This is a genomic window from Klebsiella sp. AqSCr (assembly GCF_008452795.1).
Taxonomy (GTDB): domain Bacteria; phylum Pseudomonadota; class Gammaproteobacteria; order Enterobacterales; family Enterobacteriaceae; genus Klebsiella; species Klebsiella pneumoniae.
Genome location: NZ_MJDM01000007.1, coordinates 33587 through 91257, shown reverse-complemented (window position 1 = coordinate 91257; position 57671 = coordinate 33587). Strand labels below are relative to the sequence as shown.

Here is a 57671-nt window from a genome sequence, read left to right as displayed (position 1 = left end):
GCGCCTGGCGCATCAGCTGGCGCAGCATCAGTCCGCTCTCATCGACCATCGTCAGGCCCAGCTCATCGACGTCGCGAAAATGACGATAAAAGGACGTCGGCGCGATCCCTGCTTCCCGTGCCACTTCACGCAAGCTCAGGCTGGCGAAACTCCGCTCAGCGCTAAGTTGACTGAATGCCGCTTCCACCAGCGAACGGCGGGTTTTTTCTTTTTGTTGTGCTCTTACGCCCATCACGATGTATGAATCCTTCCAATAGCCCTGCTGGCACTATACCAGAGATTAAAACTAATCGGTTTGCCCTGGATTGTGAATGATTGTTTACGAGCCGTTTCTGCTTTTATGCTGCAAAAAAGCACAACGATAATTGGGTTAAAGCGCAGCGAATGTTATCATCGTGTTTATTTTATGTATAAAACAGGTGAGTAATGCCATGTCACACTCTTGGGATTATGATGCAATAGTGATTGGTTCCGGTCCTGGCGGGGAAGGCGCCGCCATGGGACTGGTGAAACAGGGAGCACGCGTTGCCGTCATCGAGCGCTACCATAATGTCGGCGGCGGTTGCACCCACTGGGGCACCATCCCGTCGAAAGCCCTCCGCCATGCCGTCAGCCGTATTATCGAGTTTAACCAAAACCCCCTCTACAGCGACCACTCCCGCCTTCTTCGCTCTTCTTTCGCCGACATCCTTAACCATGCCGACAGCGTCATCAACCAGCAGACTCATATGCGCCAGGGATTCTATGAGCGCAACCACTGTGAAATTCTGCAGGGCAATGCCCACTTCGTGGATGAGCATACTCTGGCGCTGGAGTGCCATGACGGCACGGTCGAGACTGTGACTGCGGAGAAATTCGTTATCGCCTGCGGATCGCGTCCCTACCATCCGGCGGATGTCGATTTCCACCACCCGCGCATCTATGACAGCGATTCGATTCTCAGCCTGCAGCATGAGCCGCGCCATGTGATCATTTACGGCGCCGGGGTGATCGGTTGTGAATATGCGTCGATCTTCCGCGGCATGGAGGTGAAGGTCGATCTGATCAACACCCGCGATCGTCTGCTGGCCTTCCTCGATCAGGAGATGTCAGACTCGCTCTCTTATCACTTCTGGAACAGCGGCGTGGTTATTCGCCACAACGAGGAGTATGAGAAAATTGAAGGGGTGGATGACGGGGTGATCATGCACCTGAAGTCCGGCAAAAAGCTGAAGGCCGATTGCCTGCTGTACGCTAACGGCCGCACCGGCAACACCGACACCCTGGCGCTGGAAAATATCGGTCTGCAGACCGACAGCCGCGGTCAGCTGAAGGTCAACAGCATGTATCAGACCGCCCTCCCGCACATCTATGCGGTTGGCGATGTCATCGGCTATCCAAGCCTGGCTTCTGCCGCTTACGATCAAGGACGCATTGCCGCCCAGGCGCTGGTGAAAGGCGAAGCCTCAGCGCATCTGATTGAAGATATTCCGACCGGGATCTATACCATTCCGGAAATCAGCTCCGTCGGGAAAACCGAGCAGCAGCTGACGGCGATGAAAGTGCCATATGAGGTGGGCCGCGCCCAGTTTAAACACCTGGCGCGGGCGCAAATCGTCGGTATGAGCGTTGGTACGCTGAAGATCCTGTTCCATCGGGAAACCAAGGAGATCCTTGGCATTCACTGCTTTGGCGAGCGCGCGGCCGAAATTATTCATATCGGCCAGGCGATCATGGAGCAGAAAGGCGGTGGCAACACCATTGAGTACTTCGTCAACACCACCTTTAACTACCCGACCATGGCGGAAGCGTACCGGGTTGCCGCGCTGAACGGCTTAAACCGCCTGTTTTAACGCCTTGTCGAAATGGCCATCCATCGTGCCGCGGATGGCCTCCGCCAGATGTTCATAGCGGCTGCGCAGCGGGGAGCCCGGACGATAAACCAGACCGATGGTGCGTCTTGGCTCTGGCTTAATGCACGGCAGGTAGACTACGCCATCGCGTTTTCTCTCTTGCGGCACCGCCAGCGCCGGCAGCAGGGTAATGCCGCTGCCTGCCGCCACCATATTGCGCAGCGTTTCCAGGCTGGTCGCGCGGAAGTGGGTATCCTCATCCGCCCCCGCTTCAAAGCAGAAGCCCATCGCCTGATCGCGCAGACAGTGGCCATCCTCCAGCATCAGCAGCTTTTCACCGGCCAGATCCGACATCGGCACCCGATCGCGGTTCGCCCACGGATGATCTTCATAGATAGCCAGCATCATCGGCTCATCGAACAGCGGCACCTCGATAAAGGCCTCGCTCTCTTTGACCAGCGCCAGGATGGCGCAGTCGAGCTTACCGCTGTCGAGCTGAGCCAGCAGCTGATGGGTCTGCGCTTCGTGCAGATACATTTCCAGCTTCGGGAAGGTCTGATGCAGCATCGGAATGATGTGCGGCAGCAGGTACGGGCCAATTGTCGGGATCAGGCCGATATGCAGCGGCCCGGACATGGTTTCCCCTTGTTGGCTTGCCATTTCCTTGAGCACTTTTACTTCGCGTAACACGGTACGCGCCTGATCCACCAGCAACAGCCCCGCCTGGGTAAACAGAACCTTACGGCTGGTGCGCTCCAGCAGCATGACGCCAAGCTCATCCTCCAGCTTGCGGATCTGTCCGCTGAGCGTCGGTTGGCTCACATGGCATGAGTCAGCCGCCCGCCGGAAGTGGCGGTGTTCGGCGAGCGCTACCAGGTATTCAAGATCGCGAATATTCATTATTCATCCTCCATCGCCACGATAGTCCATGGCGATAGATAGCATAGCAACGAACGATTATCCCTATCAAGTTTTCTGTTCAATAATACGCCCATAAAGACGGTCTACCTGTGAAAATCACTGACCCGTCACACTGTTTCTCTACCCGAACAACTAAAGCCAACGTGAACTTTTGCGGACCTTGCGTCCGCTTTTTTTTTGCATAAAAAACCCGGCGTCGCTGGGCTTGGCCGGGTCAGGGAGGGCAGATATCTAAGGATTAGCTTAAACGAGCCTTCGCCTCGTTGATAGCCTGGGCTACCTGCTGCGGCGAGACGCCGCCTTTCGCTGCGCGTTTCTCGAGGCAGGACTGCAGCGACAGGATCGGATACACATCGTCCGCAATCACTGGGCTGAATTTCTGCAGATCGGCCAGGGTCAGCGCTTCCAGCGGTTTCCCTTGCGCAATGGCTTCCACTACCGCTTCACCGACAATATGGTGCGCCTCGCGGAACGGTACGCCTTTCGCCACCAGATAATCCGCCAGCTCAGTGGCGTTGGCATAGCCCTGCTGCGCCGCTTCCGCACAGCGCGGACGTTTTACCTGAATGCCGTCCAGCACCAGGGCCGCCATATGCAGGCAGTCGAGCCAGGTATCCAGGGCGTCGAAAAGCCCCTCTTTATCTTCCTGCATGTCTTTGTTGTAGGCCAGCGGCAGTCCTTTCAGCGTCATCATCATGCCGGTCAGCGCACCCTGCACGCGGCCGCATTTGCCACGGATAAGCTCCAGGGCGTCCGGGTTTTTCTTCTGCGGCATCAGCGAGGAGCCGGAGGTCACGCGGTCGGAAAGCTCGACGAAGTTCGCCTCGCCGGAGTTAAAGAAAATCAGATCTTCCGCAAAGCGCGACAGATGCACCATACCGATAGCCGCATCGGAAAGCAGCTCCAGCACATGATCGCGATCGGACACGCTGTCGAGGCTGTTGCGGGTGGCGGAGGCAAAGCCCAGCCAGCCGGCCAGCTGCTCGCGGTCGATCTCATACGCCGTCCCCGCCAGCGCGCCGCAGCCCAGCGGGCTGACGTCGAGGCGCTTCAGCGCGTCCTGCAGACGGCTTTCGTCACGCGCCAGCATTTCAACGTAGGCCAGACACCAGTGCGCGAAGGTCACCGGCTGGGCGCGCTGCAGGTGGGTGTACCCCGGCATTACCGCGTCCTGATTCTGCTGGGCGGTCTCCACCAGCGCGCTCTGCAGCTGGCGGTTCGCCGAGAGCAGTTCGACAACGGTATCTTTGCACCACAGTTTAAGATCGGTGGCGACCTGGTCGTTACGGCTGCGCCCGGTGTGCAGTTTCTTGCCCAGCTGGCCCACTTTATCGATCAGCTTGCCTTCCACCCAGCTGTGAATATCTTCGGCATCGCTGGCGAGGATTTGCTGCGGATTGGCGCGCACCTCTTCCAGCAGCACGTTCAGCGCTTCTTCCAGCTGCTGCTGTTCAGCGGCACTCAGAACGCCGACCGTTACCAGCGCTTTCGACCAGGCGACAGAGCCAACGATATCCTGCTCCGCCAGACGATAGTCGAAGCGCAACGAGTCGTTGAACTGTTTGAACCGTTGATCTGCTGCCTGTGTAAAACGCCCGCCCCAAAGTGCCATAACATGCTTCCTTTATTCGTTAGTTCCGCCGGCGGCATTGTGCCGCTCGGCCTACGGTCTTGTAAGCCCGGCAGACGACGCGCCGCCGGGCATGAAATCTTAAGCCAGAATACGTGTGCCGATCGGCGTGCCGTTAAATAACGCCGGCAGCTGCTCGGCGTGACGCCAGGAGGCGATATCCACCGGACGGCCCAGAGCACGTGCGGCGTCAAGGGCCGCATTCACTTTAACAATCATGCCGTCGGTGATAATCCCCTGCTCGATCAGCTGTTCCGCTTTCTCGGCGGTCATCTCGGCAATGCGCTGCCCTTTACCGTCGAGGATACCGCTAACGTCAGACAACAGGATCAGATCCGCCCCCAGGGTGGCCGCCAGCGCTGTCGCCGCCTGGTCAGCGTTGACGTTCATCAGCTGGCCTTCATCGGTCACCCCGATAGAGCTCACCACCGGCAGGTAACCGCCGGCCAACAGGGTGTTGATCAGTGCCGGGGAGCCCGGCTGCGCCAGCCCGACATGGCCCAGCTCAGCATCCAGTTGCGTGACCTTCACGCTATCGCCATCGCCGAGGAACAGGCCTACCGAGGAAATACCATGTTTTTTCGCCCACGCCAGCAGCGTCTTGTTGGCGGTTCCCGCCAGCGCGCCGGTGATGATGTCGATTTGCTCAGCCGGCGTAACGCGCAGGCCATTTTTCTTCTGCACCGGCAGGTTGAGCTGCTTCATCAGCTCATCCACCACGCAGCCGCCGCCGTGGACGATAATCAGCGGACGCTGGTGCGCTTCACGGTAGTTAACCAGCGCGGTAAACAGGCGCTCCAGCGCTTCTTCGCTATCGAGTAATACGCCGCCAAGTTTGATAATTAATGGGTTCATCATCACACCTTAAATAAGAGACTGCGTCTCAGCGAAGCCGAAACGAATATTCGCGCACTGCACCGCCTGCGCTGCGGCGCCTTTCAGCAGGTTATCCTCTGCCGCGACGACGATGAGATGATCGTCCTGCACGGCAAAACCGATATCACAGAATGGCAGGCCTTCGACGCTTTTCAAAGCGGGCACGCCTTTATCATATAAACGTACCAGTGGTTTATCGGCGTAAGCCTGCTGGTAAACCGCCGCGATCTGCGCATGGCCGACGCCCGGCTTCAGGCGGCAGGTAATGGTTTCCAGGATGCCGCGCTTAAAATTACCCAGGTGCGGGGTAAAAATTACCTTTGCCCCGAGGTGGCTGGCAATCTCCGGCTGATGGCGATGGTTAAATATGCCGTACGGCTGCAGGCTAACTTCACAGAAGCTGTTGCCGATCGCGGCCTTACGACCCGCGCCGCTCACCCCGCTGGTAGCGTTGATTACCGGCCACTGGTTGAGATCCAGCAGATTGGCCTCAATCAGCGGCTTCAGCGACAGCTGCGCCGCCGTCGGATAGCAGCCTGGCACTGCGATTAACTGCGCGTCTTTAAGCGCATCCGCGCTCCACTCCGCCAGACCATACACCGCCTGTTTGAGCAGGTCGGGATGCTGATGAGTGAAACCGTAATATTTTTCGTAGAACGCCCCATCGTTAACGCGGAAGGCACCGGAGAGATCGAACACCACGCAGCCAGCGGCAAGAAACTGCGGCGCCAGATCGTGACTCACTTCGTGCGCGGTGGCGAGAAACACCACGTCCACGCCAGCGCTGAATTCGCTGATATCGGACATCGGCTGCAGCGGCATATCGACAATGCCTTTGAGCTGCGGATGCAGGTCGGAAATTAATTTTCCCGCATCATTGCTTTGCGCGGAGACCGTCAAAGCGGTTATGTTCATATGCGGATGACGATTGATATAGGTCACCAGCTCTGCGCCGGCATAACCACTGGCACCCACAATCAGCGTATTTAACATTGGAAGCGCATCTCCTTACATTCGATGGGTTTTCTTACGCTCAACGATATTGTATTTTTATTCACAATAAATGCATGAATATTGATACTATCACGACCCAAGGTGTGTCAACAATGAAAAACAATTTACCGCCCTTTATCGAGATTTACCGCGCGTTGATCGCCACACCATCCATCAGCGCGACCGAAGAGTCTCTCGATCAAAGCAATGAGTCTTTAATCAATTTGCTGGCAGGCTGGTTCCGCGATCTCGGCTTCAATGTTGAGATACAGCCGGTGCCGGATACGCGCCATAAATTCAACCTGCTGGCCAGCACCGGACACGGCGCCGGCGGCCTGCTGCTCGCCGGGCATACCGATACCGTGCCGTTCGATGATGGCCGCTGGACGCGCGACCCGTTCACCCTCACCGAACACGATAACAAGCTCTACGGCCTCGGCACGGCCGATATGAAAGGCTTCTTCGCCTTTATTCTCGACGCCCTGCGCGATGTCGACGTCACCACGCTGAAAAAGCCGCTGTATATTCTGGCCACTGCCGACGAAGAGACCAGCATGGCCGGCGCGCGCTACTTTGCCGAAACCACCCGGCTGCGCCCGGACTGCGCCATCATCGGCGAGCCCACCTCCCTGCAGCCGATCCGCGCCCATAAAGGCCATATGTCCAACGCGATCCGTATTCAGGGCCAGTCCGGCCACTCCAGCGATCCGGCGCGCGGGGTCAACGCGATTGAGCTGATGCACGACGCCATCGGCCGGATTATGCAGTTGCGCGATCTGCTTAAAGAGCGCTATCACTTCGAGGCGTTTACGGTCCCTTACCCAACCCTCAACCTGGGCGCTATCCATGGCGGCGATGCCTCAAACCGTATCTGCGCCTGCTGTGAACTGCATATGGATATCCGCCCGCTGCCGGGGATGACCCTAAACGATCTTAATGGTCTGTTGGGCGAGGCGCTGGCCCCGGTCAGCGAACGCTGGCCGGGCCGCCTGACGGTCTCTGAGCTGCATCCGCCGATCCCCGGCTACGAGTGCCCGCCGGACCATAAGCTGGTGCAGGTGGTCGAGAAACTGCTTGGCGCGCAGACCGACGTGGTGAACTACTGCACCGAAGCGCCGTTTATCCAGACGCTGTGTCCGACGCTGGTTCTCGGCCCGGGCTCCATCAATCAGGCCCATCAGCCTGACGAGTATCTGGAGACGCGCTTTATCAAGCCGACCCGGGAGCTGATTAGCCAGGTGGTTCATCACTTCTGCTGGCACTAAAATCGCCCTCTTTTTCCGCCCCGTTCTCCCGGGGCGGAACGGTGACGATCGTCACATTTCCATAAGCGATGCTTATCCAGCGCTCCCTGAATTAAATTTCGCAAATTACGGCGATTTACTCGTTTGCTGAAGCGATTTCGCAGTAATTGACGTGGGGGTATTTACGTGGCTTTATAAAAGACGGGTTGCTTATCCGTTGCTCACGTTCCAGCGCAGCGGATATAACAAAATAAAATGAGATGGGGTGTCTGGGGTAACATGAACGAACAATATTCCGCATTGCGTAGTAATGTCAGTATGCTCGGCAAGGTGCTGGGCGATACCATCAAGGATGCATTGGGAGAAAATATTCTTGATCGTGTCGAAACTATCCGTAAGTTGTCCAAATCTTCACGCGCCGGCAACGAAGCTAACCGCCAGGAGCTGCTGACCACGCTGCAGAATTTGTCAAACGACGAACTGCTGCCGGTGGCCCGTGCCTTCAGCCAGTTTCTGAATCTGGCCAACACCGCTGAGCAGTACCACAGCATTTCGGCCAATGGCGAAGCGGCCAGCAATCCGGAAGTCATTGCGCGTACCCTGAGAAAGCTCAAAGACCAACCCAATCTCAACGAAGAGACCATCAAACAAGCGGTGGAATCGCTGTCTCTGGAGCTGGTGTTAACCGCCCACCCGACCGAGATCACCCGCCGGACGCTGATCCATAAAATGGTGGAAGTGAACAACTGCCTTAAGCAGTTGGACAACAAAGATATCGCTGACTACGAGCATCATCAGCTAATGCGCCGTCTGCGCCAGCTGATCGCCCAGTCGTGGCATACCGATGAAATTCGTAAGCACCGCCCTTCCCCGGTCGATGAAGCCAAATGGGGCTTCGCGGTGGTGGAAAACAGCCTGTGGGAAGGGGTGCCTAACTATCTGCGCGAGCTGAACGAACAGCTGGAAGCCAACCTTGGCTATCAGCTGCCGGTGGACTTCGTCCCGGTGCGTTTCACCTCGTGGATGGGCGGCGACCGCGACGGCAACCCGAACGTGACTGCCGACATCACCCGCCACGTGCTGCTGCTCAGCCGCTGGAAAGCGACCGACCTGTTCCTCAAAGACGTGCAGGTGCTGATCTCCGAGCTGTCGATGGTGGAGTGTACCGACGAGCTGCGCGCCCTGGCTGGCGCCGAGGGCGCTCAGGAACCGTACCGTTATCTGATGAAAAAACTGCGCTCTCAGCTGATGGAGACCCAGGCCTGGCTGGAAGCGCGTCTGAAAGGTCAGAAGCTGCCGAAACCGGCGGGACTGATCACTCAGAACGAGCAGCTGTGGGAGCCGCTGTACGCCTGCTATAAATCGCTGCAGGCCTGCGGCATGGGCATTATCGCCAACGGCGAACTGCTCGACACCCTGCGCCGCGTGAAGTCTTTCGGCGTACCGCTGGTGCGTATTGATATTCGTCAGGAAAGCACCCGCCATACCGAAGCGCTGGGTGAAATGACCCGTTACCTCGGGATCGGCGACTACGAAAGCTGGTCGGAAGCCGACAAACAGGCTTTCCTGATCCGCGAACTGAATTCCAAACGTCCGCTGCTGCCGCGCCAGTGGGAGCCAAGCGAAGAGACGCGTGAAGTTCTCGACACCTGCAAGGTGATCGCCGAGGCGCCGCGCGGATCGATCGCCGCCTACGTGATCTCGATGGCGAAAACGCCGTCCGATGTGCTGGCGGTTCATCTCCTGCTGAAAGAAGCCGGGATTGGCTTTGCTCTGCCGGTGGCCCCGCTGTTCGAAACGCTGGATGACCTCAACAACGCCAACGACGTCATGACCCAGCTGCTGAATATCGACTGGTACCGCGGCTTTATCCAGGGCAAGCAGATGGTCATGATCGGCTACTCTGACTCCGCTAAAGATGCCGGCGTGATGGCCGCCTCCTGGGCGCAGTACCAGGCGCAGGACGCGCTGATCAAAACCTGCGAAAAAGCCGGTATTGAACTGACGCTGTTCCACGGTCGCGGCGGCTCTATCGGCCGCGGCGGCGCGCCGGCCCACGCCGCGCTGCTCTCGCAGCCGCCGGGAAGCCTGAAAGGCGGCCTGCGCGTTACCGAGCAGGGCGAGATGATCCGCTTTAAGTACGGCCTGCCGGAAGTCACCATCAGCAGCCTGTCGCTGTATACCAGCGCCATTCTGGAAGCCAACCTGCTGCCGCCGCCGGAGCCGAAAGCAGAATGGCGCGACATCATGGCCGAGCTGTCCGACGTGTCGTGCAAGATGTATCGCGGCTACGTGCGTGAAAACAAAGATTTCGTCCCTTACTTCCGCTCTGCGACCCCGGAGCAGGAGCTGGGCAAACTGCCGCTGGGTTCGCGTCCGGCAAAACGTCGTCCAACCGGCGGCGTCGAGTCGCTGCGCGCCATTCCGTGGATCTTCGCCTGGACCCAGAACCGCCTGATGCTGCCAGCCTGGCTGGGCGCTGGCGCTGCGCTGCAGAAGGTGGTCGAAGGTGGAAAACAGAGTGAACTGGAAGCCATGTGTCGCGACTGGCCGTTCTTCTCTACCCGCCTCGGCATGCTGGAGATGGTTTACTCGAAGGCCGACCTGTGGCTGGCGGAGTACTACGATCAGCGCCTGGTGAAGCCGGAGCTGTGGGCGCTGGGTTCCGAGCTGCGCAAGCTGCTGGCTGCCGATATCAACGTCGTGCTGGCCATCGCCAACGACTCCCATCTGATGGCCGACCTGCCGTGGATCGCCGAGTCTATCCAGCTGCGTAATATCTATACCGACCCGCTGAACGTCCTGCAGGCGGAACTGCTGCACCGTTCACGCCAGGCTGAAGAAGAGGGCAAGGACCCGGATCCGCGCGTTGAACAAGCGCTGATGGTCACCATCGCCGGCGTCGCCGCCGGTATGCGTAACACCGGTTAATCTATCTCTCCCCGGCCGCCCGGCCGGGGGTTTTCCGCCCGTTCTAGTGGTGCAGCATCTCATCAACGATCTGTTCTTTATGCAGCGCATACGGATAATAGGTCGGCCAGTTATCCATCTCTTTCAGCAACGCCTCCTGTGATTCATTGCCCATGAAAATATGGAAATGCTGTGATTTACGCGGGCCAATGATATGGTCGCTGAATTGCACAAATTTCGGCGCCTTGGCATCGCCCTGCTGGCACTCGAACAGATAACGCACGCCCTTCTTACCGGAGGCGTAATGCAGAATTTTATAGCCTGAATAGCGGTATTTACAGCTATTGACGGTCTGGCCAACGTGGAACTCAATCACGTCATCTTCAATGCCAATCTGCTCCACATCGGTGGCGTAGCCCTTCTTATAATAGGCGCGATACTCCTCCACGCTCTTGCCGCCGGGCTTTTTCGCCTTCTGCTCCAGCACCGGATCGAGATCGCCATTGAGCAGATACGGGTTCACCGACTGCCAGACGCCTTCCCAGTCGCTCAGCGCGCGGTCCTGCACATCTTTATCCGCAAAAATGCCTTCGCTGGCCTGACGCTCCACTTCGGTTAACGCCGGGCCATGGCTATGGTTGCCGTGGGCGAACGCCTGGGCGCTGGCTAAAGCCATGCCGAATCCTAAGGCCAGCAGGGGGATCTTTCTGGTCATTACTCTCTCCTGAGTTTGCTATCAATGGCGACAAATTGTTACGATATAACATATCTTATCTAGGAGGCAAGAGCGACAGGCAAGCGCTTTTACCGCTGGAATAATGTCCGGTATGATGAAAAGGGTGATGCGCTGAACGGAAGAATGATGGACAACGATATCAATCAACTTATTGATGCATTGCTAAAAAAGCAGACCAGCCTCGGCCGGGTTTATTTCGCCGGCGAGACGCGCTCGCCTGCTGAGCCGGTGGTGCAGGTGGATTTTCCCCGTCTGAATATTCTCCTTGATGGGCAGTTGCCCGACCAGGCCCTCGGCGATAACGCCCCGCTCCTTGAGGCCCATGACGTGCTCTATATCCCTGGCGATAGCTGGAACTGCCCGCAGTGGCAAGCGCCCTGCCTGCTGTTAAGCATCCTGTTCGCTAAGCAGCAGCTGGAGTGCTCGCTGCAGCACTGGAATGGCAAGGCGATAACTGTTGTCGACAAGCGGCAGGCGCTGCGCCGCGGGCCGCGCGTCGGATCATTTCTGCTGCAGGCGCTCAATGAACTCCGGATGCAACCGCAGGAGCAGCAAACCGCCCGCAGCATCGTCGTCAGCCTGCTCAGCCACTGCCATGATCTTCTCGGCAGCCAGGCGCAAACCTCCTCGCGCAGCCAGGCGTTGTTCGAAGCGATCCGCCAATATATGGACATCCATTATGCGGAACCGCTGAGCCGGGAATCGGTGGCCCAGGCGTTCTACCTCTCTCCCAACTATCTTTCCCATCTGTTCCAGAAATGTGGGCCAATGGGCTTCAATGAATATCTAAACCATATTCGTCTCGAACAGGCCCGTATGCTGCTGAAGGGCCACGATATGAAAGTGAAAGACATCGCCCACGCCTGCGGCTTCGCCGACAGCAACTACTTCTGCCGCCTGTTCCGCAAAACTACGGAACGCTCGCCGTCTGAATACCGCCGCCAGTACCATAGCCAGCTGACGGAAAAAGCATCCCCGGTAAAAAACTAGATTTTTGTGTGTTAAACCTGACTTTTGTGCGCGCTATAGTTACCTCCCATCCCAGCCAGCGCCGATAAATGTGATCTAAATCATCCTTAATCACGATGCGTACATTTATCCAGTTTTTGGCAAATTTGTCATCTGGCGATCCTTCGAACGAAAGCCGTATGCTTACCTCAACGACAGCACCGAATTAAGCATTGAGGAAAACACAATGGAACTCTATCTGGATACCGCCAACGTCGCCGAAGTGGAACGCCTGGCCCGCATCTACCCGCTGGCCGGGGTAACCACCAACCCGAGCATTATCGCCGCCGGTAAAGTCCCGGTCTGGGATGTGCTGCCGCGCCTGCAAAAAGCCGTCGGTCCGGAGGGCACCCTCTTCGCGCAGACCATGAGCCGCGACGCGCAGGGCATGGTGGAAGAGGCCAAACGTCTGAGCAATGCCGTGCCGGGCATTGTGGTCAAAATCCCGGTCACCGCCGAAGGGCTCGCCGCTATCAAACTGCTGAAGAAAGAAGGCATCCCGACCCTTGGCACCGCCGTCTACAGCGCTTCGCAAGGCCTGCTGGCCGCGCTGGCCGGCGCAAAGTACGTCGCGCCTTACGTTAACCGCGTCGACGCCCAGGGCGGGGACGGCATCCGCATGGTGCAGGAGCTGCAATCCCTGCTGGAAATGCATGCGCCCGAGAGCAAAGTTCTGGCGGCAAGCTTCAAAACGCCACGCCAGGCGCTGGATTGTCTGCTGGCTGGCTGCGAAGCAATCACCCTTCCACTAGATGTAGCGCAACAAATGCTCGGCACCCCTGCGGTAGAGTCAGCCATAGAGAAGTTTGAACAAGACTGGAATAACGCCTTTGGCACGCTGAATCTGTAACCGGATCCGCGAGCCGCCTGCGGGCGGCGTCACGGTCATCGAGGAGGAATCGAAATGGATCGCATTATTCAATCACCAGGCAAATATATCCAGGGCGCAGGCGCCATCAAGCGCCTCGGCGACTATCTGAAACCGCTGGCCGAGCGCTGGCTGGTGGTCGGTGATAAGTTCGTCCTGGGGTTTGCGGAAGAGATGCTGCGTAAAAGCCTGGCCGACGCTGGCCTGGCGGCCGAAATCGCGCCGTTTGGCGGTGAGTGTTCGCATAATGAAATCAACCGTCTACGCGATATCGCCGGCAACGCGAAGTGCACCGCCGTGCTGGGGATCGGCGGTGGCAAAACCCTGGATACCGCGAAAGCGCTGGCCCACTTTATGAATGTGCCGGTGGCGATCGCCCCCACCATCGCCTCCACCGATGCGCCGTGCAGCGCGCTGTCGGTGATATACACCGACGAAGGGGAATTCGACAGCTACCTGATGCTGCCGCGCAACCCCAACATGGTCATTGTCGATACGCAGATCGTTGCCGGCGCGCCGGCCCGCCTGCTGGCCGCCGGGATTGGCGATGCGCTGGCTACCTGGTTCGAAGCCCGCGCCTGCTCCCGTAGCGGCGCCACCACCATGGCGGGCGGGAAGTGCACCCAGGCGGCGCTGGCGCTGGCCGAGCTATGCTACAACACCTTACTCGAAGAGGGTGAAAAAGCGATGCTGGCCGCCGAACAGCACGTGGTCACCCCGGCGCTGGAGCGGGTGGTGGAAGCCAACACCTATCTGAGCGGCGTGGGTTTCGAAAGCGGTGGTCTCGCGGCGGCGCACGCGATTCATAACGGCATGACGGCCATCCCTGACGCCCATCACTATTATCACGGGGAAAAAGTGGCGTTCGGAACCCTGACGCAGCTGGTGCTGGAAAATGCGCCGGTGGACGAAATAGAGACCGTCGCCGCGCTGTGCCACAGCGTTGGGCTGCCGATCACCCTGGCGCAGCTGGATATCAAAGGTGATATCCCGACCAAAATGCGTCTGGTGGCGGAAGCCGCCTGCGCTGAAGGCGAAACCATTCACAATATGCCGGGCGGCGTTGATTCCGACCAGGTCTACGCCGCGCTGCTGGTGGCCGACCAGTATGGTCAGCGCTTCCTGCAGGAATGGGAATAATCCAGAGCAAAACAAAACACCCGGCGTCAGCCGGGTGTTTTTTATGTTTATCTGCCGGACGTGTCGCCCACTGGCGGCGGAAACGGCAAGCACTCAGGCCGGACGCACGCCCAGCGTATGGCAGATGGCGTAGCTCATTTCGGCGCGGTTCAGGGTGTAGAAGTGGAAATCTTTTACCCCTTCCCGACTTAAAATCTTCACCATGTCCATAGCGATGTTAGCCCCCACCAGCTGACGGGTTTCGGCATCGTTATCCAGACCTTCGAACATTTTCGACATCCACACCGGGATACGAACGTTGGTCATATCCGCAAACTTTTTCGCCTGTTTAAAGTTGGATACCGGCAGGATACCCGGAATAATTTCCACGTCGATGCCCGCTGAGACGCAGCGATCGCGAAAACGCAGGTAGCTTTCCACATCGAAGAAGAACTGGGTGATCGCGCGGTTGGCGCCTGCCTCGACTTTGCGTTTCAGGTTGAGTAAATCCGCCTGCGCGCTTTTCGCTTCCGGATGCACTTCCGGATACGCGGCAACAGAGATATCGAAATCCCCCACCTCTTTCAGCAGGCTGACCAGATCGGCGGCATACATCTCCGGTTTACCGCTGCCCGGCGGCAGGTCGCCGCGCAGCGCGACGATATGGCGGATGCCGTTGTTCCAGTAATCCTGGGCGATAGTGCGCAGCTCATCGCGAGTCGCATCGATACAGGTCAGGTGCGGCGCCGCTTCCAGACCGGTTCGCTCTTTAATGCCCTTGATGATGCTGTGGGTGCGATCGCGCTCGCCGGAGTTCGCGCCATAGGTCACCGAGACAAACTTCGGTTTCAGACTGCTCAGGCGATCGATGGATTTCCACAGGGTTTGCTCCATTTCACTGGTGCGCGGCGGAAAGAATTCAAAGGACACATTAATCTGGCCCTGGACTTCCGCCAGGCTCTGATTCAGGGCTTCCCGCTGATTGGCGTGAAAAAAGCTCATACCTTACCTCATCAATCGCATGTAATGGCTGTTGTATTGCGAACTTCTATACGTTTAGACGTCCAGATGTAAAAATGACGGAAAAGCGCGCGGGCGTCAATAGAAAAATCTGCGTAAAGAGTGAGGAAAAGGCCGCCAATATGAAAAAAATTCATCTTCCGATCACCTGGCCACGCTCAGGAAGCGGCTCGGTGGGCAATATAAGGTGGCTCGCGAGTCAGCCTGAGACTAGCCAGTCGCCAGAATGCCATCCAGCAGAGAAAGCCATTGCTGCACGGACTCTGCCTGGTGAGGCGGATAAATCACCCCAAGGCTTAACGGCATCGCGTCGCCCTCAGCCACCGGGCAGAACGCCACCCCCTGACGCTGAATCGCGGAAAAGGACGCCGGCAGCAGGATCATGCCTTCCCCGCGCGCAATACGCGCCAGCAGCACATCATGCTCGGCCGGCTCTTCCACATACGTCGGGGCATAGCCAGCCCGGTCGAAAATGCGGCGCGTGTAGTCAAAGAAACCAGGATTACGCTCGCGTTTAAACCAGAACAGCGGCCGATGATTGAGCGCGCTTAACGTCAGCCCTGGCCTGGCGGCTTCCGGCCAGGAGGCCGGTAATGCCGCAATGAGCGGCTCATGATACGGCAATGGGTGCAGGTGCAGCCCTTCAGTATTGAGCGGCAACGCGACCAGCGCCGCATCGAGTTTGCCTTTGCGTACCTGCTGAGCCAGCGCCGGTGAGGCGTGGCGGGTGATATGCAACGCGCGGGTATGTTCGCTCAGCGCAGCCTCAACGGCGGCGAAAATGCCCTGTTCGAAGGCCGTCGTCACGCCCAGACGTAGAGCCTGCGGCGAGTGGGCCGCGAGCTCACTCAATGCCGCCAGCGTGCGTTCCTGGAGCGCCAGCAGAGGCTGAATCATCTCCAGCACCTCTCTACCCGCGTCGGTCAGGATCAGGCCTTTGCTATGGCGCTGAAACAGCGTCACCCCCAGCTGCGCTTCCAGATGGCGGATATGGCGGGTCAGCGGCGGCTGCGAGATAAATAACCGCTGCGCCGCCCGGCTGATGTTATTTTCCTCCGCTACCACGGCAAAGGCGCGCAGCAGGCGAATATCCAGGGAATGTAATCGCGAAGTTGTCATACTGAAAAGGTATCACGAAAAGGGTATTACTCAAGTCCGGCACACTTCCCTACCCTTCCTCTTAACGCACCATCACAGAGAGGGAAAAACGATGTCCAGCGAACGTTATATCATCGGTCAGGAAATGCTTCAGCGGGTGGATGGTAAGGGCGGGGAAGCTGTCGTCGACAGCCTGCGGGATATCGCCCCCGATTTCGCCCGCTATCTGATTGAGTTCCCCTTCGGCGATATTTACGCCAGGCCAGGGCTCGATTTACGCAGCCGGGAAATCGCCACCATCGCCGCGCTCACGGCGTTGGGTAACGCCGAGCCACAGCTGAAAGTACACATTGCCGCAGGATTAAACGTCGGCCTGACGCAAGAGGAGATTACGGAAGCGATCATGCAGATGGCAGTCTATGCCGGATTCCCGGCGGCCCTCAACGGCCTGTTTGCCGCCAGGGCGGTATTTGCGGCCCACTGATCGCTTAAGGCCGGGCTGACTGCCCGGCCTTAAAAACTTATTTCTTCACATCGACAACGCGCTGCCCGCTAAGCTGCTCATCCGTTATCTTTTGCCCGGCTTTGAAATAGTCTACGACCGCATTTGAAACGTAATAGCCGCCGGAGGTATTACGCGCCTGCCCCTCGGTAAACGCGACAAAACCATCGCCGCCATCTGCAAGGAAGCTGTTGGTGGCAATATGGTAAACCGTCGTATCGTCAATCGGTTTACCGTTTAGCCTGAATAACACAACGCGCTGGCCCACAGGTTTGCTGCTGTCATACTTCATTTCCAGTCCCCGGGAGACCTGCAGCACGCCGTTGCTCAACCCGGCGCCATGCTCCATCAGGCTACGCAACTGCTTCCCGGTTAGATCCATGGTGACCAGCTCGTTGGGAAACGGGAAGGTGCTGATAACGGCGCCCATGCTCACCGCCCCGGCGGGGATCTCATTCCGGATCCCGCCCGAGTTGGTTAACGCCATCTGCGTACTCCTACCTGCTGCCAACAGCAAGGCGTCAGCGGCAAGATTGCCCAACGGCGAAGAGATACCATACGCACGGGTCAGTTCAACGGGCGATTGTGTAATGACCTGCTGCACCAGTTGATCAAGTTGCTTATTCCAGCCGTCGATGACCTGTTTTGTCTGCGGATCAGGCTTCCACTCATCGGCATAAAGCGTCTTCAGCTCAAAGTGCTTCACCGTGAATTGGTGCGGTTTCTCCTGATAATCCAGCACCAGTTTACCCACATCGATGCCGCCGCTATCGGTAGAAAGAATCAACGTATTACCCACTTTAATGGGCTCCGGTGTGCCAACGTGAGCATGGCCGGTAATTAAAACGTCCAGGCCTTTCACCTGACCCGCAGTCTGAATATCTTTATCCAGCGCACGACGCACATCGGTTCCCCCCTGGCTCGACTGACGCGCCGGGACGCCTTCATGGATCAGGGCCACGGTCAGATCCACTTTACCGTTAAGTTCATCGATATAATGCTGTAGCCATTTCACCTCATCGCGCGCTTCGATACCCACTCGCGTCGCGGCAGAAACGGTGTCATTAAAAGCAAACACGCCGTGCAGGCCAATCACGCCAATTTTCACGCCATCTTTTTCGATAATGGTATAGGGCTTATCCCAGAACGATTTATCGCTGTTCTGATAAAAAATATTGCCCTGAACAATCGGGAATGTCGCCTGGCTAAGCTGAAGCAACGTATTATCCCAGCCGTGATCGAACTCATGATTACCGATAGTCACCGCATCGTAGGACATCGTATTCATAATATCGATTATCGCTTTACCCTTCGTCAGGCTACTGATGTAAGGCCCGGTAAAATAATCCCCGGCATCAAAAAACCAGGTCGCGTTATTTTTCGCTTTTTCCTGTTTCACCATCGTCGTGATATTCGCCCAACCACCAATATCTCGTTTACCATCCGCTATCCATGGCACTTTATAAGGTTCGACATGGGCATGAAGATCATTGGTATAAATTATGGTGACATCTTTGGCGCAGGCCCAGAAAGGCAAAGTCAACAGAAGTGCTGCGCTCATTGCTTTTAGTTTCATCGGAGTTCCTTTCAGAGTGATAAAGAACCGCTAAGTTACGTTCTGAAAGACTTTTTTATGTGAGAGCATTCACAGTTGTATGCAACCTGAGCAGGACAAAATTAACGATCTGTAAAAATCGTTGGTATTGACCTGCCAGTGGATACTCTCTTTACCATTAATGCCTGTAAAACTTTTGGCTGCCGCAATTTAGGTTTACCGTCTGCGGCTGAGTATCATTTCCCGAATTTTCGGCTGGGCTACCCGGCGCTCTACTGCGCAGCCTGCGGCAGCTATCCCCCCCTGTTTAACGAACGGGAATTCCGCCCCTGGCTGGCGGCTTATCTGACGGATCATGCCCGCCGCTACGGCTATTTTTGCCCGGTATGCTATCAGCGGGATATTATTCGCTACGGCCGCAATCCGCAGGGTACGCAACGCCTTCAGTGCCGCCACTGTAAAAAGGTCTGGACGCCAAAATTCCCACACATCGCCCCAATTGAAGCCCCACGACGTATTTGCAGCGTACCGTTGATAGCGCCATTCCAGGGTAATGCCGCCGGGCAAAAGCTCTATTTTTTATTAAGCTTTGATGCCGTGCGCGGTAATGTTATTCATCTTACCTCTAATTTCACTCCTTTCGCGGTAGGCGAGTCATTACGCTATCACTGGCGCGGCGGACAAGCCGACAGGGAGGAGACTGACGATATTATTCAACGTATTTCTCTCACTGAAATGCGCTTTTTACAACGCAGTCAGTTCGATGAAATCCAGTACGGCAGCGCAATGCAAAAGCGCCATGCCCGCGGCAATATATTGCGCCCGGTTATCGCCGCGCACGGTCATTTCAAACTGCTCAGCCAGCGGTTTCCAGAGGTGAAAACGCACGTTATTGCGCATGAATGCTTTTTACGCGGCGCGGCGATCGTTGCCTGGGCGCCGCTTTTTCGTCAGCGGCAAGGCGATCTATGGTATGTGGAAGAAGAGATAAGGAACCCAGCCAGCCCGGCTCCGTGGCAGCTACAGGGGAAAACCCATCATGGCTGGTGGCAAAATTCATGGCAGCGTTGGACGCAGGAAGAGAATCAGAAAATGGTCTGCCGGCTTGCCGGCACTGCAGAAGAGAACGCCTTTCTACCAGACCTTGCGGCCAGCCGACGGTTTACAATATGGCTGAAAAACAGACCCGCGTTTGCGCAGAGCGCCCTGTATTCCGCAGGGCGCGTAACGCAAATAGTGGCCTCACTGGTTCAAGAGTATAACGCGACGCTTACAGCAGCTGCGCCAGGCGGTTAATATCCGACTGGATCGCCCCGGCGGTCACATCACGCCCGGCGCCGGGCCCGCGGATCACCAGCGGGTTATCGCGATACCAGCGGCTTTCGATGGCAAACACGTTATCGCACGGCAGCAGCGCCGCCAGCGGGTGCTCTTCGCGTACCGCTTCCACACCGACGCGTGCTTTGCCGTTGGCATCAAAGCGCGCCACGTAGCGGAGCACCAGTCCCATCTCGCGGGCCGCTTCCAGACGCTGCAGCATCTGCTCGTTCAGCTCTTCGCCATTCTCAAAGAAGTGATCGACCGACCCCTCTTCACAGTGCGCCGGCACCAGTGATTCCACACGCACCTGATCCGGTTCGATGTCATAGCCCGCTTCCCGCGCGAGGATCACCAGCTTACGCATCACATCCTTACCGGACAGATCGACGCGCGGATCCGGCTCGGTCAGCCCCTGCTGCCACGCCTGATCCACCAGGTCGGTGAACGGCACGGTGCCATCAAACTGCAGGAACAGCCAGGAGAGCGTTCCCGAGAAGATACCGCTCAGGCCGAGAATAGTATCGCCGCTGTCGATCAGGTCGCGCACCGTATGGTTCACCGGCAAGCCGGCGCCCACGGTGGCGTTATATAGCCAGTGGCGCCCCGTCTTCTCAAACGCGTCGTGGATCTGACGATATTTATCACTGCTGCTGGCGCCCGCCAGCTTGTTGGCGCTAATGACGTGGAAGCCATGGCTGGCGAAATCAAGGTACTGGTCGGCCAGCTGTTCGCTGGCGGTGACGTCCAGCACCACTAAATCATCATACGGGTGCGCGCGCATCCACAGGAACAGCGACTCTTCATCCTGCTCCACCGCTTCATCGTTGAAGAAAGCCAGCGCCCGGCTGGCGTCCAGCCCGTCGTAGTTCAGCAGGCTGCGTTTACTGTCGACTACGCCGGCGAGAATAAACTCGAAACCGGTACGCGCCGACAGCGTAGTTTGTTCACGGGCGAAAAGCTCCAGCCAGCGGGAACCAATGTTCCCTTTGCCGAACAGCATCAGGCCAATACGCTTTTCGGCGCGAAACAAGGACTGATGCAGCCCCTGGATCAGGCTTTCCGTCGGCCCGGCGCGTAGCACCGCCACCAGACTGATCCCCTCTTCAGACTGCCAGGTGAACTCCACCGGCTGCCCTTTGAGCTGCTGCCAGAAACGGTGGCAGTGCAGCGGGTTACGGGTGACTCCCGCGCCCACCATCGCCACCAGCGCCAGCTTCTGACGCAGACGCAGCTCGCCCGGCAGACCGGCTTCATCGAGCAATTTCAGCGCGCTGTCGGCCACCTCGGAGGTATAGCAGAACTGCAGCAGCTTACGGTCGGCATGGACGCCAACGGCTAACGGGCGCAGCTGGGCGCGTTTGAGCAGAGCGTCCAGCTCTTTATGCGCCAGTTTGAAATCGTGACCGGCCGGCACCTGGAACTCCACCAGGCAGACGTCGTCATGGCTGGTGACAATCCGTGCGCCGGTACCGGAGGCCAGCACGCGCTCAATGCGCGTGGAACCCTGTTCCGGCGTGTAGCTGCAGCGTAACTGCAGATCGATATCACTGGCGGAAACCGGCTGTAGCGTGCGGGCATGGAGCACCGGCGCGGCCAGGCGCGCCAGCTCGCTGGCTTCGTCCAGACGCAGCAGCGGCAGCAGGCAGGCGTCTTTCACCTTGCGCGGATCCGCGCTGTACACCCCGGCAACGTCGCTCCAGATAGTGACCCGGGAGGCGCCCGCCAGCGCGCCGATCTGGGTGGCAGAGTAGTCAGACCCGTTACGGCCCAGCAGGACGGTTTCGCCGGCCTGGTTGCGGGAGATAAAGCCGGTCACCACCAGACGTTTGTTAGGATGCTGCGCCATCAGCTGCTGCAGCAGCGGATAGGATAATCCTTCATCCACCTGCGGCTGCGCGGCGCGTTCCGCGCGCAGGAACGCGCGCGCGTCCAGCCAGGCGGCTTCCATACCCAGCTGGTTGAGAACCGCCGCCATCAGGCGCGCGGACCACACTTCCCCATGGCCGACCACTTCCGCATAGACCGCTTCGGAAACCCCGCCGTCCAGCAGACCAGCCAGACGCTCAAGGTCGTGGATAAAGGCGGCTATCAACGTATCCGCCGCCGCAGGCTCCAGCAGACCGCCAATCAGCTCGGTGTGATAGCGGCGAAGCGACTGCTGAACCTGATGCGCAGCAAGGCGATCGCTCTGGCTAAGCTTAAGCCAGCTGATCAGCTGGTTGGTGGTGCTGCCAGCGGCGGAGACGACCATCATATCCCCCGCCTGCGAATACTCCTTCATGATCCCCGCGACGCGCAGGTAACATTTCGCATCCGCTAAACTACTCCCACCAAATTTGTGCAGCTGACGACCCTTCGCCCCTGCCTGCGCAATCACACTCATCTTTATTCCTCGTTTGCTGCCCGGAAGCCATTTTCCAGGTCGGCAATTAAATCTTCACCATCTTCAATACCGGTCGATATACGCAGGAGCGTTTCTGAAATTCCGGCGGCGGCACGCGCTTCAGGCGCCATGCCGGCATGCGTCATCGTTGCCGCATGGGAAATCAGGCTTTCAACGCCCCCCAGCGATTCCGCCAGTGTAAACAGCGACAGCCCGCTCAGAAAACGGCGCAGCGTCTGCTCGTCACCGTCAAGCTCGAAGCTTAACATTGCGCCAAAACCTTTTTGCTGACGCGCCGCAATTTCATGCCCCTGGTTTTCCGGCAGCGATGGATGATACAGCTTTTTCACCAGCGGCTGGGTTTTCAGATACTCAACGATCGCCAGGGCATTTCGCTGCGCCACTTCCATCCGTGGAGACAGCGTCCGCAGCCCGCGCAACAGCAGATAGCTGTCGAAGGCGCTGCCGGTGACGCCAATATTATTCGCCCACCATGCCAGTTCGGTGACAGTTGCCGGATCTTTGGCAATCACCACCCCGGCCACCACATCGGAGTGACCATTGAGGTATTTGGTACAGGAATGCAGCACCAGATCGGCGCCCAGCGCCAGCGGGTTTTGCAACGCCGGGCTCAGGAAGGTGTTGTCCACCACGCTAATTGCCCCGGCCTCACGCGCCAGACCACAGATTTTCGCAATATCCACCACCCGCAGCAATGGATTACTTGGGCTTTCCACCAACACCAGCTTCGGTTTTTCCGCCAGCGCCGCCCGCAACGCCTGCTCATCGCTTTGATCGACAAACTGGACGCGATAGCAGCCGCGCTTCGCCAGGCTGTCGAACAGACGGTAGCTGCCGCCGTAGCAGTCGTGCGGCGCCACCAGCAGATCGCCCGGTTTAAGGAACACTGTCGTCACCAGCAGGATCGCCGACATTCCGGTATTGGTCAGCACCGCGCCGGCGCCGCCCTCCAGCTCCGCTAAGGCGCGCTGCACCACATCGCGCGTCGGATTGCCACGACGGGAGTAGTCGTGGGCGCGCGGTTCATTAAAGCCGGTGAAGTTATAGGTACTGGAGAGGTGAATCGGCGGGACAACGCAACCGTACTGCTCGTCGTCATTTAAACCGCTACGCACTGCGATGGTGGCCTGTTTACGCGTCATGTTGGGAAGTTCCTGGGCTGAATCGGTGAAAAGTCAGGCTCCAGAGTAATCATTGTCACAATAGACGTCAATACATCTGGACATCTAAACTTCTTTGCGTATAGATTGAGCAAAGTGCAAATAGCCGTTAAAATTATATGCATTAGCGCACGTCGTCGGCGGCTTATCTCATGTCAGAAAGCCCGCGCATACGGTAAACTACGCGCAATTATAGCCCGGGCGGAATATTCTGGCCCTTCACTAATAAACAGAGGATTAAGGTATCTCATGGCTGAATGGAGCGGCGAATATATCAGCCCATACGCTGAGCACGGTAAGAAGAGTGAACAAGTAAAGAAAATTACGGTTTCCATTCCTCTGAAGGTGTTAAAAATCCTCACCGATGAACGCACGCGTCGTCAGGTGAATAACCTGCGTCACGCGACCAACAGCGAGCTGCTGTGCGAAGCGTTTCTGCATGCCTTTACCGGACAACCGTTGCCTAACGATGAAGACCTGCGTAAAGAGCGCAGCGATGAGATCCCGGAAGCGGCGAAAGCGATTATGCGTGAACTGGGAATCGACCCGGATACGTGGGAATACTGAGACGATAAAAAGGGCGGAATAATCTTCCGCCCTTTTTTCTTTCCCGCCCAGGCAGGCGGAAGAGACAAAAAAGCCGCCCTGAGGCGGCTTCTTCTGGCAACTTACTTGCTGCCCGGGATGCTGAAGCGCTTGTTGAAGCGGTCAACACGGCCACCGGTAGCAACATCACGCTGTTTGCCGGTGAAGAACGGGTGGCATTTGCCGCACACGTCGAGGTTCAGGTCGTGACCAACGGTGGAGCGGATTTTCATGACATTACCGCAAGAACAGGTAGCAGTAATTTCGTCGTAATTTGGGTGAATACCTTTTTTCATGGGAGAACCTCAGTTAAGGCCGCGTCGCTCTTCCAGCCCTAACGCCAGACACCACGCGATATTAGTAATTTCCCGTCGCCTTCTACGCTGCTGACAGCGTGAAGCACGCGGTAATGGTCAATCTTCAATGCGATATAAAGCGCATCAAAGGCGGCGAATCATACAGAATTTGACCAGCATATGCAAACTGATCCGCGCCGCCTTATCGTAATGTGTATACTATCCCGCCAGATTTCAAGTCAGGAAGATGACATGTCCGTCGCCCACGTTGCCCTACCCGTTCCGCTACCGCGCACTTTTGACTACCTGCTGCCTGAAGGCATGGCGGTCAAAGCGGGCTGTCGGGTGCGGGTGCCGTTCGGCAAACAGGAGCGGATCGGCATTGTCGCGGCGGTGAGCGAGCGCAGCGAACTGCCGCTGGATGAGCTAAAACCGGTCGCCGAAGCGCTGGACGACGAGCCGGTCTTCTCCACGACTGTCTGGCGACTGCTGATGTGGGCGGCTGAGTATTACCATCACCCGATCGGCGATGTGCTGTTCCATGCATTACCCGTTATGCTGCGCCAGGGCAAACCCGCCAGCGCCACGCCGCTGTGGTACTGGTTCGCCACCGAGCAGGGGCAGGTTGTCGACCTTAACGGTCTGAAACGCTCCCGGAAGCAGCAGCAGGCGCTGGCGGCGCTGCGCCAGGGCAAAATCTGGCGTCATCAGGTTGGCGAACTGGAATTCAATGAAGCGGCGCTGCAGGCGCTGCGCGGTAAAGGGCTGGCGGAGCTGACCTGCGAAGCGCCCGCCCTCACCGACTGGCGCAGCGAGTATTCGGTTGCCGGCGAACGCCTGCGCCTGAATACCGAGCAGGCCACCGCCGTCGGGGCGATCCACAGCGCCGCCGATCGTTTCTCCGCCTGGCTGCTGGCGGGTATTACCGGCTCCGGGAAAACGGAAGTCTATTTGAGCGTGCTGGAGAATGTGCTGGCGCAGGGGCGCCAGGCGCTGGTGATGGTGCCGGAGATCGGCCTGACGCCGCAAACCATCGCCCGATTTCGCCAGCGCTTTAACGCGCCGGTGGAAGTGCTGCACTCCGGGCTCAATGACAGCGAACGTCTCTCGGCCTGGCTGAAGGCGAAAAATGGCGAAGCGGCCATTGTGATCGGCACCCGCTCCTCGCTGTTTACCCCATTTAAAGATCTCGGCGTCATCGTCATCGACGAAGAGCATGACAGCTCCTACAAGCAGCAGGAAGGCTGGCGCTACCATGCCCGCGACCTGGCGGTATGGCGCGCCCACAGCGAGCAGATCCCGATAATTCTCGGCTCGGCGACGCCGGCGCTGGAGACTCTGCATAACGTCCGCCAGGGTAAATACCGCCAGTTAACCTTAAGCAAACGCGCGGGCAATGCGCGCCCGGCCCAGCAGTACGTGCTCGATCTCAAAGGGCAACCGCTGCAGGCGGGCCTGTCTCCCGCACTGATTAGCCGTATGCGCCAGCACCTGCAAGCGGATAACCAGGTGATCCTGTTTCTTAACCGCCGCGGCTTTGCGCCAGCGCTGCTGTGCCACGATTGCGGCTGGATAGCGGAATGCCCGCGCTGCGACAGTTACTATACGTTGCACCAGGCGCAGCACCATCTGCGCTGCCACCATTGCGACAGCCAGCGCCCGATCCCGCGCCAGTGTCCTTCCTGCGGCTCCACGCATCTGGTGCCGGTAGGGATCGGCACCGAGCAGCTGGAGCAGGCCCTGGCACCGCTGTTCCCTGAGGTGCCTATCTCGCGTATCGACCGCGATACCACCAGCCGCAAAGGAGCGCTGGAGGAGCATCTCGCCGCCGTCCATCGCGGCGGGGCGCGTATTCTGATTGGCACCCAAATGCTGGCCAAAGGGCACCACTTCCCGGACGTCACCCTCGTCTCCCTGCTGGATGTCGACGGGGCGCTGTTTTCCGCTGATTTCCGCTCCGCAGAGCGTTTCGCTCAGCTTTATACCCAGGTCTCCGGACGAGCGGGCCGGGCAGGAAAACAGGGCGAGGTCATTCTTCAAACCCACCATCCGGAACACCCTCTACTGCAGACCCTGCTGTATAAAGGCTACGACGCCTTTGCCGAACAGGCGCTGGCAGAGCGGCAGACGATGCAGCTGCCGCCGTGGACCAGCCATGTGCTGATTCGTGCGGAAGACCATAACAACCAGCAGGCGCCGCTGTTTTTACAACAGCTGCGCAATCTGCTGCAGGCCAGCCCGCTGGCCGACGAAAAGCTATGGGTGCTCGGTCCGGTTCCGGCGCTGGCACCAAAGCGCGGCGGCCGCTGGCGCTGGCAAATATTGCTGCAGCATCCTTCGCGGGTGCGTCTGCAACATATCGTTAGCGGTACGCTGGCGCTGATCAATACGCTTCCGGAGGCGAGAAAAGTGAAGTGGGTGCTGGATGTCGATCCGATTGAAGGATAAGCCTTCTCTTGCGAGCCGGATCGAAAAATTTAACAAGCATCACGTTTTTCATGAAAATTCTGTAACTCACTGCCGCGACTATCTGATAAAAATGATGCAGCAGTTAGCGCCCAAGGGAAATGCCAGCGCCATTCAGCGAGGAGAAACCAGGTGAAGCCCAAAAAACAAGTGGTTGCCGCCACCATGAAAGACGTCGCCCTCAAGGCAAACGTTTCCACGGCAACCGTGTCCCGAGCGTTGATGAACCCTGATAAGGTGTCGCAAGCCACCCGTAACCGGGTCGAGCAGGCGGCGCTGGAAGTCGGCTATTTACCGCAGTCGCTCGGACGCAATATGAAGCGCAACGAATCGCGGACGATCCTCGTGATCGTCCCGGATATCTGCGATCCCTTCTTTAGTGAAGTGATCCGCGGTATTGAAGTCACTGCCGCCGAGCACGGCTATCTGGTGTTAATCGGCGATTGCGCCCACCAGAATCAGAAAGAAAAAACCTTTATCGACCTTATCATCACCAAGCAGATCGACGGCATGGTGCTGCTCAGCTCGCGCCTGCCGTTTGACGCCAGCGTGGAAGAGCAGCGCAATTTGCCGCCAATGGTCATGTCGAATGAGTTTGCGCCGGAGCTGGAGCTGCCCACCGTCCATATCGATAACCTGACGGCGGCCTTTAACGCGGTAAATTATCTCCACGAGCTGGGACATCAGCGTATCGGCTGTATCGCCGGCCCGGAAGATATGCCGTTGTGCCATTATCGCCTGCAGGGTTATGTGCAGGCGCTGCGCCGCAGCGGTATCACCGTCGATCCGCACTATATTGCTCGCGGCAACTTTACCTTCGAAGCCGGCGCCAATGCGCTGGAGCAGCTCCTGGCGCAGCCGGTGCCGCCCACGGCGGTCTTTTGCCATAGCGATGTGATGGCGCTGGGCGCCTTATCGCTGGCAAAACGTCGCGGTCTGAAAGTACCGGACGACCTGTCAATTGTCGGCTTCGATAACATCGCGTTGTCTGAATTTTGCGACCCGCCGTTGACCACGGTTTCACAGCCACGGTTTGATATCGGCCGTGAAGGAATGCTGCTATTACTGGAGCAAATGCAGGGGCATAACGTGAACAGCGGCTCGCGTCTGCTCGATTGCGAACTGATTGTTCGCGGCAGTACGCAAAAAATCAGACGATAACCATCAGGCTTTCGGGCCTGCTCTTCTGGTCAAAGGCCCGCCGCTTAAGTAACATGGCGGGCTGACGAACGAATATAAGACAGCGAAACGATAGTGGCACAACGAGATTATGTACGCCGCAGCCAACCGGCTTCTTCGCGGCGCAAAAAGAGCACGACCCGAAGCTCAAGGAATAAGCAAAGCAGCCTTCCGGCGATTTCACCGGCGATGGTGGCGATCGCGGCGGCTGTGCTGGTGGCCTTTATCGGTGGCCTCTATTTCATTACGCATCATAAGAAAGAAGAAGCGGAAGCGATGCAAAATCGCCAGGCCGCCGGCAACGGCTTGCCGCCCAAACCGGAAGAGCGCTGGCGCTATATTAAAGAGCTGGAAAGCCGCCAGCCTGGCGTCCGCGCGCCGACCGAACCGACCGCCGGTGGCGAAGTCATGAAACCGGAACAGCTGACCGACGAGCAGCGCCAGCTGCTCGCCCAGATGCAGGCCGATATGCGCCAGCAGCCGACCCAGCTGACCGAAGTGCCGTGGAACGAACAAACGCCGGCGCAGCGCCAGCAGACGCTTCAGCGTCAGCGTTTAGCGCAGCAACAGCAGCAGGCGCAGCAGCAACAGTGGGCGCAGACTCAGGCGCAGACCGTCCAACAGCAGCCGCCGCGCGTTCAGCAGCCGAAGCCGGTTCAGCAGCAACAGCCGAAGCAGACCGCGTCAAACCAGCAGCCGTACCAAGATCTGCTGCAGACGCCAGCGCATACCAATACCACGCAGCCGCGTACCCAGGCCGCGGCGCCGGTAACTCGGGTGGAAGAAGCGCCGAAAACCACCGCCGAGAAGAAAGACGATCGTAGCTGGATGATCCAGTGCGGCTCCTTTAAAGGCGCCGAGCAGGCCGAAACCGTCCGCGCTCAGCTGGCTTTCGAAGGGTTTGCTTCGCACATTACCACTAACAACGGCTGGAACCGCGTGGTTATTGGCCCGTTGAAAGGCAAAGAAAGCGCCAACGAGATGATCACCCGCCTGAAGATGGCTGGACACGCGAACTGCATTCGTCTCGCCGCCAGGGGTTGAAACCCTCAAAATCCCCCCCATCTATAATTGCATTCGGCCCCGCGGACAGCGCGGGGCCCCTGTTCCGCTTTTGCAACCAAGGGGTCTGCTCGTGACTACAATTGTAAGTGTTCGCCGTAACGGCCATGTTGTTATTGCCGGTGATGGCCAGGCCACGCTGGGCAACACCGTGATGAAGGGCAATGTGAAGAAAGTGCGTCGTCTGTACAACGACAAAGTGATTGCCGGTTTCGCTGGCGGCACCGCCGACGCCTTCACGCTGTTCGAACTGTTTGAACGTAAACTGGAAATGCACCAGGGCCATCTGGTGAAGGCCGCCGTTGAGCTGGCCAAAGACTGGCGAACTGACCGGATGTTGCGCAAACTGGAAGCGCTGCTGGCCGTCGCGGACGAAAACGCGTCGCTTATCATCACCGGTAACGGTGACGTGGTACAGCCGGAAAACGATTTGATTGCTATCGGCTCCGGCGGTCCTTACGCCCAGGCCGCGGCCCGCGCGCTGTTGGAAAATACCGATATGGGCGCGCGCGACATCGCCGAGAAAGCGTTGGATATTGCAGGTGATATCTGCATCTACACCAACCATTTCCACACCATCGAAGAATTACCTTCTAAAGCGTAAGGATCTCCCATGTCTGAAATGACCCCACGCGAAATTGTCAGCGAACTGGACAAACACATTATCGGTCAGGACGCCGCCAAGCGTTCTGTTGCTATCGCCCTGCGTAACCGCTGGCGTCGGATGCAGCTTAATGAAGAGCTGCGTCATGAAGTCACGCCGAAAAACATTCTGATGATCGGCCCAACCGGCGTCGGTAAAACCGAAATCGCCCGTCGTCTGGCAAAACTGGCCAACGCGCCGTTTATCAAAGTTGAAGCGACGAAGTTCACCGAAGTGGGCTATGTCGGTAAAGAAGTGGACTCCATCATCCGCGATTTGACCGATGCGGCGATCAAAATGGTTCGCATGCAGTCCATCGATAAGAACCGTTACCGCGCGGAAGAGCTGGCGGAAGAGCGCGTGCTTGACGTGCTGATCCCACCGGCGAAGAACAACTGGGGCCAGACTGAGCCGTCGCAGGAACCGTCTGCAGCGCGCCAGGCGTTCCGTAAAAAACTGCGTGAAGGCCAACTGGACGATAAAGAGATTGAAATCGATCTCGCTGCGGCGCCGATGGGCGTTGAAATCATGTCCCCTCCGGGCATGGAAGAGATGACCAGCCAGTTGCAGTCTATGTTCCAGAACCTCGGCGGCCAGAAGCAGAAACCGCGTAAGCTGAAAATCAAAGACGCGATGAAGCTGCTGATTGAAGAAGAAGCGGCCAAACTGGTCAATCCGGAAGAGCTGAAGCAGGAAGCCATCGACGCTGTAGAGCAGCACGGTATCGTCTTTATCGACGAAATTGACAAAATCTGTAAGCGCGGCGGCAACACCTCCGGCCCGGACGTCTCCCGCGAAGGCGTACAGCGCGACCTGCTGCCGCTGGTGGAAGGCTGCACCGTCTCCACCAAACATGGGATGGTCAAGACCGACCACATCCTGTTTATCGCCTCCGGCGCATTCCAGGTGGCCAGCCCATCCGATCTGATCCCGGAACTGCAGGGGCGTCTGCCGATCCGCGTTGAGCTGAAGGCGCTGACCACCCACGACTTCGAGCGCATCCTGACCGAGCCGAATGCCTCCATCACCGTGCAGTACAAGGCGCTGATGGCGACCGAAGGGGTGAACATCGAATTCACCGAAGACGGCATCAAGCGCATCGCCCAGGCCGCATGGCAGGTAAACGAAACCACCGAGAACATCGGTGCGCGTCGCCTGCACACCGTGCTGGAGCGCCTGGTGGAAGATATCTCCTATGATGCCAGCGAGATGAACGGCCAGACCGTCACTATCGATGCCGAATATGTGAGTAAACACCTGGATGTTCTGGTGGCAGATGAAGATCTGAGCCGTTTTATCCTATAATCCGGTGCAATGCATTTTCATCACTGTTGATGGGGGCTATCGCCCCCATTTTTATTGGCTAAAATAACTATGACTGATATCAGCCGTTCACAGGCGTGGCTGGAAAGCCTGCGTCCTAAAACGTTACCGCTGGCATTTGCCGCGATTATTGTTGGCACCGTCCTTGCCTGGGAGCAGGGCCATTTTGATCCCTGGGTTGCCCTGCTGGCGCTGATCACCGCCGGCTTGCTGCAAATTCTTTCCAACCTCGCCAATGACTACGGCGACGCGGTTAAGGGGAGCGATAAACCGGATCGCATCGGGCCGCTGCGCGGGATGCAGAAAGGGGTGATTACCCCCCAGCAGATGAAGCGCGCCCTGATCGTCACCGTCGTACTCATCTGCCTGTTTGGTCTGGCGCTGCTGTGCGCCGCCTGGCAGAGCGTCGGCGATTTCATCGGCTTCCTCGCCCTGGGAGGCCTGTCTATCGTGGCCGCCATCACCTACACGGTGGGCACCCGTCCGTATGGATATATTGGTCTGGGTGATATCTCAGTACTCGTTTTCTTCGGCTGGCTGAGCGTCCTCGGCAGCTGGTATCTGCAAGCCCATAATGTGGAAGCGGCCATTTTTCTGCCGGCGACAGCCTGCGGTCTGCTGGCGACCGCCGTGCTGAACATCAATAATCTGCGCGATATCGACAGCGACCGGCAGAACGGGAAGAACACCCTCGCCGTGCGCCTGGGCCCGGTCAATGCCCGCCGCTATCATGCCTGCCTGCTGCTCGGCGCCCTGCTGTGTCTGGCGCTGTTTAACCTGCTGGCGCTGCATTCAGCCTGGGGCTGGCTGTTTATTCTCGCCACGCCGCTGCTGGTGAAACAGGCGCGCTACGTCCTGCGCGAATCCGATCCGCTGGCGATGCGGCCAATGCTCGAAAAGACGGTCAAAGGGGCTTTACTAACCAACCTGCTGTTTGTTATCGGAATTATTGCCAGTAAGCTGATGGCTTAACTGACAAATATCAATTAACAATTGATGATTTTGCCAACAATGCGATTCGCGGGATATACTAAAAACTCTCGCAGCAACTGAACGTTAAGCCTATGAAATACGATACTTCCGAGCTTTGTGACATCTACCAGGAAGATGTCAACGTCGTGGAACCGCTGTTCTCTAACTTTGGAGGACGGTCGTCGTTTGGTGGACAGATCATTACGGTTAAATGTTTCGAGGATAACGGGTTGCTCTACGATCTGCTCGAGCAGAATGGCCGTGGTCATATTCTCCTGATCGACGGCGGCGGCTCAGTACGACGCGCGTTAATTGACGCAGACCTGGCGCGTCTGGCCGTCCAGAATGAATGGGAAGGGTTGGTGGTCTATGGCGCGGTGCGCCAGGTTGACGACCTTGAGGAACTGGACATTGGTATTCAGGCGCTGGCGGCTATTCCGGTCGGCGCGGCTGGCGAAGGCATCGGCGAAAGCGACGTGCGCGTCAATTTCGGCGGGGTGACTTTCTTCTCCGGCGACCATCTGTATGCCGATAACACCGGGATGATCCTGTCGGAAGACCCGCTGGATATCGAATAAACCTTCCGCCATAAAAAAGGCCTTCTCCATGAGAAGGCCTTTTGTTTATCCGGCGCGTAACTTAGTACAGTTTCTTCGCGCAATCCAGCCAGTCGTTCTTGAACGGACGCTTCATGTTCTCGATGGCATCGATGATGTCGTGGTGCACCAGCTTCTCGTTCTGGATGCCGACGCAACGGCCGCCATGGCCCTGCAGCAGCAGCTCAATCGCATAGGCGCCCATGCGGGAAGCCAGGATGCGGTCGTAAGGAACCGGGGAACCGCCGCGCTGAATGTGGCCGAGGACGGTGGCGCGAGTTTCACGGCCAGTCTCTTTCTCGATGTAGCTTGCCAGCTCGTCAACGTCGCACATGTGCTCGGTGATGGCCACGATAGCGTGTTTTTTCCCTTTCGCGATACCGGCTTTGATTTCTGCCACCAGATCGTCACGGGTATATTCCACTTCAGGCACCATGATGAACTCACAGCCGCCGGCAATCGCCGCCGCCAGGGTCAGGTCGCCACAGTAACGGCCCATCACTTCCACCACGGAGATACGCTGGTGCGAAGAGGAGGTGTCGCGCAAACGGTCAATCGCTTCCACCACGGTGCTCAGGGCAGTAAAGAAGCCGATGGTGTAGTCAGTGCCTTTGATATCGTTGTCGATGGTGCCCGGCAGGCCGATGCATGGGAAGCCCATCTCGGTCAGGCGCATCGCCCCCATATAGGAACCGTCACCGCCGATAACCACCAGCGCGTCCAGGCCGCGCTTCTTCATGTTTTCGATAGCCACAGCGCGGATGTGTTCTTCGCGGAATTCCGGGAAGCGAGCGGAGCCCAGGAAGGTGCCGCCGCGGTTGATCATGTCGGAAACGCTGTAACGGTCGAGCTGAACCATACGGTCTTCATACAATCCGAGGTAACCGTCATAGATTCCAAAAACTTCCAGACCTTCCGTTAATGCCGCGCGCACAACGCCACGAATTGCTGCGTTCATGCCCGGCGCATCACCGCCACTTGTCAACACACCGATTTTCTTAATCATGACTACCTCTGAACTTAGGAAGCAAAAAATAATTCTGTTGCCTGAAGCGCTCCCTCACCAGGAGTGCACGACGCTAATGACAATAGTATATCAAACGCCTCAAGCTGAATTGATTCAGGTCAGACCAAACGGCGGTAATTTATACAAAAAATGCCGATCTGCCCCACATTTTTACATCGAGTTTACAGACTATAACCTAACGCTCAAAAAAGCCCTGCTGCGCCGCTGGCACCACAGAGCTGGGATCCTGATGGATAATGACATCGGACCCCGGGAAACGGCGCAGAATCGCCTGCTCCACCTGGTCTGCAATCACGTGGGCTTGCACCAGCGGGAGGTTATCTTCCATTTCCAAATGAATCTGAATAAAGCGGGTCGGCCCTGACTGCCGCGTTCGTAGATCGTGCGCCCCGCGGATGCCGGGCCATGCGGTCACGATGGTGATAATGTCCTGACGCTCCTCGTCAGGCAAGGCGCGGTCGAGTAGTGACTGAACCGCCTCATAGCCCATCCGCAGCGCGCTATATAAAATATAGATGCCAATCCCCAGGGCAAACAACGCGTCGGCGCGATGCCAGCCGTACCAGGATAGGCCCAGCGCCACCAGAATGGCGCCGTTCATCATAACATCAGACTGATAATGAAGCATATCCGCCCGCACCGCCTGGCTCTGGGTTTTTCGCACCACCCAGCGCTGGAAAGTCACCAGCGCCAGCGTACTAACGAGGGCGATCAATGTGACGACGACCCCGACGCCGGCGGCCTGCAGCGGCTCCGGGCGCACCAGGTGCTGAATGCCGGTGAGAAACAGGAACAGCGCCGAGCCGGAGATAAACATGCTTTGCGCCAGCGCCGCCAGCGACTCCGCTTTGCCATGACCAAAGGTATGTTCTTCATCAGCAGGCTGTAGCGAATAGCGAACCACCAGCAGGTTGGTCAGCGAGGCGGCAATGTCCACCAGCGAATCCACCAGCGCAGCCAGAATACTGACAGAACCGGTATACCACCACGCAAAAATTTTGATCAAAAGTAACGCGGAGGCCATAGCCGTCGCGGCGATAGCGGCGCGGCTCACCAACCGGCCATAAGATTGATTCATATAGGCTCCTTCTCCTGCAATGCGCTTAGTATAACCCGAACTTGTGACGCTCACGGGATAGGCGAAGGAGTTGATTTACCGTAAAAAGGGCAAAAAAAACCCCCACATCATGTGGGGGAAGACAGGGATGGTGTCTATGGCAAGGAAAACAGGGTTTGTTACTGGGGTTGCAGGGTGTTGCTACTACTCGAAAGCATCATCGCTGAGCCTTTCTGCATCCTTGCAACCTCACGCAACTGATCCATACGCTGCTGGTGCTTAGCATTTAAAACCGCTTGCTGCTCTGGCGTAAGCAGGTGGTACATCTGGTTGCGAACCTTAGCCATCTCGACCTGGCGGGCAACCTGTTCCTGCGCCATCTTTTCTGCCTGAGCGCGCACAGCGTTTTCATCAAAATTTTCTGCGGTGACAAGGCGATGCATTGTCTCCATTTCGCTAACATTAACGGGGAGCCTGTCGTGGCGTGCCCGTTGCATAAGATCCCGTAACTGCTGACGTTGCTGCTCGGTTAAACTTATGCCGTCAAACATATGGCTTTGGCTACCGCGCTGTCCCCCGTCGTCTCCGGGGAGCCAGTTAACGCTGGTAACGACTTCAGCGGCCTGGCTATATGCACTTAGCGCCAGCGTTGAGGCCATGACGGCAGCGATAACATTGCGCATCACATACTCCCAAAACGTTTGTGTCGCGATTCAACGAGAGACAGTCTACGATTCAGGCTGCAAACATGCGTCAGGGGGTGTAAAACAACGTAAAGTCATGGATTAGCGGGCCTTGATGACGTAATTTCTGCCTCGGAGGTATTTAAACAATGAATAAAATCCTGTTAGTTGATGATGACCGGGAGCTCACCTCCCTGTTAAAAGAGCTGCTCGATATGGAAGGTTTTAACGTGCTGGTGGCCCATGATGGGGAACAGGCGCTGGCCCTTCTGGACGACAGCGTTGATTTATTGCTGCTCGACGTGATGATGCCGAAGAAAAACGGTATCGATACGCTGAAAGAGCTGCGTCAGACACACCAGACTCCGGTTATCATGCTAACAGCGCGCGGAAGCGAGCTGGATCGCGTTCTCGGCCTCGAGCTGGGCGCGGATGACTATTTGCCTAAGCCATTCAACGATCGCGAGCTGGTGGCCCGTATACGCGCGATTCTGCGCCGTTCCCACTGGAGCGAGCAGCAGCAGACGACCGAAGCCGGCTCACCAACCCTGGAAGTGGATGCCTTAAGCCTCAATCCGGGCCGCCAGGAAGCCAATTTCGATGGCCAGACGCTGGAGCTCACCGGCACCGAGTTCACCCTGCTCTATCTGTTAGCGCAGCATCTCGGTCAGGTAGTCTCCCGTGAGCATTTAAGCCAGGAAGTGTTAGGCAAGCGCCTGACGCCGTTCGACCGCGCCATTGATATGCATATTTCCAACCTGCGGCGTAAGCTGCCGGAGCGCAAAGATGGCCATCCGTGGTTTAAAACGCTGCGTGGCCGCGGGTATCTGATGGTTTCCGCTTCATGATTGGAAGTTTGACTGCACGCATCTTCGCCATCTTCTGGCTCACGCTGGCGCTGGTGTTGATGCTGGTGCTGATGTTGCCCAAACTGGATTCCCGGCAGATGACCGAGCTGCTGGAAAGCGAGCAGCGTCAGGGCATCATGATCGAGCAGCACGTCGAGGCCGAGCTGGCCAACGATCCGCCAAACGACCTGATGTGGTGGCGTCGTTTGTTTCGCGCCATCGATAAATGGGCGCCTCCGGGACAACGCCTGCTGCTGGTGACCAGCGAAGGCCGCGTGATCGGCGCAGAACGCAACGAGATGCAGATCATTCGTAACTTTATCGGCCAGGCCGATAACGCCGATCATCCGCAGAAAAAACGCTATGGCCGCCTGGAAATGGTGGGCCCGTTTTCCGTCCGGGACGGGGAGGATAACTATCAGCTCTATCTGATTCGTCCCGCCAGCACCTCACAATCCGACTTTATCAACCTGCTGTTTGACCGGCCGCTGCTGCTGCTGATCGTCACGATGCTGGTCAGCGCCCCGCTGCTGCTGTGGCTGGCGTGGAGCCTGGCGAAACCGGCGCGTAAGCTGAAAAATGCCGCCGATGAAGTCGCCCAGGGCAACCTGCGCCAGCATCCGGAGCTGGAAGCCGGGCCGCAGGAGTTTTTAGCCGCTGGCGCCAGTTTTAACCAGATGGTGACGGCCCTGGAGCGGATGATGACCAGCCAGCAGCGGCTGCTGTCCGATATCTCGCACGAGCTGCGCACGCCGCTTACGCGCCTGCAATTAGGTACCGCCCTGCTGCGTCGCCGCAGCGGAGAGAGTAAGGAGCTGGAGCGTATCGAAACTGAAGCGCACCGGCTGGACAGCATGATCAACGACCTGCTGGTGATGTCGCGCAATCAGGCGAAAAACGCCCTGGTCAGCGAGACGGTGAAAGCCAATCAGCTATGGAACGAAGTGTTGGACAATGCGGCGTTTGAAGCCGAGCAGATGGGGAAATCTTTCACCGTTGAGTATCCGCCGGGCCCATGGCCGCTGTACGGTAACCCCAATGCGCTGGAAAGCGCGCTGGAGAATATCGTGCGCAACGCCCTGCGCTACTCGCATACGAAAATTTCCGTCAGCTTCTCGGTGGATAAAGACGGGATTACGGTTAACGTCGATGACGACGGCCCGGGAGTCAGCCCGGAGGATCGCGAACAGATTTTCCGGCCATTCTACCGGACCGACGAGGCGCGCGACCGCGAGTCCGGCGGCACCGGCCTGGGGCTGGCGATTGTCGAAACCGCTATTCAGCAGCACCGCGGCTGGGTGAAGGCCGACGACAGCCCGCTGGGTGGTCTGCGTTTAACAATCTGGCTGCCGCTGTATAAACGAACCTGACGCCGACCCGGCCTGCGCTGTGCGGCGCTGCGCCGGGAGCATCCCCGGGAATACTTAATATGGGGGATTATTTCCCCCATAATCTCCGCGAACTATCCTCTATCTTGCCGCTTAAACGCCGTTTCTGCATCGTTCGGCTCCAGCTAACAGACAGGCCCGCTGCCGACAATAAGCGGTGGTACTGATCATCATCAAACGGCATCTGCCAGGCAATCGCCCCGGCCTCATGAACGCTGACATCACTCAGCCGGGAAACCAGCTCGAGCGGCGCATCGCTGGAAACTTGCCCTCCGGCAATCACCCGGTACAGCCAGCCGGTTTTTCCGCTGTTTTGCATCAGCTGCGCCATATCATTGATCGCAAAATGAAAGTTGAGCTTGAAGCACGGCGATCGCGGCTGGGTGACCTGGATCAGCGCCTCGCCCCAGCGAAAGATATCGCCGATATAAACGTTTTGCTCGGTAAGCCCGGTGGTGGAGAGGTTTTCGCCGAACGCCGGCGCGCAGAACCGCTCGGCCTGCTGGGGGAAGTCACGGATCCAGTCGGCATAGTGTTCGCGCGGATAATGACACAGCGCGCGGTCCGGCCCGCCGTGGATTTTCTTCTCCGCCTGCTGGTCCCCATCGAGACCGAGATCGCCGAGCTGCAATTCTCCGTCGACCTGGATTTTGTCGATCGCGCTGGGGCGACTGCCCGCGTAGTCCCTGATTTTGCCGACAAAGACATTCACCGGATAATGCATGGCTGCTCTCCTTGCTACAGATATAAAAAAAGCGAGTCATCAGACTCGCTTCTCTTTTAGCGCAATGCAACCTTATTTTTTGGCGGCAAAACGCGCTGCAGCTTCGTCCCAGTTCACTACGTCCCAGAAGGCTTTGATGTAGTCCGGGCGGCGGTTCTGGAATTTCAGGTAGTAAGCGTGTTCCCAGACGTCCAGGCCGATAATCGGGAAGCCGGAAGCGCCGGAAATGGCTTCGCCCATCAGCGGGGAATCCTGGTTGGCGGTGGAGACAACGGCCAGTTTGTCACCTTTCAGGACCAGCCACGCCCAGCCGGAGCCGAAACGGGTAGCAGCGGCTTTTTCGAATTCCGCTTTGAAGTTCTCCACGGAACCGAAATCGCGCTCGATAGCCGCTTTCAGGTCGCCCTGCAGGGTGGTACCGGTTTTCAGGCCTTTCCAGAACAGGCTGTGGTTCGCGTGGCCGCCGGCGTTGTTACGCAGTACGGTTTTTTTGTCAGCCGGCAGCTGATCCAGCTTGGTAATCAGCTCTTCAGCGGACAGGTTAGCGAACTCCGGCAGGCTTTCCAGCGCGGCGTTGGCATTGTTCACGTAGGTCTGGTGGTGTTTAGTGTGATGGATCTCCATCGTCTGCTTGTCGAAGTGCGGTTCCAGAGCATCGTAAGCGTAAGGCAGGGATGGCAGGGTATAGCTCATAATCATCTCCATTATTGTCGAGCGGCTCAAGTGTTAACGCCGCGTAAGCAGTTTGTCCATTATAGTTAATTAAATGGTATTGAAAATGCTTATCAATGCCGTATTTTTCATATGGATATAACCAGAAGAAATACCCGTCGTTTTGTGATGTAGAACAACTAATTAAGCCCATGGTTGCCAGGGTTCGCCATCCTGTGGCAACGTCCTGAAGGCGGCCAAAGCGGCCAATTTTTACACTCATCCCATCGGAAGCCGCCGTCTCCGATAAAAAAAGATGAGGATAAAATCAATGAACCACGCGATTACGATGGGTATTTTTTGGCATTTGATAGGGGCCGCCAGTGCCGCCTGTTTCTATGCCCCGTTCAAGAAAGTAAAACACTGGTCGTGGGAAACCATGTGGTCGGTCGGGGGGATCGTCTCCTGGCTGATTCTGCCCTGGGCCATCAGCGCCACGCTGTTACCCGACTTCTGGGCCTACTACCGCTCTTTTAGCGCCTCCACGCTGCTGCCGGTCTTTCTGTTCGGCGCCATGTGGGGCATTGGTAATATCAACTATGGCCTGACCATGCGCTATCTTGGCATGTCGATGGGGATTGGCATCGCCATTGGCATCACGCTGATTGTCGGCACGCTGATGACGCCGATTATTAACGGTCAGTTTGCAGTGCTGATGCGCACCCAGGGCGGTCAAATGACGCTGCTCGGCGTGCTGGTGGCGGTGATTGGCGTCGGCATCGTCACCCGCGCAGGCCAGCTGAAAGAGCGCAAAATGGGCATCAAAGCCGAAGAGTTCAATCTGAAGAAAGGGCTTCTGCTGGCGGTAATGTGCGGTATCTTCTCCGCAGGGATGTCGTTCGCGATGAACGCCGCCAAACCGATGCATGATGCCGCCGCGGCGCTCGGCGTCGACCCGCTGTACGCAGCGCTGCCAAGCTACGTGGTGATTATGGGCGGCGGGGCGCTGGTTAACCTTGGCTTCTGCTTTATTCGTCTGGCGAAAGTGAAGAACCTGTCAGTCAAAGCCGATTTCTCGCTGGCCAAACCGCTTATCATCAGCAACCTTCTGCTCTCTGCCCTCGGCGGTCTGATGTGGTATCTCCAGTTCTTCTTCTATGCCTGGGGCCACGCCAGCATTCCGGCGCAGTATGATTATATGAGCTGGATGCTGCACATGAGTTTCTACGTGCTGTGCGGCGGTGTGGTGGGTCTGGTGCTGAAGGAGTGGAACAACGCCGGCCGTCGTCCGGTGAGCGTCCTGAGCCTCGGCTGCGTGGTGATCATCATCGCCGCCAATATCGTCGGTCTGGGAATGGCCAGTTAATCACCGGATCATCCGCCTGACAACGACGCTCTTCAGGCGGCGGCGCGACTGCGCTGCCGCCATTGCCCCGGTGACATGCCGATTTCCCGGCTAAAAACCACCGAAAAGTAGTTACTGTCCTCAAAGCCGCACTGCATGGCGATATCGCCGATTAAGCGCTCGGTATGCTGCAGCAGATACTGCGCATGGCAGATCCGCAGCTGGCGTAAATAGTGATTGATGGTCATCCCGGTTTGCTGGCGAAACTGCTGGCGAAGCGCCCGCTCGCTGCCGCCCTCCTGCTCGCAGAAACGCTCCAGAACAAAGGGGCGGCTAAGGCTGGCCGCCAGCGCGGCCAGCAGTTTGTCCAGCAGCGCTTCGCGCTGCGTCGCCGCGGGATCATCCGTCGCGTAGCGATGGCGCTGCAGCGTCAGCGCCAGCTGGGCAAAAAGCAGTTCGGCCATCGCATTTCCCTGCGCGTCGCGCCGGGCGCACTCATGCTCAAGCTGGCTAATCACCTGGCGCGCCTGCGCCATACCTGTGCTGCCCATGCGCCAGTGGGGCTTCCACGGCGTGCCGAAGAGGCCAGGGATCGCCCCGGCCCAGTCAAAATTGAGCTGCAGCCGCTCCGGGCAATAGATGATGTTCTGCAGAACCAGATCGTTAACGGAAGCATAGGAGTGTTTATCTTCGGCGCGAATGTAGAACAGATCGCCGCGGGTAATGCGCCAGGGGCGATCGTTAAGGACGTGCAGCCCGTTGCCTCGCCACACCAGCACCAGCTCGCAGAACTCATGGGTATGTTCGGCAAAGACATTTTGCGGGTAGCGGTCTGCCACCGCCACTGCCTGTGTGGCGGAAGGGAAAAACTCCTCTTTACGTAAAATCAGACCGGCCACGGCTCACACTCCAAACGCGGATAACGGCGCATTATTCGCGTTTTTAGTCTGCAATACGTTGACTCTTCTCGCGTTACTGAAGAATGGCGTCGCGCCCCTGACGGATATCGCGCGGCGACCAGTCGAACTCCCGGCGAAAAAGCGTCGAAAAGTGGTTACTGTCGCCGAAGCCGCAGCGATAAGCGATATCAGTCACGCTTTCATCGCTGTGGCGCAGCAGGTGGCGGGCTTTCATCAGGCGCACCCGATTAAGATAGCGCTGTGGCGTCAGACCGGTCTGCTGCTTCAGCTGGCGGTGCAGCGTACGCAGCGACAGCGAAAACTGCGCCGCCACCTCCTCCCAGCAGATCTCCTGCGCAAAATGGTCTTCGAGCCAGGCCAACAGCTGATTCAGCCGCGCATCGTTGTTGGTGGCCTCTTCCGCAAGGCTGCTCTTACGTAACAGCACCAGCAGCTGCATAAACAGGATCTCACGGCTGGCGACGGCATGAGTATCCGTATCGCTCCCCACGGCCTCGATCTGCGCCACGATATGCCGCACCTGTTGCAGGACGGTTTGATTCACCCGCCAGTGCGAGGGGTAGTTTCCTTCCTGTTCCTGGGGCAGTAGTTGACTGACCCCGGCGAGAAAGCGAAACGCATCCGGCGCGCGATAGAGCACATTGGTCAGACACAGATTATCCGTGTGCTCGTAAAGATGGCGGTCGTGATCGCGGATAAAACAGACCGAACCGCCGCCAATGGTATAGGGCTGGCCATTGAAGACGTGAATACCCGATCCCTGCTCCACGATAACTATTTCATGAAAATCATGGTGATGCTCCGGAAAGGCCGACTGAGGGAGGCGGGGTTCAATAGCCACCGTCGAGATCCCGGCCTTAAAGAAATCCGTACTGTGCAATATGGTCATGATGCCACCCTCGTAATGAGAAAAATTATCAGTCACCGGCTGATAGTAATGAAGGGTTGGCTATCCGGCCTTCAATTTTTGACCGCGAAATTCGTAAATCCTGCCGCTTTTTCAAGAATCAGCCGGAAAGATGCGGAACTGCGGAGGCCATCACATCCCCCTCGCCATCCCCTAAAACCGCAAACTGTGATGTCCCTCACGGTCACCTTTGCTTTCTTGCCAGCGGCCAGTTTTGGCTGTCCGTAGCGAGAAGGTGTCAGTAAACGGCCTTTTTTAGACTGCGGACAATGATTTTAAGAAGGATCGTTTCATGAGTATTCGTCATTGTGTCGCTGTCGATTTAGGCGCCTCCAGCGGGCGGGTGATGCTCGCCAGCTATCAGCCCGGGCCGCGCGCCCTGACGCTGCGCGAAATTCATCGCTTCACCAATAGTCTGCAGAAAGTAGACGGCTTCGACTGCTGGGATGTAGATAGCCTGGAAGGCGAGATCCGCCGCGGGCTGGAGAAAGTGTGTGAGCAGGGCATTCTGATAGACAGTATCGGCATCGATACCTGGGGGGTAGATTATGTCCTGCTGGATAAGCAGGGCCAGCGCGTCGGGCTGCCGATCTCCTATCGTGACGACCGCACCCAGGGCCTGCTGCGTCACGCTGAAGCGCAGCTGGGCCGGGCGGAAATCTATCGCCGCAGCGGCATTCAGTTTTTGCCGTTTAACACGCTTTATCAGCTGCGCGCGCTGGTGGAGCAGCAGCCGGAGCTGGTCAGTCAGGCTGCCCATGCCCTGCTGATCCCCGACTATTTCAGCTTCCGCCTGACCGGCAATCTGAACTGGGAATATACCAACGCCACCACCACCCAGCTGGTCAATATTAACAGCGATAGCTGGGATGAGACGCTGCTGAACTGGACCGGCGCGCCGTTGGCGTGGTTCGGAAAGCCGACCCACCCCGGCAATGTGATAGGCCACTGGATCTGCCCGCAGGGTAACCGAATTCCGGTAGTCGCTGTCGCCAGCCACGACACCGCCAGCGCGGTGATCGCCTCCCCGCTGGCCGACCGCCATGCCGCCTATCTCTCCTCCGGCACCTGGTCGCTGATGGGGTTTGAAAGCCTGACGCCGTACACCTGCGACGCGGCGCTGCAGGCCAATATCACCAACGAAGGCGGAGCCGAAGGCCGCTATCGGGTGCTGAAAAATATCATGGGCCTGTGGCTGCTGCAGCGGGTGCTAAAAGAGCAAAACGTCAGCGACCTGCAGGGGCTGATCGCCCGCACCGCCGCGCTACCGGCGTGCCGCTTCATAATTGACTGCAACGATGACCGCTTTATCAACCCGGCCAGTATGAGCGCCGAGATCCAGGCCGCCTGTCGCGACGCCGGGCAGCCGGTTCCTGAAAGCGATGCCGAACTGGCGCGCTGCATTTTCGACAGCCTGGCGCTGCTCTACGCCCGGGTGCTTAACGAGCTGGCGGCGCTGCGCGGCCACCCTTTCAGCCAGCTGCATATCGTCGGCGGCGGCTGTCAGAACACGCTGCTCAACCAGCTGTGCGCTGACGCCTGCGGGATCGTCGTCGTGGCCGGCCCGATAGAGGCCTCCACCCTCGGCAATATCGGCATCCAGTTAATGACCCTCGACGAGCTGGCCAATGTCGATGAGTTTCGTCAGGTAGTGCGCGGCAACGCGGCGCTCACCACTTTTACCCCCAATCCTGATAGTGAAATTGCCCGTTTCGTGGCGCAGTTTCAGCCACAACAGACCAAGGAGCTTTGCGCATGACCACTCAACTTGAACAAGCCTGGGAAATTGCTAAGCAGCGCTACGCCGCCGTCGGCGTGGATGTCGAGGAGGCCCTGCGCCAGCTGGACCGTCTGCCCGTCTCCATGCACTGCTGGCAGGGTGACGACGTCGCCGGTTTCGAAAACCCGGCGGGAAGCCTGACCGGTGGCATCCAGGCGACCGGCAACTACCCGGGCAAAGCGCGCAATGCAGAAGAACTCCGCGCCGACCTTGAGCAGGCGCTGAGCCTGATCCCGGGGCCAAAGCGTCTCAATCTGCACGCTATTTACCTGGAATCCGACGCGCCGGTAGCCCGCAATGAGATTAAGCCGGAGCACTTTAAAAACTGGGTTACGTGGGCGAAAGCCAACAAACTGGGGCTGGATTTCAACCCCTCCTGCTTCTCGCATCCGCTGAGCGCCGACGGCTTTACCCTGTCGCACGCCAACGATGAGATCCGCCAGTTCTGGATCGACCACTGCAAAGCCAGCCGCCGCGTATCCGCTTATTTTGGCGAACAGCTGGGCACGCCGTCGGTGATGAATATCTGGGTGCCGGACGGCATGAAGGATATTACCGTTGACCGCTTCGCCCCGCGCCAGCGGCTGCTGAACGCCCTTGATGAGGTGATCAGCGAGAAGCTCGACCCGGCGCACCATATCGACGCCGTGGAGAGCAAGCTGTTCGGCATCGGCGCCGAAAGCTACACCGTCGGCTCCAACGAGTTCTATATGGGTTACGCCACCAGCCGTCAGACGGCGCTGTGCCTCGATGCCGGCCACTTCCATCCGACGGAAGTGATCTCCGACAAGATCTCCGCCGCCATGCTCTACATCCCGCGCCTGCTGCTGCACGTCAGCCGCCCGGTGCGCTGGGACAGCGACCACGTGGTGCTGCTGGATGATGAAACCCAGGCCATCGCCAGCGAAATCATTCGCCATAACCTGTTTGACCGCGTGCACATCGGCCTCGACTTCTTCGATGCCTCCATCAACCGCATCGCGGCCTGGGTGATTGGCACCCGCAATATGAAAAAAGCGCTGCTGCGCGCCCTGCTGGAACCGACCGCCCAGCTGCGCCAGCTGGAGAACGACGGCGATTACACCGCCCGCCTGGCGCTGCTCGAAGAGCAAAAATCGCTGCCGTGGCAGGCCATCTGGGAGATGTACTGTCAGCGTCACGACACGCCGGCGGGCAGCCAGTGGCTGGACAGCGTACGGGCTTATGAGAATGCGGTTCTGAGCCAGCGCGGGTAATGCACGAGCTTCCCCGGGTCGCGGCTGACGCCTTACCCGGGCTACGAACCGGTAGCCCGGATAAGCCGTTTACGGCGCAATCCGGGGGCACGCACATATTTAGGGTGAGGGGGTCAACCCCGCACCGAATCAACAGGAAAGACAAGACTATGCAGACCATTATCGACGCCTGGTTCGTCCAGGGCATGATCAAAGCCACCTCCGACGCCTGGCTGAAAGGCTGGGACGAACGCAACGGCGGCAACCTGACGCTGCGTCTGGATGAAGCGGATATCGAACCTTACGCGGCGGATTTCCACGCCCAACCGCGCTATATCGCCCTCAGCCAGCCGATGCCAACCCTGGCCAACCAGCCGTTTATCGTCACCGGCTCCGGCAAATTCTTCCGTAACGTCCAGCTCGACCCGGCCGCCAACCTCGGCGTGGTGAAGGTCGACAGCGACGGCGCGGGATACCATATCCTGTGGGGCCTGACGGAGGATGCCGTCCCGACCTCCGAGCTGCCGGCACACTTCCTGTCGCACAGCGAGCGCATCAAACTGACCGGCGGCAAAGACCGGGTGATCATGCACTGCCATGCCACCAACCTGATCGCCCTGACCTATGTTCTGGAGAACCACAGCGATCTTTTCACCCGTAAGCTGTGGGAAGGTAGCACCGAATGTCTGGTGGTCTTCCCGGATGGCGTCGGCATTCTGCCGTGGATGGTGCCGGGCACCGATGAAATCGGCCAGGCGACCGCCGAAACCATGCAAAAACACTCGCTGGTGCTGTGGCCGTTCCACGGCGTCTTCGGCAGCGGCCCCACGCTGGATGAGACCTTCGGCCTGATCGATACCGCCGAGAAGTCCGCCGAAGTGCTGGTGAAAGTCTTGTCGATGGGCGGGATGAAGCAGACCATCACCCGCGACGAGCTTATCGCCCTTGGCAAACGCTTCAACGTGCAGCCGCTGCAGTCCGCTTTAGATCTTTATCCATAACAACATCGCGCCCCGCTCACCGAGACGGGGCGAAATATCACCTGCAAACCCTACAAAACTAACTCATGTGGAGTAAAAGCAATGAAAACAAAGACAAGCTTGATCCTCACCGTTGCCGCCCTGGCGTTGTCCGGTTCCGCCTTAGCCGAAGTTAAAATCGCCCTTGTGGCGAAATCGCTGGGAAATGGCTTCTTCGAAGCCGCCAACGTTGGCGCCCAACAGGCAGCCAAGGAGTTAGGTGATGTCAAAGTGATCTACACCGGCCCGACCACTACCACCGCCGAGGCGCAGATCGACGTGCTGAACGGGTTGATCGCCCAGGGGGTGGATGCGATCGCCATTTCCGCCAACGATCCGGACGCGGTGGTGCCGGTGCTGAAAAAAGCGATGCAGCGCGGCATCAAGGTGGTCTCATGGGACTCCGGCGTGGCGCCGGCAGGCCGTCAGATCCATCTTAACCCCTCAAATAACGCCTTAATTGGCGAAACCAACGTCAAGCTTGCCGCCGATGCGCTGCAGGCGCTGAACGTTGAGAAAGGCGAGGTGGCCGTGTTAAGCGCCACCCCAACCTCCACGAACCAGAACATCTGGATTGAGGAGATGAAAAAGGTGCTACCGCAGTATCCGTCGGTGCAGCTGGTCACCGTCGCCTACGGTGACGATCTGTCGGATAAAAGCTACCGCGAAGCGGTGGGTCTGCTGAAATCATATCCGGACCTGAAAGTCATTGTCTCGCCGTCGTCGGTGGGGATTGTTGCCGCCGCGCAGGCGGTGAAGGACCAGGGCAAAATCGGCAAAGTGTATGTCACCGGGCTGGGGCTGCCGTCGGAAATGGCCGGCGCGATCAAATCCGGCGCCAGCAAAAGCTTCGCCATCTGGAACCCGATTGACCTGGGCTACGCCGCCACCTATCTGGCCGACGATTTAGTCAAAGGCACGGCGACCAAAACCGAAGCCAGTATGGGCAAGCTGGGCAAAGTGAAGCTGGACGCCGAGGGGAATGGCGCGATGGCCAAGCCGTTTGTCTACGATGCGAGCAACATCGATAAGTTCTCGAAAATTTTCTAATCCTTGTTCCCTCACCCCGGCCCTCTCCCGGAGGGAGAGGGGGAACGGCTGGCCCTCTGCGCGATGCGGCCAGCGGACGCCGGACCGTTCCCTCGCCCCTGTGGGGGAGGGTTAGGGTGAGGGGTGATTTTTGTGGAGAACTATCATGTCAGCATCAACGCCACTGCTGTCGCTGAAGGGGATCACCAAAATTTTTCCCGGTGTGCGCGCCCTTGAGAACGTGCAGCTTGATCTCTGGCCCGGCAAAGTGACCGCCTTAATCGGCGAAAACGGCGCGGGGAAATCCACGCTGGTCAAAGTGATGACCGGTATTTATCAGCCCGAAGAGGGCGAGATCCTCTATAAAGCGATCCCCATTCATCTGCCAACGCCGGAGTCGGCGCATAAGGTAGGGATCACCGCCATTCACCAGGAAACCGTGCTGTTTGACGAACTCTCGGTCAGCGAAAACATTTTCGTCGGCCAGTATCTGTATAAGGGACTGCTGAAAACGCTCGACTGGCCGGCGATGCACCGCAGAGCCAACGAGATCCTCACCCGGCTGGAAGTCCAGATCGACCCGCGAGCCACGCTGAAAACCCTCAGCATCGCCCAGCGTCACATGGTGGCGATTGCCCGGGCGCTGGCTTTCGACGCCCAGGTGGTGATCCTCGATGAGCCGACCGCCGCGCTTTCCCAGCATGAAATCCTCGAGTTTTATCACATCGTTGAGCGTCTGAAGCAGGACGGCAAAGCGATCCTGTTTATCTCGCATAAGTTCGATGAAATCTTCGAGCTGGCCGATTATTACACCATCCTGCGCGATGGGGTGTACGTCAGCTCCGGGGCGATAAGCGACATCACCGAAGAGCGGATGGTGTCGATGATGGTGGGCCGGGCGATCAGCCAAACCTACCCGAAAGTCGACTGCACACCCGGAGAAACGGTGCTGGAGGTGACCGATCTCTGTCATCCTACCGAGTTTGCCCATATCAGCTTCCGCCTGCGCAAGGGAGAAATTCTCGGCTTTTACGGCCTGGTGGGCGCCGGACGCACCGAGCTGATGCAGGCGCTCTCCGGTGTCTCGCGCCCCTCCTCCGGCGAGATCCGCCTGAACGGCAGAACCATGCGCTTTCACCAGCCCGCCGACGCCATCCGCGCGGGCATCGTCTGCGTGCCGGAAGAGCGGCAGAAACAGGGAGCGATCATCGCCCTGCCTATCGCCCAGAACATCAGTTTACCGCAGCTCAGCAAGCTCAACCCTAACGGCGTCCTGAACGACGCCCGGGAATGGCGGCTGGCCGACGAGTACGCCTCGCGCCTGCAGGTAAAAGCCTTCAGCTGGCGGCAGCCGGTGGAGACCCTCTCCGGCGGCAACCAGCAGAAAGTGGTGATTGGCAAATGGCTGGCGACCCAGCCCGAGGTGATCATTCTCGATGAGCCGACCAAAGGCATCGATATCGGCTCAAAGGCCGCCGTGCATCAGTTTATGTCCGAGCTGGTCAGCCAGGGGCTGGCGGTGATTATGGTGTCGTCAGAGCTGCCGGAAGTGATGGGCATGGCCGACCGGATTATCGTAATGCACGAAGGGCTGATGGTCGCCGAGTACCGGGCCGGGGAAGCGACGGCGGAAACCATCGTTAGCGCCGCCAGCGGCATCGGCCAGGAGGCGGCATGATGGGACACGCATGGCTGAAACATCGCGAAGCGCTGCTGGCGGTGGTCATTATTTTGATGATCGGCGCCATCGGCAGCCGGGCGCCGTCGTTCGTTTCACCGGGCAATCTGGTGGAGATGTTTAACGATACCGCCATCCTTATCATCCTCGCCCTCGGGCAGATGATGGTGTTGCTCACCAAAGGCATTGATCTGTCGATGGCCGCCAACCTGGCGCTGACCGGGATGATCGTCGCCCTGATTAACGCCCACTATCCGGGTATTCCGGTGGTGGCGCTGCTGGCGCTGGCGACTCTGCTGGGCCTGCTGATGGGAGTAATTAACGGCCTGCTGGTCTGGCGCCTCGGCATTCCCGCCATTGTGGTGACCCTGGGCACCATGAGCATTTATCGCGGCATTATCTTCCTGCTGACTGACGGCGGCTGGGTTAACTCACATCAGATGAGCGCTGATTTTCTCAGTCTGCCGCGCAGCCCCCTCCTGGGGCTGCCGCTACTGAGCTGGTGCGCCATCGCCGCGCTGCTGCTGGTGGGTTATTTCCTGCGCTACAGCCGCACCGGCCGGGCCTTATACACCGCGGGCGGCAATGCGACGGCGGCATACTACACCGGCATTAACGCCGGGAAAATGCAGTTCGTCAGCTTCTGTCTCTCCGGCGCGCTGGCCGGCTTCTGCGGCTATCTGTGGATCTCGCGCTTCGCCGTCGCCTATGTCGACGTCGCCAACGGTTTTGAACTCCAGGTGGTCGCCGCCTGCGTGATCGGCGGTATCAGCACCATGGGCGGAAGCGGACGGGTGCTGGGCTGCCTGTGCGGCGCGCTGTTCCTCGGGGTCATCAATAACGCCCTGCCGGTGATCGGCATCTCGCCCTTCTGGCAAATGGCGATTTCCGGGGCGGTGATCGTCATGGCGGTGCTGCTCAACGAGCGCGGCAATCGCGGTCACGGGCGGTTAATCCTGCGCAACGCGGCGTTAGCCCGACAGAAACAGGCGGTGAAATCATGAGCAAAATGATGGTATCTGAAGAGATGAAAAACGCCCCGGCCGCGCCGTCGCCGCTGCGCCGCCTGCTGTGCTGGGAAGGGTTTTTACTGGCGATCACCCTGGCGGTATTTATCGGCAACGCCGTGGCTTCCCCGTACTTCCTCAATATCTGGAACCTGTCGGACGCCACCTTTACCTTTACCGAGAAGGCGATCGTCGTCCTGCCGATGGCGATGCTGATTATCGCCCGGGAAATCGATCTGTCGGTAGCCTCGACGATGGCGCTCAGCTCAACGGTGATGGGCTTCTGCGCGGCAGCGGGGATGGACACTCCGCTGCTGGTGGTCATCGGCCTGAGCGTAGGTCTGCTGTGCGGCCTGTTCAACGGCTTGCTGGTGACCCGCTTTAACCTGTCGTCCATTGTGATCACCATCGGCACCATGAGCCTGTATCGCGGCATCACCTATATCCTGCTGGGCGATCAGGCACTCAATCACTATCCGGAGAGCTTTGCCTGGTTCGGCCAGGGGTACGTGTGGGGGGCGCTCTCTTTTGAGTTTGCGCTGTTTATCCTCCTCGCGGCCGCCTTCACCTTCCTGCTGCATAAAACCAACTTTGGTCGCCGGACCTACGCCATCGGCAATAACCCGACCGGCGCCTGGTTCTCTGGGATCAACGTTAAGCGTCATAACCTGGTGCTGTTCGCGCTGGTCGGGCTGATGGCCGGGCTGGCGGCGGTCCTGCTGACCTCACGGCTCGGCAGTACCCGCCCCACCCTGGCGATGGGTTGGGAGCTGGCGGTTGTCACCATGGCGGTGCTCGGCGGCGTCAATATTCTCGGCGGCTCCGGCAGCATGCCCGGGGTGATCATTGCCGCCTTTCTGATGGGGCTGGTGACCTTCGGCCTGAGCCTGCTGAACGTCCCCGGCATCGTGATGTCGGTGATTATCGGCGCCATGCTGATCGTGGTGATCTCCCTGCCGATTATTACCCGGCGGATGATGCAGCGAAGACGATGTTAATTTCCCCCTCACCCTGGCCCCCTCCCTGCGGGAGAAGGTCGGGGTGAGGGGAAACGGATTTCCCAAAATCAACATTAAGGAGAATTATCATGAGTTTTATGTTGGCACTACCTAAAATCAGCCTCCACGGCGCAGGCGCGATCGGTGATATGGTCAAGCTGGTAGCGGGCAAACAGTGGGGCAAGGCGCTGATCGTCACCGACGGTCAGCTGGTGAAGCTGGGCCTGCTGAACAGCCTGTTCGCCGCGCTGGATGAACAGCAGATGGCTTATCAGCTATTTGACGAGGTATTCCCCAACCCCACCGAAGCGCTGGTGCAGCAAGGCTATGCGGCTTACCAGGCGGCCCGCTGCGATTACCTGATCGCCTTCGGCGGCGGTAGCCCGATTGATACCGCCAAAGCGATAAAAATCCTCACCGCCAACCCAGGCCCCTCCACCGCCTACTCCGGCGTCGGCAAAGTGAAAAACGCTGGCGTGCCGCTGGTGGCCATCAACACCACCGCCGGCACGGCGGCGGAGATGACCAGCAACGCGGTAATTATCGATAGCGAGCGGCAGGTGAAAGAGGTGATTATCGACCCGAACCTGATCCCGGATATCGCCGTCGACGACGCCAGCGTGATGCTCGACATTCCGCCAGCCGTTACCGCCGCCACCGGCATGGATGCCCTGACCCACGCCATCGAGGCCTTTGTCTCCGTTGGCGCCCATCCCCTGACCGACGCCAACGCCCTCGAAGCCATCCGCCTGATTAACCTGTGGCTGCCGAAAGCGGTAGACGATGGACACGATCTGCAGGCCCGCGAGCAGATGGCCTTTGGCCAGTATCTGGCGGGCATGGCGTTCAACAGCGCCGGCCTCGGGCTGGTACATGCCCTGGCCCATCAGCCTGGCGCCACCCACAACCTGCCGCACGGGGTATGCAACGCCATCCTGCTGCCGATCATCGAAAACTTTAACCGCCCGAACGCGGTGGCGCGCTTTGCCCGCGTGGCGCAGGCGATGGGCGTCGATACTCGCGGCATGAGCGATGAAGCTGCCAGCATGGAGGCCATCAATGCCATCCGCACGCTGAGCAAACGCGTAGGGATCCCCCAGGGTTTCAGCCAGCTTGGCGTCAGCAAAGCCGATATCGAAGGCTGGCTGGATAAAGCGCTGGCCGACCCATGCGCGCCGTGTAACCCGCGCCTCGCCAGCCGCGATGAGGTTCGCGAGCTCTATCTGGAGGCCTTATGATCCGTAAAGCCTTCGTCATGCAGGTGAACCCCGACGCGCACGAGGAGTACCAGCGCCGCCATAACCCCATCTGGCCAGAGCTGGAAGCAGTGCTGAAAGCGCACGGCGCGCACCACTACGCCATCTATCTCGATAAAGAACGCCATCTCCTGTTCGCGACGGTGGAGATTGAATCGGAAGCCCGCTGGGAAGCGGTCGCCAGCACGGAAGTATGCCAGCGTTGGTGGAAATACATGCGCGAGGTGATGCCCAGCAACCCGGACAACAGCCCGCTGAGCGCGGAGCTCAAAGAAGTGTTTTATCTGGCGTAAAAATAACTGGCCTCCCTCCAGACGGGAGGCCGGTCGATTAAACGGTCATTGCATTATCGCGCAGCGGCTCGGTTTTCGTCTTACCCGCTAACGTAAACGCGGATATTAAGGTGACGGTCAGGGCAATACCACCGAGGATCATGTAGGTATCCTGAAAGCCGATCCGATCGTACATATTGCCGGCGAAAGCGGAGAGAAAGATCGCCGCCACCTGCTTGGCGAACTGGAAGCCCACCAGATAAATGGTCGCCGACAGCCGGACGTCAAACACGCCGGTGATGTATTTAAAGGCGCCCACCAGCAGGAACGGCACCTCCAGCGCATGGAGCATTTTCAACGCTACGACTTCCGCGGCGGTGGTGGCGAAGGAAGAGCCAATCATTCTTGCCGCCATCACCATCCCGGCGATCAGCAGGGTATTCTTCGCTCCGATACGGTTAATAATCCACGGCGAGCTGAACATAATGATGGCGTTACATATTTCTCCCGCGGTGGTGGCGAAACCAAAGGCGCGGGTGCCCGCTTCCGGGGTCGCGAAGAACGATTTGAAGAAGGTGGCGAACTGCTGATCGAAAACGTCATACACGCAGGCCACGCCGATAACATACAGAATAAACATCCACATCTTACGCTGGCGGAACATGCGCACCGCCGTTTTTAAATCGATCGCCGGGCGATTGGCGCCGAGCGAGTCCATTACCTGCGCGGACTGACTGGCCTGCGGTTTGGCGATGGCCACCAGCACCACCAGCAGCAGCGCGGCGGCCGACCCCATCCAGAACACCCATTCGGGATTAATGCTGAACAGCATTCCGGCGGTGGTCGCGCACAGCGCCCATCCCAGGCAGCCAAAGGTGCGCGCCTTACCGTATTCAAACCCGCTGTTGCGGCTTACCCGTTCGATATAGGCCTCCATCGCGCCGGCGCCTGCGGAGAATACAAAGCCGATATAGGCGCCGCCGCTCAGCGCCCCGAGCCAGATATTGGTTTTCAGCAGCGGAGCGAAAACATAAAGGAAGAAGGGAGCAATCAGCACCAGCAGAACGGTCACGATCCACATCAGGTATTTTTTCAGCCCCAGCTTGTCAGAGATCACTCCGAGGATCGGCTGGAAACAGATGGCGAACAGCGACAGGCTGGAGAAAACGAGGCCGGTTTCGGTTTTATTCAGGCCAATGACGTCCGACAGCCAGATCGGCAGAAACGGAAAGCAGGTGGCCATGATGAAGAAGTAGAGAAAGAAGAACAGCCCGAAAATCAAGAAGTTGGGGTTGTTTTTGTGGGTACAGACGGTCGGGTTCATTATATTTTCCTCAAGAAGGGCCGCAGCGCGGCCCGATACCATCACACGCGTTGCAGACCAATCAGAATGGCGCTTTCCGGGTCGAGGATGGGTAGCGCCAGCCCCGCCTGCTGCAGCCACTCACCGCTCACCGTCTGCGGCGTCGTCATCCATGCCGGCAGCTTCCGCATGGTGTGGCCGCCCTCGCCGGTGATCTGAATGTTCGGATGATCGAGGAGCGTCACCTGATAGCGGGCGCTCGCCTCCAGGCCCGCCAGGCGCAGCGGCGCCATCAGGGTGTAGTCCGGCATCGCCAGCTGGCTAACGAGGAAGATCGCCTGCGCTTTATCCGGGCTGACGACGCCATGGGCAAGGGTGGTGGCGTCCGGCATATCTATTCGCCACTGCACGCCGTGATGGATCACGTCGCGCCACTGTTTATGCAGGGCCGCATATTTTCGGTATCCGGCGCGCTCTTCTTCATCGGCGCTCACCGGATCCAGCTCAAGGCCCATATGACCGAACAGCGCCGTCAGGCCGCGGAAGGCGATACTATGCTGGCGGAAGGTGGCATGACAGTGGCGATTGCCAATGTGCGCGCCCATTACCTCGGGTGGAAAGAAGTAGCTCATGCCGCGCTGGATGGTGTTGCGCTCAAGAGCGTCATTGTTGTCAGACGCCCAGAAGCGATGGCTGCGTTTGAGGACTTCATAATCGATCCGTCCGCCGCCGGAGGAGCAGGATTCAAATTCAATGTGCGGGAAACGGGCCACCAGCGTATCCAGCAGGCGGTAAAACTGGCGCGTTTGCGCGTCCGCAGCGGCGCGTCCCTGATGCCCAGGCTGCACCAGCTCGCGGTTCATATCCCACTTCACGTAGTCCACCGCATGCTCGCCCAGCAGCCAGCTCATCCGCTCCAGCAGATAATCAAACGCTTCGGGAATGTTGAGGTTCAGGACAAACTGATGGCGGCCGGTCAGCGGGGTATAGCCCGGCAGCGCCAGCACCCAGTCCGGGTGCGCCCGGTACAGATCGGAATCCGGGTTAATCATTTCCGGCTCCACCCAGATACCGAATTCCATACCCAGAGACTTCACGTGATCGATAACCGGCGTCAGGCCGTAGGGGTATTTTTTCTCATCGAGATACCAGTCGCCAAGCGCCGCCCAGTCGTCGTTGCGCCCTTTAAACCAGCCGTCATCGATAATAAAGCGCTCGACGCCCAGGGCCGCCGCTTCGTCGGCCATACGCATGATGTAGTCCGGGTCGTGGTCGAAATAGATCCCCTCCCAGGTGTTGAGATGCACCGGGCGCGGTTTGTTGCCCGGGAAACGAATAATCCGTTCGCGCAGATAACGATGGAACTGCTGGCTCATGCCGTTCAGCCCATTCGCCGAGTAGCTGGCATACAGGTACGGCGTCCACAAGGTTTCCCCTTCCGCCAGCGCCATTTCGCCCGGCAGATAGAGCGCCTCGGCCTGCAGATAGCGACGGCCATCGGTTTTCACCTCCGCCCGCAGGCGATGGTTACCGCTCCAGGCGAGATGCACGCCCCAGACTTCACCCTGCATCTCGCTAAAGGCGCGGCTGCCGGTGATCAGGGCCGGGAAATGTTCGTGAGAGGTGCGCCCGCGGCGGTTCTCCAGCACAAAGCTGTCGTGCTCCAGCGTCAGGCGATGAGGCTGAAACTCGCGGATCCAGCGGCCATGGAAAGCCATTACCTCGCGAGCGCGTTCGGCGACCGGCAGCGTGACCGCCAGGCGATCCACCTGCCATGGGCTGGCGCGCAGATTGGTCACGCCATGGCGCACGCTCAGCACGCCGCTGGCATCCAACGCGATCTCGCTCTGCAGGCGCAGGCCGGCCTGCGGATCTTCGCTGACCAGGGTCAGCGTCTGGCCCTCGTGCCGCACTTCGCTGGTGGTGAACAGCGGAGAGGCATCCAGCCCCTGACGATGGCCTTCAATGCCCGGCGCGCCAAACAGACCATGGCCCAGCTCCGCCATTAAGGTCACTGGCGAATCGACATCCAGTCTGCCGTTGGCGACCGGGCGCGTCAGGCTGTCGGCATCCTGCGGCGAAAAGTGGCTTAAATGCGGTCCCCAGTAGACAATTTCGGCGAAAGGGCGGGTTTTAATTACAATATCGGCACCGGCGCTTTGCAGGTGAATCAGCGAATCAGACATCAGACATCTCCATCACAAGGAATGTCTTACTGTTGATCCGAAACGTTTCGGATGCCAACCAAAACGTTTCGGATCCGTGATCGGCTTCAGAATTACGGGTTAAAAAGGGGTCAGATCAGGCGGTTTCACCTGGGAAAAATTCCGGCTGCCATAGCACCTGCAGCGTGGCGAGATCCTCCCCGGCGATTAAGCGACGCACCATATCGGCAATCTGCCGTCCCACGCCCTGGCGCGTGGACTGGATCACCGCGGCGACATCGGTCTCAATGATGCTGTCCTGCGGCAGCCCGTCGTACACCACCAGGGCGACGCGGTTGTCGCCGGTTAAACGCCCCAGGTGGGCGAGCGCCATCGCGGCGCCATCGCCATGGGTGTTGCAGTCGGTGATAATCGCGGTAGGCGGCTCAGGCAGACGCAGCAGCTCCAGCGTGGCCTGATAGCCGCCGCGGCGCGTCGCCGGCACGCTACGCAGCCATGCATCGGATAACCCCGCCTCGCGCAGGGCATCGAGGTAGCCGTTACGCCGTTGCAAAATAAACGCCTGATTGTTGTTCTCGCCCAGCAGAGCGATACGCTGGTGGCCCTGTTGAATCAGATGGCGGGTGGCGCGGCAGGTGCCAGCATAGTTATCGAAATCAAACCAGGCGTAGGGCTGCGCCAGGCGGCTACGGCCGAGCGCCAGAAACGGAAAGCCGGAGGCCTGCAGCTGCGCCAGCCGCGGATCGTCATCCAGAGTATGGGCCACGATTAATGCATCGACGCGACGGCCCTGCACCATGCGCATATAGCCATGTTTATCCGCCTGCTCATCATCGGCGATCAGCAACAAATCAATGTCATGGCGCGCCAGCTCATGGCTGATCTCCCCGACCATCTCGAGAAAAACGTTATTGTTGAGCGGCGCGGGGCGGACAGGGAAGACGAGACCAACGGCATCGATGGTGCCCATTTTCAGACGGCGGGCGAAAGTGTTGGGGCGATAGCCCCGGCGCTGCGCTTCAGCCTCAACCCGGGCGCGGGTCTCCTGCGACACATCGTCGTAGCCGTTCAACGCCCGGCTGACGGTCGTGACGGAGATCCCAAGTTGTTTGGCAATGGCTTTCAGCGACATAAAAATCCCTGTTTTCGCATAGGAAAGCTAGTTTCCCGCAATATGGCTATGACGTCCAGCGAGCGCGCGTCCCCCGCCGACGCGATGTCAGTTTTGCTCAGCGATCAGCAGGGCCTGCGTATCCGGCTCCAGCGCCTGAAAAACATGCTCCTGATCCGCCGGGTAGCAGATATAGTCGCCCTCGCCGAGCTCTTCCGGCGCCGACGTTAGCCCTACCCGCGCCCGCCCCTGGGTGACGATAATATGTTCCACCGAGCCTGGCGGATGCGGATGCGAAATGCGGTCGGCGCCGGGCTGGGTGAGCAGCAAATAGATGTCCCGACGCGCGCCGGGCGGACAGGCGGCCAGCAAAATGGCCTGATAGTTCGCCTGCTCTGCCACCACTTTGGTCCCCTCGCCGCGGCGGATCACCTGCGTTTTGTTCACCTGCGGCTCAAGCAGCCTGGCAAATGGAATGTCCAGCGCTACGCAGAGCGACCACAGCGTTTCCAGACTCGGGTTGCCGTTGCCGGACTCCAGTTGCGATAGCGTGGATTTTGCGATACCCGCCCGACGCGCGACTTCCGCCAGCGAAAGCCCGGTCCGCGCCCGCTCCCGCACCAGACTTTTGGCGATAACGCTGATTGGCTGTGTCATACCCGCCCCTTGTTTTTTATATCGAACAATTCGTTCGCCTTGAAAAACGATCATTATGTGTTCATTATAATGGAAATTCGTTCGATATGGCTAAGTGATATGAAACAAACTCTCTCCAGTCTCAGCGGAGACACGATAAAAGCGATTGTTTTGGTCTGCCTTGCCGTCGGGGTGGTGGGCATGTCCTATGGGTCGCTGGCGGTGGCTTACGGCTTCCCTTTATGGGTGCCGCTCTTGCTTTCGGTGTCGGTGCTGGCAGGCGCTTCTGAATTCATGTTTATCGGCATTGTCGCCAGCGGCGGTAGTCCGCTGGC

51 protein-coding genes and 1 pseudogene (1 of these 52 cut by a window edge) are annotated in these 57671 nt (G+C 58.4%); 29 read left to right on the top strand and 23 right to left on the bottom strand.

Annotated features, from left to right (window positions below; translation table 11 throughout):
- Positions 1-235 carry the 5' end (the start) of an HTH-type transcriptional repressor FabR gene (fabR, locus tag BHE81_RS23370; RefSeq protein ID WP_004151856.1) on the bottom strand. The gene continues 401 nt to the left of window position 1, outside the view, so the window shows 235 of its 636 coding nt (coding positions 1-235); the start codon lies at positions 233-235; its stop codon lies beyond the left edge, outside the window.
- A gap of 196 nt (positions 236-431) precedes the next feature.
- On the opposite strand from fabR, the gene sthA reads away from it, so the two are divergent.
- The gene (sthA, locus tag BHE81_RS23365; RefSeq protein ID WP_002883016.1) at positions 432-1832 is read left to right on the top strand and encodes a Si-specific NAD(P)(+) transhydrogenase; all 1401 of its coding nucleotides are present in this window, start codon (positions 432-434) and stop codon (positions 1830-1832) included.
- Here sthA and oxyR read toward each other — a convergent pair.
- From oxyR to argC, 4 genes are all read right to left on the bottom strand, one after another.
- A complete protein-coding gene (gene oxyR / locus BHE81_RS23360) occupies positions 1815-2732 on the bottom strand; it encodes a DNA-binding transcriptional regulator OxyR (protein ID WP_002883015.1) in 918 nt (305 codons plus the stop codon). The two genes, sthA and oxyR, sit on opposite strands and share 18 nt — an antisense overlap.
- Positions 2733-2991: 259 nt before the next feature.
- On the bottom strand, positions 2992-4365 hold the full coding sequence (argH, locus tag BHE81_RS23355; protein WP_004146283.1) for an argininosuccinate lyase: 1374 nt from the start codon (positions 4363-4365) through the stop codon (positions 2992-2994).
- A gap of 99 nt (positions 4366-4464) precedes the next feature.
- Positions 4465-5241: an acetylglutamate kinase gene (gene argB / locus BHE81_RS23350; protein ID WP_004187843.1), complete on the bottom strand. Its 777-nt coding sequence runs from the start codon at positions 5239-5241 to the stop codon at positions 4465-4467.
- A 6-nt stretch (positions 5242-5247) separates the two neighbouring features.
- Positions 5248-6252 carry an N-acetyl-gamma-glutamyl-phosphate reductase gene (gene argC / locus BHE81_RS23345; protein WP_004181637.1) on the bottom strand — a complete coding sequence of 335 codons (1005 nt, stop codon included), beginning with the start codon at positions 6250-6252 and terminating at the stop codon, positions 5248-5250.
- Positions 6253-6365: 113 nt separating this feature from the next.
- On the opposite strand from argC, the gene argE reads away from it, so the two are divergent.
- Entirely contained in the window at positions 6366-7517 is a 1152-nt protein-coding gene (argE, locus tag BHE81_RS23340) for an acetylornithine deacetylase (protein WP_048271342.1), read from the top strand.
- 258 nt (positions 7518-7775) lie between these two features.
- A complete protein-coding gene (ppc, locus tag BHE81_RS23335) occupies positions 7776-10427 on the top strand; it encodes a phosphoenolpyruvate carboxylase (protein ID WP_004181636.1) in 2652 nt (883 codons plus the stop codon).
- A gap of 43 nt (positions 10428-10470) precedes the next feature.
- Here the strand turns inward: ppc and zinT are convergent, their stop codons facing one another.
- Positions 10471-11121: a metal-binding protein ZinT gene (zinT, locus tag BHE81_RS23330; RefSeq protein ID WP_004177973.1), complete on the bottom strand. Its 651-nt coding sequence runs from the start codon at positions 11119-11121 to the stop codon at positions 10471-10473.
- 24 nt (positions 11122-11145) lie between these two features.
- On the opposite strand from zinT, the pseudogene BHE81_RS23325 reads away from it, so the two are divergent.
- The 3 genes and pseudogenes from BHE81_RS23325 (at position 11146) to gldA (ending at position 14158) form a co-directional block, all read left to right on the top strand.
- Positions 11146-12132 (top strand): annotated as a pseudogene (locus tag BHE81_RS23325) (helix-turn-helix transcriptional regulator).
- Positions 12133-12337: 205 nt separating this feature from the next.
- Positions 12338-13000, top strand: coding sequence for a fructose-6-phosphate aldolase (gene fsa, locus BHE81_RS23320; RefSeq protein ID WP_004177977.1), 663 nt, complete (start codon positions 12338-12340; stop codon positions 12998-13000).
- A 54-nt stretch (positions 13001-13054) separates the two neighbouring features.
- The gene (gldA, locus tag BHE81_RS23315; protein WP_004146274.1) at positions 13055-14158 is read left to right on the top strand and encodes a bifunctional L-1,2-propanediol dehydrogenase/glycerol dehydrogenase; all 1104 of its coding nucleotides are present in this window, start codon (positions 13055-13057) and stop codon (positions 14156-14158) included.
- A 93-nt stretch (positions 14159-14251) separates the two neighbouring features.
- Here gldA and metF read toward each other — a convergent pair whose 3' ends face one another.
- On the bottom strand, positions 14252-15139 hold the full coding sequence (gene metF / locus BHE81_RS23310; protein WP_004203682.1) for a methylenetetrahydrofolate reductase: 888 nt from the start codon (positions 15137-15139) through the stop codon (positions 14252-14254).
- A gap of 228 nt (positions 15140-15367) precedes the next feature.
- Positions 15368-16276: a LysR family transcriptional regulator gene (locus BHE81_RS23305; protein WP_004187294.1), complete on the bottom strand. Its 909-nt coding sequence runs from the start codon at positions 16274-16276 to the stop codon at positions 15368-15370.
- 91 nt (positions 16277-16367) lie between these two features.
- Between BHE81_RS23305 and BHE81_RS23300 the strand changes: the two genes are divergently transcribed.
- A complete protein-coding gene (locus tag BHE81_RS23300; protein WP_002882947.1) occupies positions 16368-16739 on the top strand; it encodes a carboxymuconolactone decarboxylase family protein in 372 nt (123 codons plus the stop codon).
- Positions 16740-16776: 37 nt separating this feature from the next.
- On the opposite strand, the gene BHE81_RS23295 is transcribed toward BHE81_RS23300, so the two are convergent.
- The gene (locus tag BHE81_RS23295) at positions 16777-18333 is read right to left on the bottom strand and encodes a bifunctional metallophosphatase/5'-nucleotidase (RefSeq protein ID WP_004150390.1); all 1557 of its coding nucleotides are present in this window, start codon (positions 18331-18333) and stop codon (positions 16777-16779) included.
- Positions 18334-18471: 138 nt separating this feature from the next.
- Between BHE81_RS23295 and BHE81_RS23290 the strand changes: the two genes are divergently transcribed.
- Positions 18472-19608, top strand: coding sequence for an IS1 family transposase (locus tag BHE81_RS23290; protein WP_004895143.1), 1137 nt, complete (start codon positions 18472-18474; stop codon positions 19606-19608).
- Here BHE81_RS23290 and BHE81_RS23285 read toward each other — a convergent pair.
- Both BHE81_RS23285 and metB read right to left on the bottom strand, forming a co-directional pair.
- Complete coding sequence (locus BHE81_RS23285; protein ID WP_002882944.1) at positions 19583-22015, bottom strand: bifunctional aspartate kinase/homoserine dehydrogenase II; 2433 nt, start codon at positions 22013-22015, stop codon at positions 19583-19585. The genes BHE81_RS23290 and BHE81_RS23285 overlap by 26 nt on opposite strands.
- Before the next feature lie 2 nt (positions 22016-22017).
- Entirely contained in the window at positions 22018-23178 is a 1161-nt protein-coding gene (gene metB / locus BHE81_RS23280; RefSeq protein WP_004150388.1) for a cystathionine gamma-synthase, read from the bottom strand.
- Between the two features lie 267 nt (positions 23179-23445).
- Between metB and metJ the strand changes: the two genes are divergently transcribed.
- The gene (metJ, locus tag BHE81_RS23275; protein WP_002882924.1) at positions 23446-23763 is read left to right on the top strand and encodes a met regulon transcriptional regulator MetJ; all 318 of its coding nucleotides are present in this window, start codon (positions 23446-23448) and stop codon (positions 23761-23763) included.
- A gap of 101 nt (positions 23764-23864) precedes the next feature.
- Here the strand turns inward: metJ and rpmE are convergent, their stop codons facing one another.
- The gene (gene rpmE / locus BHE81_RS23270) at positions 23865-24077 is read right to left on the bottom strand and encodes a 50S ribosomal protein L31 (RefSeq protein WP_002882922.1); all 213 of its coding nucleotides are present in this window, start codon (positions 24075-24077) and stop codon (positions 23865-23867) included.
- Positions 24078-24329: 252 nt separating this feature from the next.
- Here rpmE and priA point away from each other — a divergent pair, with 252 nt between their 5' ends.
- The 7 genes from priA to rraA all read left to right on the top strand — a co-directional run bounded on the left by priA (position 24330) and on the right by rraA (position 32300).
- Positions 24330-26525 carry a primosomal protein N' gene (gene priA / locus BHE81_RS23265; protein ID WP_023302332.1) on the top strand — a complete coding sequence of 732 codons (2196 nt, stop codon included), beginning with the start codon at positions 24330-24332 and terminating at the stop codon, positions 26523-26525.
- Between the two features lie 150 nt (positions 26526-26675).
- A complete protein-coding gene (cytR, locus tag BHE81_RS23260; protein WP_002882921.1) occupies positions 26676-27704 on the top strand; it encodes a DNA-binding transcriptional regulator CytR in 1029 nt (342 codons plus the stop codon).
- Positions 27705-27797: 93 nt separating this feature from the next.
- Positions 27798-28766, top strand: coding sequence for a cell division protein FtsN (ftsN, locus tag BHE81_RS23255; protein WP_002882919.1), 969 nt, complete (start codon positions 27798-27800; stop codon positions 28764-28766).
- A 91-nt stretch (positions 28767-28857) separates the two neighbouring features.
- Complete coding sequence (hslV, locus tag BHE81_RS23250; protein WP_002882918.1) at positions 28858-29388, top strand: ATP-dependent protease subunit HslV; 531 nt, start codon at positions 28858-28860, stop codon at positions 29386-29388.
- Positions 29389-29397: 9 nt separating this feature from the next.
- Positions 29398-30732, top strand: coding sequence for an HslU--HslV peptidase ATPase subunit (hslU, locus tag BHE81_RS23245; RefSeq protein ID WP_002882917.1), 1335 nt, complete (start codon positions 29398-29400; stop codon positions 30730-30732).
- A gap of 69 nt (positions 30733-30801) precedes the next feature.
- Positions 30802-31722: a 1,4-dihydroxy-2-naphthoate polyprenyltransferase gene (gene menA, locus BHE81_RS23240; protein ID WP_002882914.1), complete on the top strand. Its 921-nt coding sequence runs from the start codon at positions 30802-30804 to the stop codon at positions 31720-31722.
- Positions 31723-31814: 92 nt separating this feature from the next.
- A complete protein-coding gene (rraA, locus tag BHE81_RS23235) occupies positions 31815-32300 on the top strand; it encodes a ribonuclease E activity regulator RraA (RefSeq protein WP_002882913.1) in 486 nt (161 codons plus the stop codon).
- A 61-nt stretch (positions 32301-32361) separates the two neighbouring features.
- On the opposite strand, the gene pfkA is transcribed toward rraA, so the two are convergent.
- From pfkA to cpxP, 3 genes are all read right to left on the bottom strand, one after another.
- Positions 32362-33324: a 6-phosphofructokinase gene (pfkA, locus tag BHE81_RS23230; protein WP_002882911.1), complete on the bottom strand. Its 963-nt coding sequence runs from the start codon at positions 33322-33324 to the stop codon at positions 32362-32364.
- A gap of 196 nt (positions 33325-33520) precedes the next feature.
- Complete coding sequence (gene fieF / locus BHE81_RS23225) at positions 33521-34423, bottom strand: CDF family cation-efflux transporter FieF (protein WP_002882907.1); 903 nt, start codon at positions 34421-34423, stop codon at positions 33521-33523.
- Between the two features lie 158 nt (positions 34424-34581).
- Complete coding sequence (gene cpxP, locus BHE81_RS23220) at positions 34582-35085, bottom strand: cell-envelope stress modulator CpxP (protein WP_002882903.1); 504 nt, start codon at positions 35083-35085, stop codon at positions 34582-34584.
- A 149-nt stretch (positions 35086-35234) separates the two neighbouring features.
- Between cpxP and cpxR the strand changes: the two genes are divergently transcribed.
- Both cpxR and cpxA read left to right on the top strand, forming a co-directional pair.
- Entirely contained in the window at positions 35235-35933 is a 699-nt protein-coding gene (gene cpxR / locus BHE81_RS23215; protein WP_002882901.1) for an envelope stress response regulator transcription factor CpxR, read from the top strand.
- A complete protein-coding gene (gene cpxA, locus BHE81_RS23210; RefSeq protein WP_002882898.1) occupies positions 35930-37303 on the top strand; it encodes an envelope stress sensor histidine kinase CpxA in 1374 nt (457 codons plus the stop codon). Before cpxR ends, cpxA begins: the two co-directional genes overlap by 4 nt.
- Positions 37304-37370: 67 nt before the next feature.
- Here the strand turns inward: cpxA and yiiM are convergent, their stop codons facing one another.
- Both yiiM and sodA read right to left on the bottom strand, forming a co-directional pair.
- A complete protein-coding gene (gene yiiM / locus BHE81_RS23205) occupies positions 37371-38045 on the bottom strand; it encodes a 6-hydroxyaminopurine reductase (protein WP_002882896.1) in 675 nt (224 codons plus the stop codon).
- 72 nt (positions 38046-38117) lie between these two features.
- Positions 38118-38738 (bottom strand): superoxide dismutase [Mn], encoded by a 621-nt coding sequence (sodA, locus tag BHE81_RS23200; RefSeq protein WP_002882894.1) that lies wholly within the window; start codon positions 38736-38738, stop codon positions 38118-38120.
- A 289-nt stretch (positions 38739-39027) separates the two neighbouring features.
- On the opposite strand from sodA, the gene rhaT reads away from it, so the two are divergent.
- Positions 39028-40062, top strand: a complete 1035-nt coding sequence (gene rhaT / locus BHE81_RS23195; RefSeq protein ID WP_020953285.1) for an L-rhamnose/proton symporter RhaT — start codon at positions 39028-39030, stop codon at positions 40060-40062.
- Positions 40063-40094: 32 nt separating this feature from the next.
- On the opposite strand, the gene rhaR is transcribed toward rhaT, so the two are convergent.
- Together rhaR and rhaS (BHE81_RS23185) are read right to left on the bottom strand one after the other, a co-directional pair.
- Positions 40095-40940 carry an HTH-type transcriptional activator RhaR gene (gene rhaR / locus BHE81_RS23190; RefSeq protein ID WP_002882891.1) on the bottom strand — a complete coding sequence of 282 codons (846 nt, stop codon included), beginning with the start codon at positions 40938-40940 and terminating at the stop codon, positions 40095-40097.
- Between the two features lie 73 nt (positions 40941-41013).
- Positions 41014-41850 (bottom strand): HTH-type transcriptional activator RhaS, encoded by an 837-nt coding sequence (gene rhaS, locus BHE81_RS23185; RefSeq protein WP_002882888.1) that lies wholly within the window; start codon positions 41848-41850, stop codon positions 41014-41016.
- Between the two features lie 310 nt (positions 41851-42160).
- Between rhaS (BHE81_RS23185) and rhaB the strand changes: the two genes are divergently transcribed.
- From rhaB to rhaM, 9 genes are all read left to right on the top strand, one after another.
- Positions 42161-43627: a rhamnulokinase gene (rhaB, locus tag BHE81_RS23175; protein WP_004187190.1), complete on the top strand. Its 1467-nt coding sequence runs from the start codon at positions 42161-42163 to the stop codon at positions 43625-43627.
- The gene (rhaA, locus tag BHE81_RS23170; protein WP_004150375.1) at positions 43624-44883 is read left to right on the top strand and encodes an L-rhamnose isomerase; all 1260 of its coding nucleotides are present in this window, start codon (positions 43624-43626) and stop codon (positions 44881-44883) included. Before rhaB ends, rhaA begins: the two co-directional genes overlap by 4 nt.
- Positions 44884-45032: 149 nt before the next feature.
- Entirely contained in the window at positions 45033-45863 is an 831-nt protein-coding gene (rhaD, locus tag BHE81_RS23165) for a rhamnulose-1-phosphate aldolase (protein WP_004187188.1), read from the top strand.
- An 81-nt stretch (positions 45864-45944) separates the two neighbouring features.
- Complete coding sequence (rhaS, locus tag BHE81_RS23160) at positions 45945-46931, top strand: rhamnose ABC transporter substrate-binding protein (RefSeq protein ID WP_002882880.1); 987 nt, start codon at positions 45945-45947, stop codon at positions 46929-46931.
- Positions 46932-47076: 145 nt separating this feature from the next.
- Positions 47077-48588 carry a sugar ABC transporter ATP-binding protein gene (locus BHE81_RS23155; protein ID WP_004150373.1) on the top strand — a complete coding sequence of 504 codons (1512 nt, stop codon included), beginning with the start codon at positions 47077-47079 and terminating at the stop codon, positions 48586-48588.
- Complete coding sequence (locus tag BHE81_RS23150; protein WP_004181621.1) at positions 48585-49592, top strand: ABC transporter permease; 1008 nt, start codon at positions 48585-48587, stop codon at positions 49590-49592. Before BHE81_RS23155 ends, BHE81_RS23150 begins: the two co-directional genes overlap by 4 nt.
- A complete protein-coding gene (locus BHE81_RS23145; RefSeq protein ID WP_023285678.1) occupies positions 49589-50593 on the top strand; it encodes an ABC transporter permease in 1005 nt (334 codons plus the stop codon). Before BHE81_RS23150 ends, BHE81_RS23145 begins: the two co-directional genes overlap by 4 nt.
- A gap of 89 nt (positions 50594-50682) precedes the next feature.
- The gene (gene fucO / locus BHE81_RS23140) at positions 50683-51831 is read left to right on the top strand and encodes a lactaldehyde reductase (protein WP_023302331.1); all 1149 of its coding nucleotides are present in this window, start codon (positions 50683-50685) and stop codon (positions 51829-51831) included.
- Positions 51828-52142, top strand: a complete 315-nt coding sequence (gene rhaM / locus BHE81_RS23135; protein ID WP_004181618.1) for an L-rhamnose mutarotase — start codon at positions 51828-51830, stop codon at positions 52140-52142. The genes fucO and rhaM overlap by 4 nt, the downstream gene beginning before the upstream one ends.
- A 37-nt stretch (positions 52143-52179) precedes the next feature.
- On the opposite strand, the gene BHE81_RS23130 is transcribed toward rhaM, so the two are convergent.
- The 4 genes from BHE81_RS23130 to BHE81_RS23115 form a co-directional block, all read right to left on the bottom strand.
- Positions 52180-53445: an MFS transporter gene (locus BHE81_RS23130; protein WP_023302330.1), complete on the bottom strand. Its 1266-nt coding sequence runs from the start codon at positions 53443-53445 to the stop codon at positions 52180-52182.
- Positions 53446-53486: 41 nt separating this feature from the next.
- Positions 53487-55610, bottom strand: a complete 2124-nt coding sequence (locus tag BHE81_RS23125) for an alpha-galactosidase (RefSeq protein WP_004178018.1) — start codon at positions 55608-55610, stop codon at positions 53487-53489.
- A gap of 115 nt (positions 55611-55725) precedes the next feature.
- Positions 55726-56721: a substrate-binding domain-containing protein gene (locus BHE81_RS23120; protein WP_004146243.1), complete on the bottom strand. Its 996-nt coding sequence runs from the start codon at positions 56719-56721 to the stop codon at positions 55726-55728.
- 87 nt (positions 56722-56808) lie between these two features.
- Positions 56809-57357 carry a helix-turn-helix domain-containing protein gene (locus tag BHE81_RS23115; RefSeq protein ID WP_002882865.1) on the bottom strand — a complete coding sequence of 183 codons (549 nt, stop codon included), beginning with the start codon at positions 57355-57357 and terminating at the stop codon, positions 56809-56811.
- A 99-nt stretch (positions 57358-57456) separates the two neighbouring features.
- On the opposite strand from BHE81_RS23115, the gene BHE81_RS28860 reads away from it, so the two are divergent.
- Positions 57457-57671 (top strand): AzlC family ABC transporter permease (locus BHE81_RS28860; RefSeq protein ID WP_142989255.1); only part of this gene is annotated, 215 nt, incomplete at its 3' end.

Excerpts from the sequence above, each read along its gene's own strand:
- sthA (WP_002883016.1), top strand. The coding sequence starts at position 432 with ATGTCACACTCTTGGGATTATGATGCAATAGTGATTGGTTCCGGTCCT.
- oxyR (WP_002883015.1), bottom strand. The coding sequence starts at position 2,732 with ATGAATATTCGCGATCTTGAATACCTGGTAGCGCTCGCCGAACACCGC.
- argH (WP_004146283.1), bottom strand. The coding sequence starts at position 4,365 with ATGGCACTTTGGGGCGGGCGTTTTACACAGGCAGCAGATCAACGGTTC.
- argB (WP_004187843.1), bottom strand. The coding sequence starts at position 5,241 with ATGATGAACCCATTAATTATCAAACTTGGCGGCGTATTACTCGATAGC.
- argC (WP_004181637.1), bottom strand. The coding sequence starts at position 6,252 with ATGTTAAATACGCTGATTGTGGGTGCCAGTGGTTATGCCGGCGCAGAG.
- argE (WP_048271342.1), top strand. The coding sequence starts at position 6,366 with ATGAAAAACAATTTACCGCCCTTTATCGAGATTTACCGCGCGTTGATC.
- ppc (WP_004181636.1), top strand. The coding sequence starts at position 7,776 with ATGAACGAACAATATTCCGCATTGCGTAGTAATGTCAGTATGCTCGGC.
- zinT (WP_004177973.1), bottom strand. The coding sequence starts at position 11,121 with ATGACCAGAAAGATCCCCCTGCTGGCCTTAGGATTCGGCATGGCTTTA.
- fsa (WP_004177977.1), top strand. The coding sequence starts at position 12,338 with ATGGAACTCTATCTGGATACCGCCAACGTCGCCGAAGTGGAACGCCTG.
- gldA (WP_004146274.1), top strand. The coding sequence starts at position 13,055 with ATGGATCGCATTATTCAATCACCAGGCAAATATATCCAGGGCGCAGGC.
- metF (WP_004203682.1), bottom strand. The coding sequence starts at position 15,139 with ATGAGCTTTTTTCACGCCAATCAGCGGGAAGCCCTGAATCAGAGCCTG.
- BHE81_RS23305 (WP_004187294.1), bottom strand. The coding sequence starts at position 16,276 with ATGACAACTTCGCGATTACATTCCCTGGATATTCGCCTGCTGCGCGCC.
- BHE81_RS23300 (WP_002882947.1), top strand. The coding sequence starts at position 16,368 with ATGTCCAGCGAACGTTATATCATCGGTCAGGAAATGCTTCAGCGGGTG.
- BHE81_RS23295 (WP_004150390.1), bottom strand. The coding sequence starts at position 18,333 with ATGAAACTAAAAGCAATGAGCGCAGCACTTCTGTTGACTTTGCCTTTC.
- BHE81_RS23285 (WP_002882944.1), bottom strand. The coding sequence starts at position 22,015 with ATGAGTGTGATTGCGCAGGCAGGGGCGAAGGGTCGTCAGCTGCACAAA.
- metB (WP_004150388.1), bottom strand. The coding sequence starts at position 23,178 with ATGACGCGTAAACAGGCCACCATCGCAGTGCGTAGCGGTTTAAATGAC.
- metJ (WP_002882924.1), top strand. The coding sequence starts at position 23,446 with ATGGCTGAATGGAGCGGCGAATATATCAGCCCATACGCTGAGCACGGT.
- rpmE (WP_002882922.1), bottom strand. The coding sequence starts at position 24,077 with ATGAAAAAAGGTATTCACCCAAATTACGACGAAATTACTGCTACCTGT.
- priA (WP_023302332.1), top strand. The coding sequence starts at position 24,330 with ATGTCCGTCGCCCACGTTGCCCTACCCGTTCCGCTACCGCGCACTTTT.
- hslU (WP_002882917.1), top strand. The coding sequence starts at position 29,398 with ATGTCTGAAATGACCCCACGCGAAATTGTCAGCGAACTGGACAAACAC.
- menA (WP_002882914.1), top strand. The coding sequence starts at position 30,802 with ATGACTGATATCAGCCGTTCACAGGCGTGGCTGGAAAGCCTGCGTCCT.
- rraA (WP_002882913.1), top strand. The coding sequence starts at position 31,815 with ATGAAATACGATACTTCCGAGCTTTGTGACATCTACCAGGAAGATGTC.
- pfkA (WP_002882911.1), bottom strand. The coding sequence starts at position 33,324 with ATGATTAAGAAAATCGGTGTGTTGACAAGTGGCGGTGATGCGCCGGGC.
- fieF (WP_002882907.1), bottom strand. The coding sequence starts at position 34,423 with ATGAATCAATCTTATGGCCGGTTGGTGAGCCGCGCCGCTATCGCCGCG.
- cpxP (WP_002882903.1), bottom strand. The coding sequence starts at position 35,085 with ATGCGCAATGTTATCGCTGCCGTCATGGCCTCAACGCTGGCGCTAAGT.
- cpxR (WP_002882901.1), top strand. The coding sequence starts at position 35,235 with ATGAATAAAATCCTGTTAGTTGATGATGACCGGGAGCTCACCTCCCTG.
- cpxA (WP_002882898.1), top strand. The coding sequence starts at position 35,930 with ATGATTGGAAGTTTGACTGCACGCATCTTCGCCATCTTCTGGCTCACG.
- yiiM (WP_002882896.1), bottom strand. The coding sequence starts at position 38,045 with ATGCATTATCCGGTGAATGTCTTTGTCGGCAAAATCAGGGACTACGCG.
- sodA (WP_002882894.1), bottom strand. The coding sequence starts at position 38,738 with ATGAGCTATACCCTGCCATCCCTGCCTTACGCTTACGATGCTCTGGAA.
- rhaT (WP_020953285.1), top strand. The coding sequence starts at position 39,028 with ATGAACCACGCGATTACGATGGGTATTTTTTGGCATTTGATAGGGGCC.
- rhaS (WP_002882888.1), bottom strand. The coding sequence starts at position 41,850 with ATGACCATATTGCACAGTACGGATTTCTTTAAGGCCGGGATCTCGACG.
- rhaB (WP_004187190.1), top strand. The coding sequence starts at position 42,161 with ATGAGTATTCGTCATTGTGTCGCTGTCGATTTAGGCGCCTCCAGCGGG.
- rhaA (WP_004150375.1), top strand. The coding sequence starts at position 43,624 with ATGACCACTCAACTTGAACAAGCCTGGGAAATTGCTAAGCAGCGCTAC.
- rhaD (WP_004187188.1), top strand. The coding sequence starts at position 45,033 with ATGCAGACCATTATCGACGCCTGGTTCGTCCAGGGCATGATCAAAGCC.
- rhaS (WP_002882880.1), top strand. The coding sequence starts at position 45,945 with ATGAAAACAAAGACAAGCTTGATCCTCACCGTTGCCGCCCTGGCGTTG.
- BHE81_RS23155 (WP_004150373.1), top strand. The coding sequence starts at position 47,077 with ATGTCAGCATCAACGCCACTGCTGTCGCTGAAGGGGATCACCAAAATT.
- BHE81_RS23150 (WP_004181621.1), top strand. The coding sequence starts at position 48,585 with ATGATGGGACACGCATGGCTGAAACATCGCGAAGCGCTGCTGGCGGTG.
- BHE81_RS23145 (WP_023285678.1), top strand. The coding sequence starts at position 49,589 with ATGAGCAAAATGATGGTATCTGAAGAGATGAAAAACGCCCCGGCCGCG.
- fucO (WP_023302331.1), top strand. The coding sequence starts at position 50,683 with ATGAGTTTTATGTTGGCACTACCTAAAATCAGCCTCCACGGCGCAGGC.
- rhaM (WP_004181618.1), top strand. The coding sequence starts at position 51,828 with ATGATCCGTAAAGCCTTCGTCATGCAGGTGAACCCCGACGCGCACGAG.
- BHE81_RS23130 (WP_023302330.1), bottom strand. The coding sequence starts at position 53,445 with ATGAACCCGACCGTCTGTACCCACAAAAACAACCCCAACTTCTTGATT.
- BHE81_RS23125 (WP_004178018.1), bottom strand. The coding sequence starts at position 55,610 with ATGTCTGATTCGCTGATTCACCTGCAAAGCGCCGGTGCCGATATTGTA.
- BHE81_RS23120 (WP_004146243.1), bottom strand. The coding sequence starts at position 56,721 with ATGTCGCTGAAAGCCATTGCCAAACAACTTGGGATCTCCGTCACGACC.
- BHE81_RS23115 (WP_002882865.1), bottom strand. The coding sequence starts at position 57,357 with ATGACACAGCCAATCAGCGTTATCGCCAAAAGTCTGGTGCGGGAGCGG.